The 46,539-nt window shown below is 66.9% G+C and carries 39 protein-coding genes; 20 read left to right on the top strand and 19 right to left on the bottom strand.

Annotation, left to right across the window (positions count from 1 at the left end; translation table 11 throughout):
• Positions 1-126 precede the first annotated feature (126 nt).
• Entirely contained in the window at positions 127-630 is a 504-nt protein-coding gene (locus tag IPU70_RS31135) for a GAF domain-containing protein (protein WP_242702777.1), read from the top strand.
• A gap of 66 nt (positions 631-696) precedes the next feature.
• Entirely contained in the window at positions 697-1,944 is a 1,248-nt protein-coding gene (locus IPU70_RS31130; RefSeq protein ID WP_207473340.1) for an amidohydrolase family protein, read from the top strand.
• Positions 1,945-1,970: 26 nt separating this feature from the next.
• On the opposite strand, the gene IPU70_RS31125 is transcribed toward IPU70_RS31130, so the two are convergent.
• A complete protein-coding gene (locus IPU70_RS31125) occupies positions 1,971-2,417 on the bottom strand; it encodes a hypothetical protein (RefSeq protein WP_207473353.1) in 447 nt (148 codons plus the stop codon).
• Positions 2,418-2,837: 420 nt separating this feature from the next.
• Here IPU70_RS31125 and IPU70_RS31120 point away from each other — a divergent pair, with 420 nt between their 5' ends.
• Positions 2,838-3,041 carry a cold-shock protein gene (locus IPU70_RS31120; protein ID WP_006217928.1) on the top strand — a complete coding sequence of 68 codons (204 nt, stop codon included), beginning with the start codon at positions 2,838-2,840 and terminating at the stop codon, positions 3,039-3,041.
• A 40-nt stretch (positions 3,042-3,081) separates the two neighbouring features.
• Entirely contained in the window at positions 3,082-3,339 is a 258-nt protein-coding gene (locus tag IPU70_RS31115; protein ID WP_013392096.1) for a hypothetical protein, read from the top strand.
• Positions 3,340-3,354: 15 nt separating this feature from the next.
• On the opposite strand, the gene norR is transcribed toward IPU70_RS31115, so the two are convergent.
• Positions 3,355-4,878, bottom strand: coding sequence for a nitric oxide reductase transcriptional regulator NorR (gene norR / locus IPU70_RS31110; protein WP_207473338.1), 1,524 nt, complete (start codon positions 4,876-4,878; stop codon positions 3,355-3,357).
• 152 nt (positions 4,879-5,030) lie between these two features.
• Between norR and ytfE the strand changes: the two genes are divergently transcribed.
• Positions 5,031-5,711, top strand: coding sequence for an iron-sulfur cluster repair protein YtfE (gene ytfE, locus IPU70_RS31105; RefSeq protein WP_207473336.1), 681 nt, complete (start codon positions 5,031-5,033; stop codon positions 5,709-5,711).
• 76 nt (positions 5,712-5,787) lie between these two features.
• Positions 5,788-6,198 (top strand): hemerythrin domain-containing protein, encoded by a 411-nt coding sequence (locus tag IPU70_RS31100; protein ID WP_207473334.1) that lies wholly within the window; start codon positions 5,788-5,790, stop codon positions 6,196-6,198.
• 3 nt (positions 6,199-6,201) lie between these two features.
• On the opposite strand, the gene IPU70_RS31095 is transcribed toward IPU70_RS31100, so the two are convergent.
• On the bottom strand, positions 6,202-6,510 hold the full coding sequence (locus tag IPU70_RS31095; RefSeq protein ID WP_207473331.1) for a DUF1272 domain-containing protein: 309 nt from the start codon (positions 6,508-6,510) through the stop codon (positions 6,202-6,204).
• A gap of 171 nt (positions 6,511-6,681) precedes the next feature.
• On the opposite strand from IPU70_RS31095, the gene IPU70_RS31090 reads away from it, so the two are divergent.
• From IPU70_RS31090 to IPU70_RS31060, 7 genes are all read left to right on the top strand, one after another.
• Complete coding sequence (locus IPU70_RS31090; protein WP_207473329.1) at positions 6,682-7,599, top strand: DUF808 domain-containing protein; 918 nt, start codon at positions 6,682-6,684, stop codon at positions 7,597-7,599.
• Positions 7,600-7,821: 222 nt separating this feature from the next.
• A complete protein-coding gene (locus IPU70_RS31085; RefSeq protein ID WP_013392102.1) occupies positions 7,822-8,691 on the top strand; it encodes a hydrolase in 870 nt (289 codons plus the stop codon).
• A 61-nt stretch (positions 8,692-8,752) separates the two neighbouring features.
• Positions 8,753-9,697, top strand: coding sequence for an ABC transporter permease (locus IPU70_RS31080; RefSeq protein WP_207473327.1), 945 nt, complete (start codon positions 8,753-8,755; stop codon positions 9,695-9,697).
• Positions 9,694-10,515 carry an ABC transporter permease gene (locus tag IPU70_RS31075; protein ID WP_207473325.1) on the top strand — a complete coding sequence of 274 codons (822 nt, stop codon included), beginning with the start codon at positions 9,694-9,696 and terminating at the stop codon, positions 10,513-10,515. Before IPU70_RS31080 ends, IPU70_RS31075 begins: the two co-directional genes overlap by 4 nt.
• Complete coding sequence (locus IPU70_RS31070; RefSeq protein WP_207473316.1) at positions 10,512-12,167, top strand: ABC transporter ATP-binding protein; 1,656 nt, start codon at positions 10,512-10,514, stop codon at positions 12,165-12,167. Before IPU70_RS31075 ends, IPU70_RS31070 begins: the two co-directional genes overlap by 4 nt.
• 90 nt (positions 12,168-12,257) lie before the next feature.
• Positions 12,258-12,878 (top strand): GntR family transcriptional regulator, encoded by a 621-nt coding sequence (locus IPU70_RS31065; RefSeq protein WP_088138933.1) that lies wholly within the window; start codon positions 12,258-12,260, stop codon positions 12,876-12,878.
• Between the two features lie 187 nt (positions 12,879-13,065).
• Positions 13,066-14,625, top strand: coding sequence for an ABC transporter substrate-binding protein (locus IPU70_RS31060; protein WP_207473315.1), 1,560 nt, complete (start codon positions 13,066-13,068; stop codon positions 14,623-14,625).
• A 102-nt stretch (positions 14,626-14,727) separates the two neighbouring features.
• Here the strand turns inward: IPU70_RS31060 and IPU70_RS31055 are convergent, their stop codons facing one another.
• From IPU70_RS31055 to IPU70_RS31015, 9 genes are all read right to left on the bottom strand, one after another.
• Positions 14,728-15,723, bottom strand: a complete 996-nt coding sequence (locus IPU70_RS31055) for a tripartite tricarboxylate transporter substrate binding protein (RefSeq protein ID WP_207473313.1) — start codon at positions 15,721-15,723, stop codon at positions 14,728-14,730.
• 43 nt (positions 15,724-15,766) lie between these two features.
• A complete protein-coding gene (locus tag IPU70_RS31050; RefSeq protein WP_207473311.1) occupies positions 15,767-16,693 on the bottom strand; it encodes an allantoinase PuuE in 927 nt (308 codons plus the stop codon).
• Between the two features lie 25 nt (positions 16,694-16,718).
• A complete protein-coding gene (locus IPU70_RS31045) occupies positions 16,719-17,216 on the bottom strand; it encodes an ureidoglycolate lyase (RefSeq protein ID WP_242702776.1) in 498 nt (165 codons plus the stop codon).
• 1 nt (position 17,217) lies between these two features.
• Complete coding sequence (locus tag IPU70_RS31040) at positions 17,218-17,856, bottom strand: GntR family transcriptional regulator (protein WP_207473309.1); 639 nt, start codon at positions 17,854-17,856, stop codon at positions 17,218-17,220.
• A 684-nt stretch (positions 17,857-18,540) separates the two neighbouring features.
• Positions 18,541-20,103, bottom strand: a complete 1,563-nt coding sequence (locus IPU70_RS31035; protein WP_207473307.1) for an ABC transporter substrate-binding protein — start codon at positions 20,101-20,103, stop codon at positions 18,541-18,543.
• Positions 20,104-20,139: 36 nt separating this feature from the next.
• A complete protein-coding gene (locus IPU70_RS31030) occupies positions 20,140-21,276 on the bottom strand; it encodes a C45 family peptidase (RefSeq protein WP_041655186.1) in 1,137 nt (378 codons plus the stop codon).
• A 126-nt stretch (positions 21,277-21,402) separates the two neighbouring features.
• Positions 21,403-22,170: a polysaccharide deacetylase family protein gene (locus tag IPU70_RS31025; protein WP_207473305.1), complete on the bottom strand. Its 768-nt coding sequence runs from the start codon at positions 22,168-22,170 to the stop codon at positions 21,403-21,405.
• The gene (locus IPU70_RS31020; protein WP_207473296.1) at positions 22,167-23,051 is read right to left on the bottom strand and encodes a polysaccharide deacetylase family protein; all 885 of its coding nucleotides are present in this window, start codon (positions 23,049-23,051) and stop codon (positions 22,167-22,169) included. The genes IPU70_RS31025 and IPU70_RS31020 overlap by 4 nt, the downstream gene beginning before the upstream one ends.
• Positions 23,051-24,064: a tripartite tricarboxylate transporter substrate binding protein gene (locus IPU70_RS31015; RefSeq protein ID WP_207473288.1), complete on the bottom strand. Its 1,014-nt coding sequence runs from the start codon at positions 24,062-24,064 to the stop codon at positions 23,051-23,053. Before IPU70_RS31015 ends, IPU70_RS31020 begins: the two co-directional genes overlap by 1 nt.
• 257 nt (positions 24,065-24,321) lie before the next feature.
• Here IPU70_RS31015 and IPU70_RS31010 point away from each other — a divergent pair, with 257 nt between their 5' ends.
• On the top strand, positions 24,322-25,092 hold the full coding sequence (locus IPU70_RS31010) for an IclR family transcriptional regulator (protein ID WP_207473286.1): 771 nt from the start codon (positions 24,322-24,324) through the stop codon (positions 25,090-25,092).
• 57 nt (positions 25,093-25,149) lie between these two features.
• Here IPU70_RS31010 and IPU70_RS31005 read toward each other — a convergent pair whose 3' ends face one another.
• Genes IPU70_RS31005 through IPU70_RS30995 form a run of 3 tightly spaced genes read right to left on the bottom strand, consistent with a single transcriptional unit; the run spans position 25,150 to position 30,955 of the window.
• Positions 25,150-26,595, bottom strand: coding sequence for an efflux transporter outer membrane subunit (locus IPU70_RS31005; protein ID WP_207473342.1), 1,446 nt, complete (start codon positions 26,593-26,595; stop codon positions 25,150-25,152).
• A gap of 2 nt (positions 26,596-26,597) precedes the next feature.
• Entirely contained in the window at positions 26,598-29,771 is a 3,174-nt protein-coding gene (locus IPU70_RS31000; protein ID WP_207473278.1) for an efflux RND transporter permease subunit, read from the bottom strand.
• Positions 29,768-30,955, bottom strand: coding sequence for an efflux RND transporter periplasmic adaptor subunit (locus IPU70_RS30995; RefSeq protein ID WP_207473276.1), 1,188 nt, complete (start codon positions 30,953-30,955; stop codon positions 29,768-29,770). Before IPU70_RS30995 ends, IPU70_RS31000 begins: the two co-directional genes overlap by 4 nt.
• 130 nt (positions 30,956-31,085) lie before the next feature.
• On the opposite strand from IPU70_RS30995, the gene IPU70_RS30990 reads away from it, so the two are divergent.
• Positions 31,086-31,709 carry a TetR/AcrR family transcriptional regulator gene (locus tag IPU70_RS30990; RefSeq protein WP_013392121.1) on the top strand — a complete coding sequence of 208 codons (624 nt, stop codon included), beginning with the start codon at positions 31,086-31,088 and terminating at the stop codon, positions 31,707-31,709.
• An 18-nt stretch (positions 31,710-31,727) separates the two neighbouring features.
• Here the strand turns inward: IPU70_RS30990 and IPU70_RS30985 are convergent, their stop codons facing one another.
• A complete protein-coding gene (locus IPU70_RS30985; protein ID WP_013392122.1) occupies positions 31,728-32,108 on the bottom strand; it encodes a VOC family protein in 381 nt (126 codons plus the stop codon).
• A gap of 143 nt (positions 32,109-32,251) precedes the next feature.
• Between IPU70_RS30985 and IPU70_RS30980 the strand changes: the two genes are divergently transcribed.
• The 5 genes from IPU70_RS30980 to IPU70_RS30960 all read left to right on the top strand — a co-directional run bounded on the left by IPU70_RS30980 (position 32,252) and on the right by IPU70_RS30960 (position 40,826).
• Positions 32,252-34,222, top strand: a complete 1,971-nt coding sequence (locus IPU70_RS30980) for a choline BCCT transporter BetT (RefSeq protein ID WP_207473274.1) — start codon at positions 32,252-32,254, stop codon at positions 34,220-34,222.
• Between the two features lie 181 nt (positions 34,223-34,403).
• Positions 34,404-35,534 (top strand): efflux RND transporter periplasmic adaptor subunit, encoded by a 1,131-nt coding sequence (locus IPU70_RS30975; protein WP_207473272.1) that lies wholly within the window; start codon positions 34,404-34,406, stop codon positions 35,532-35,534.
• 16 nt (positions 35,535-35,550) lie between these two features.
• Positions 35,551-38,655 carry a MexW/MexI family multidrug efflux RND transporter permease subunit gene (locus IPU70_RS30970; RefSeq protein WP_207473269.1) on the top strand — a complete coding sequence of 1,035 codons (3,105 nt, stop codon included), beginning with the start codon at positions 35,551-35,553 and terminating at the stop codon, positions 38,653-38,655.
• A 15-nt stretch (positions 38,656-38,670) separates the two neighbouring features.
• Positions 38,671-40,116: an efflux transporter outer membrane subunit gene (locus IPU70_RS30965; RefSeq protein WP_207473267.1), complete on the top strand. Its 1,446-nt coding sequence runs from the start codon at positions 38,671-38,673 to the stop codon at positions 40,114-40,116.
• A gap of 53 nt (positions 40,117-40,169) precedes the next feature.
• Positions 40,170-40,826, top strand: a complete 657-nt coding sequence (locus IPU70_RS30960; RefSeq protein WP_207473264.1) for a metalloregulator ArsR/SmtB family transcription factor — start codon at positions 40,170-40,172, stop codon at positions 40,824-40,826.
• A gap of 4 nt (positions 40,827-40,830) precedes the next feature.
• Here IPU70_RS30960 and oprZ read toward each other — a convergent pair whose 3' ends face one another.
• The 3 genes from oprZ to IPU70_RS30945 all read right to left on the bottom strand — a co-directional run.
• Complete coding sequence (oprZ, locus tag IPU70_RS30955; RefSeq protein WP_207473262.1) at positions 40,831-42,213, bottom strand: multidrug efflux RND transporter outer membrane subunit OprZ; 1,383 nt, start codon at positions 42,211-42,213, stop codon at positions 40,831-40,833.
• Positions 42,210-45,347 (bottom strand): multidrug efflux RND transporter permease subunit, encoded by a 3,138-nt coding sequence (locus tag IPU70_RS30950; protein ID WP_207473254.1) that lies wholly within the window; start codon positions 45,345-45,347, stop codon positions 42,210-42,212. The genes oprZ and IPU70_RS30950 overlap by 4 nt, the downstream gene beginning before the upstream one ends.
• A gap of 6 nt (positions 45,348-45,353) precedes the next feature.
• The coding region (locus tag IPU70_RS30945) for a MexX/AxyX family multidrug efflux RND transporter periplasmic adaptor subunit (protein ID WP_207473252.1) at positions 45,354-46,539 on the bottom strand (1,186 nt) is incomplete at its 5' end.

Genomic DNA, 46,539 nt, shown 5'->3' with positions numbered 1-46,539 from the left:
TTTCGGCTTTCTGGGCGTATTCGGCACCACCACGGTGACTCTGCTGCTCGGCGCGCTGGTGGTGGTGCTGATGGGCGTGCCCACGCGCGGCCGCTCGCTGGAGGAAATCGCCGCCGGAGGCGTGAAATGAGCGGTACTCGCGCGACTCACGCAGCCGTCATGCCAGCGCTGGACGTGCTGGCCCGCGCGCACGCCGAAGAGGCCCAGCCGCAGGCCGTTTTCGTGGCGGCGGACCGGGCGCTGGCCGCCACCATCGGCCATCGTCTGTTCACCATCCTGTCCTACGACCCGCGCACCGCCTTGGCCACGCGGCTCTACTCGAACCTGCCGGACGCCTATCCTGCCGGCGGCAGCAAGGCGCTGGACCCAGGACCTTGGACCGCGGCAGTGTTGGATCGGGGCGAGCCGTACATCGGCCGTACGTCCGCCGACCTGCAGGCGGTTTTCTCCGACCACGCGCTGATCGCATCGCTGGATTGCCAGAGCGTGCTCAACATGCCGATACGCTGGCGCGGCCGGACCGTGGGTTCGCTCAATCTGCTGCACGCGGCCCACTGGTACGGGCCGGACCAAGCGGCCGCGTGCAGGCCATACGCGCAACTGGTGCTGCCTGCGCTGTGCTGCGCCTGACGCTGCCGTGCGAACACATACTCAATCATCTTTTCCAAGCAATCATCATCCGAACCAGGGAACATCATGGAAAGCACTTTGTTCAAGAATGCCGCGCTGCTGGACCCGGCGCAGCCCGATCTATTGGGCGAGCACGATGTGCTGGTAGAAGACGGCCTGATCAAGGAAGTCTCGGACCGGCCCTTGTCGGCGGCAAAGGCGCGGGTCATCGACCTGAAGGGCAAGACCCTGATGCCAGGCCTGATCGATCTGCACGTGCATGTGATCGCAGTCCAGCTTAATCTGCCGCAGCAGATGGCCATGCCGAATGTGCTCGTGACATTCCGTTCCGCGCCCATCTTGCGCGACATGCTGCGGCGCGGCTTCACCACCGTGCGCGACGCGGGCGGCGCGGGTCATGCCTTCAAGCAGGCGGTGGAACAGGGCCTGGTGCAGGGGCCGCGCCTGTTCGTTTCCGGCCGGGCCTTGAGTCAGACGGGAGGCCACGGCGACGGGCGCGCGCGTAGCGATTTCATGCCTGGAGATTCGCCATGTCCGTGCTGCGTGCGGGTCGGGGCGCTGGCGCGCGTGGCGGACGGGGTGGACGAGGTGCGCCGCGCCGTGCGCCAGGAGCTGCAGATGGGCGCGGACCAGATCAAGATCATGGCATCGGGCGGGGTGGCTTCGCCGACCGACCCGGTGGGCGCCTGGGGCTATTCGGAAGACGAGATCCGGGCCATCGTGGCCGAGGCTCGAGCTCGCCAGACCTATGTGCTGGCCCACGCCTATACCGCGGACGCGATCGCGCGGGCCGTGGGCTGCGGCGTGCGCACCATTGAGCACGGCAATCTGGTCGATGCCGAGGCCGCGCGGCTGATGGCGGACCACGGCGCCTATGTGGTGCCAACGCTGGTGACCTACGAGGCGCTGGCCTCGGAAGGCGCCGATCTCGGCCTGCCGGCGGACAGCGTGGCCAAGATCGCGCAAGTGCGCAATGCCGGCTTGCGGTCGCTGGAAATCTATCGCGATGCGGGTGTCGCCATGGGTTTCGGCACGGATCTGCTAGGGCCGTCGCACCGCCTGCAGAGCGAGGAGTTCCGGCTGCGCGCGGAAGTACTGGGGCCGCAGGCGGTGATCGCCAGCGCCACGCTGGTGGGCGCGGAGGTGCTGGGAATGCAGGGCAAGCTGGGCTGCATCGCACCGGGTGCGATGGCCGACCTGCTGGTGGTGGACGGCAATCCGCTGCGCGATGTGTCCTGCCTGCTGGGTCAGGGCGAGAGCATTCCGCTGGTGATGCAGGGCGGCAAGGTGCAGTTCGACGAAATGGCTGCCTGAGGCGTTGCGTGCGCCGGTCTTCCGGCCTAGCGCGCAAACTTCAGCGACACGTCGACATGCGTGCCGCGATCCAGATCGGCTCCAGGGGGGAAAGTGGATTCCGGCAGGCCCAGCAATTCCTGTCCGGTGTCCCCGGCTTCTATTCGCCGTGCGATGTCGTCCAGCAGAAGCGTGCGCGTGGCAAAGCCGTGGCCTCGCAGGTTCCTCGCGTACAGCCGGTAAGTCAGGTTGGGCTCGGACCCTTTCATCACGCCCAGGTCGAGCACCGCGCCCTGTTCGTCACGCAGCAGCAAGCGTCCCGGCCGGGCGTAAATGCGGTAAATGCGCCAAGGCGATGAGATGGCTGCGCGCGAGGGTTGGAAATCCGTGTGCGCATTGTTTTTGCGTCCCCCGCTAGCCGGTGCCGAACTGTGGGGAAGAAACTTGACGCATGCATGGGCCAGGCGTGCGAAGGTTTTTTTTACTGCGCTCACGCGCTGCATGCCGGTTGAACTTTCATAGCCGTACTCCATTATGGCGATACGGCGAGGCGACGCGCGTTCAAAGCACCATTCGCGCAGCATACGCGTTGAATCCTTGACGGCGTGGGAAAAAGGCAAAGGCGTTACGTAATTGGGATGCTCGTTACGTATCAGCGGAAAATAGGCGGAAAGCCGGAAGTTAATGCTGCCGAAAATACCCGGAGTATCGGCCTATGTGTTAGCGGGGTGGTAATTGGAAACGCGCATTGACTTTCGCCGACCCTGCACCCATAGTGGGTTTGAAGCTTTTCGAGCATCGAGATTTTCGTCCGGTCTTGCTCCCTTTCCGGGGCGCTTCATTGTTCGCGGTCCTTTCCTTGACTGGCTCATCCACCGTCGCGGGCGCAGCCCCGCATTTAAAAGGAAGGACTCATGGAAACCGGCATAGTCAAATGGTTCAACGACGCCAAGGGCTTCGGCTTCATCATGCCCGAAAACGGCGGCAAGGATCTGTTCGCGCATTTCTCCGAAATCGTCAGCGACGGCCACAAGGTGCTGGTCGAGAATCAGCGCGTCAGTTATGTGACCGCGCAGGGCGCCAAAGGGCCTCACGCCACGCAGATCCGCGCTTTATGAGTAAAGGGCCGCAAGGCCCTTTTATCAAGTAGGGGGTTTCATGTTTCACAACAATATGGTCTACAAGGGCTATCGGCTGACAGCCAGCGTGTCGCGGATTTCAGTCGGAGGCTCTGGACGGCCTGCGTTTACCGCCACGGTGGCCGTGGAACTCGCGGGCAACCAGGACAAAACGGGCGTATCCCACGCCGTGCCTTTGTTTGCGTCGGGCGGCTTCGTTTCCAGTCCAGGCATGGCGGTGGACGCCGCGATCCATCATGGCCGTGTCGTCGTTGACGCGCACGCCCGGCCTGCGTGAGCCGCCAGCCGCGCCTCAGCCCTTCAGCCCGATGCGCCGCGCCAGCTTGTGCAGATTGCTGGCATCCACGCCCAGCGCGCGCGCGGCGTGGGCCCAGTTACCTTGATGCGCCTCCAGCGCGCGGCGGATGGCCTGCCGTTGGCAGGCATCGACCGCTTCCCGTAGCGTCTGGTCCGGCCCGACGGATGCGTCGGCATCGTCCTGCGGCGCCGCCACGGGCATGTCGCCATCGGACAAGTCCAGCAGCTTGGCGCCCAGCGTCACGATCTCGTTGCGTGTGGCGCCATGGCTGACGGCCTTGATGGCGGCGCGGCTGATGACGTGTTCCAGTTCGCGCACATTGCCGGGCCAGCGGTAGCGGCGCAGCATGTCCTCGGCTTCGGGCGATAACCTCAGGCTGCGCAGGCCCAGGCGCGCGCGGTTCAATTCCAGGTAGCGGCCAGCCAGCAGCAGCACGTCATTGCCGCGGTCGCGCAGCGGCGGAATGGGGATGGGATAGACGGACAGCCGGTGATACAGGTCGGCGCGGAAATCGCCCGCGCGCACCAGGTCGCGCAAGCTGCGGTTGGTGGCGGCCAGGATGCGCACGTCGACGCGGCGCGGGCGGTCGTCGCCCAGGCGCTGGATTTCGCCGTTCTGCAGCGTGCGCAGCAGCTTGGCCTGCACCAGCAGCGGCAGTTCGCCCACTTCGTCCAGGAACAGCGTGCCGCCGTTGGCGGCCTCGAAGCGGCCCGGCCGGTCCGCAACCGCGCCCGAGAAGGCGCCCTTGGCGTGGCCGAACAATTCGCTTTCGGCCAGCGATTCGGGCAGGGCGGCGCAGTTCACATGCACCAGCGGCTTGTCGCGGCGGCGTGACAGGCGGTGCACGCGATGCGCGAACAGTTCCTTGCCCACGCCGGTTTCCCCCAGCAGCAGGATAGGTAGTTCCGAGTCCGCCACCACCTGGATTTCATGCAGCAGGCGGCTGATGGCTTCGCTTTGCCCCAGGATCTCGTTGTTGTCGGCGACGGCGCTGTCGGCCGGTTCGGTGCCGCGCGCCACGCGCAGCGCCCGGATTTCCGCTTCCAGGCGAGTGGTGCGCAAGGCGGCTTCCAGCAGCACGATGTAATCGCGCAGATCGGACTGGGCCTCGGCGTCGAAGGTGCCCACTTCCAGCGCGTCCAGCGTCAGCACGCCCCAGGGCCGGCCCTCGATGTGCAGGCTGGTGCCCATGCAATCGTGCACCGGCAGCGGTTCGCCGGCCATGCCGTTGATCAGGCCATCATAGGGATCGGGCAGGGTGCTGTCGTGGTGAAAACAGGTGACGCCGCGCCGCGCCAGGATGGCCGCCAGCCGTGGATGCTGCTGTACGGCGAAACGGCGGCCCAGGGCGTCCTGCGTCAGGCCGTCCACCGCGATGGGGCGCAAGTGGTCTTCTTCCAGTTGCAGCAGGGCCACGGCGCCGCAGCGGAAGTGGGTGCGCAGGCTGGACACCAGCCGCTGCAGGCGGACTGCGGGAGGGAGATCGGCGACCAGATCGGCAAGCAGCAGGTTTTGCATGGGTGAATTTTACCGTCCTGGGGTGGTTTGAACCGTGGTTTTCCAGGGTCATATTCACCCTTTAATTTGCAATTCATTGATAAATAGCAAGTTTTTCCTGGCACGGTTTTCGCTCTATCTCCAGTACCCGTCACGAACTATGGAGAGACGCGATGAGCATGGTTGAGCAATCCCTGGGGCAATTGGCCCGCAGCATCCCTGGCGCCACGCAGGTGTTTCATGAATACCAGCTGGATTTCTGCTGTGGCGGCAAGAAGAGCCTGGCCGAGGCGGCGGCCCAGCGTTCGCTGGACGCGGCGCAGATCGAGGCGCGCCTGATGGAACTGGCGCGCACCCCGTCGCAGGAAACGGATTGGGTCCTGGCTACGCCGGCCGAACTGGTGGACCACATCCTGGCGCGCTACCACGAGGTGCATCGCCAGCAACTGCCCGAATTGATCCGGCTGGCGCTGAAGGTGGAGCAGGTGCACGCCGACAGCCCCGACTGCCCGACCGGCCTGGCCGACCACCTGCGCGTGATGCAGCAGGAGCTGGAAAGCCATATGCAGAAGGAGGAGCAGGTGCTCTTTCCGATGCTGGCCCGCGGCCATGGCGCCATGGCGACCATGCCCATCATGGTCATGCGCACGGAACATGACGACCATGGCGTGGCGCTGGAACGGCTGCTGGCGCTGACCAACGACATCACGCTGCCGCGCGCCGCCTGCAATACCTGGCGGGCGCTGTACCTGGGCCTGCGCACCTTCAAGGAAGACTTGATGGCGCACATCCACCTGGAAAACAACATCCTGTTCGAGAACGCGGCCAATCCCGCGGCGCACGCGCGCAATTGAACGGGGCTGCGGACCGGTTCCGCAGCAAACCGCGGGCGGGGCGCCGGCCCCGCCGCTTCCGTACGGAAATCCGGGCATGAACATCGATAAATTCAAGCAGCAACACGTGGACATCCTGCAGGGCATTGCGTCCCTGCGCCGGTTGGCGCATGCGGGCGTGGCCCGCAACGCGGCCGAAATCGCGCGCGGCATTGTGTCCATGAGTGCCACGATCAAGCTGCACCTGGCGGTCGAGGACCGGGCGCTGTATCCGGCGCTGGCGCGCAGCGACGATACTGATCTGGCACAGGCGGGCCGCGCATTCCAGGAGGAAATGGACGCGATCGCACGCAGCTACGAGGCATTCGCGCGCCGTTGGAACAATGCCGGCAGCCTGGAGCTGGACGAGGCCGGCTTCCGGGCTGACGCCAATACGGTGCTGCGCCGCGTCCATGAACGCATGCAGCGCGAGAATCGCGATCTCTATCCGCGCATCGAGGCGCTGTAGCGGCTAGCGGCGTTCCGGCGGAATACCGTCCAGGCTGCGCCGCAGCGCTTCGTGCGCAGCCAGGTCGACCGGGCGGTGCTTGCGCTCCGCGCTGGCCGGGTACTTGCCCAGGAAGTTCCCGCCCTTGCGGTCGCTGGCGGGACGGACCGGGCGGGGCGTGAAGCCGCCGCCGCAATTGGGGCAGACGTTGCCCAGCAGCCCCTCGGCGCAAGCGGCGCAGAAGGTGCATTCAAAGCTGCATATCCGGGCGGCGCCGGAGTCTGGCGGCAGCGCCGTATCGCAGTGTTCGCAACTGGGTCGCAAGGCAAGCATATGGGCTCCTGGGGCAAGAGACGGGTCCAGGCGCCAGGGTAGGCCGGGACGTCCGGCGGCGCCATCGGGGTTACGGACAGAAAAGAAGTGAAAACGGCCAGGCGCACAGCGTTTGGCGGACGGTGGCCGCCTGTACACTCGAAAATCCTTTTGAGGCACAGGGGATACTTGATGGCCGGAAGCAGCTTCTTCGCACTGTTCGACGATATCGCGACCATATTGGACGACGTGTCCGTGATGACCAAGGTGGCGGCCAAGAAGACGGCCGGGGTGCTGGGCGACGATCTGGCGCTCAACGCCCAGCAGGTCAGCGGCGTGCCGGTCAACCGGGAACTGCCCGTCGTCTGGGCGGTGGCCAAGGGCTCCTTCATCAACAAGCTGATCCTGGTGCCGGCGGCGCTGCTGATCAGCGTGTTCGCGCCCTGGGCGGTGACCCCCTTGCTGATGCTGGGGGGCGCATTCCTTTGCTATGAGGGCGTCGAGAAGCTGGCGCATAAGTTCCTGCCGCACGGCGATTCGGACGAGGGCAATCACGCGGCGCGCGCCGAAGCCCTGCAGGACGCGTCGGTGGACATGGTGGCCTTCGAGCGCGACAAAATCAAAGGCGCGATACGCACGGACTTCATCCTGTCGGCGGAAATCATCGTCATCAGCATGGAAGCGGTAGCTGACGCGGATTTCACCCGCCAGGTGCTGGTGCTGTCGATCATCGCCATCGCGATGACGGTCGGGGTCTACGGCTTGGTGGCCGGCATCGTCAAGCTGGACGACCTGGGCCTCTACCTCAGCCAGAAGTCTTCCCAGGCCACGGCCTGGCTGGGCCGGCGCATCGTGGGCGCGGCGCCCTATCTGATGAAGACGCTTTCGGTGGTGGGCACCGCCGCCATGTTCATGGTGGGCGGCGCCATCCTGACCCACGGCATCCCGCCCGTGCAGGCCGCCGTCGACCAGGCCGCCGCCGCGGTGGGCGGGGGCGGGGTGGTGCAGGCGCTGACGGCCACGCTGCTCAACGCCTTGTTCGGCATCGCGGCCGGAGCCGTGGTGCTGGGAGTGGTCAGCCTGGCCAAGCGGCTGTTCAAGAAGGGCTGAAGCGAGGAAAGGTTGAAACGCGCAGGCGCCGTCCCGCAGAGCGGGCCGTGACTGCGCCATCCAGGGAGCGCCGAGGCGCTCTTTTTTACGCCCCTAGGGAATCCCCTGCCTTGTTGCGCCGGAATACGTGCGCCTAAAATTGGCGCCAATTTATGTGATCATTATTTCGACCACCGGCATAAACCATGCGTCCGCCCGCGCGGCCATGGAAACGAGGAAACCATGCAGTCCAACGCAGCACTCGCCATCCAGCCCGACGCCGCCCGCGCGCGGGCCATGTACGACCTGGGCCACAGCACCGTCTTTGCCGCCCGCTCCGACCCGCGCTTTTCCTATTGCACCTATGTGCCGCCGCACATCGACAGTGCCAGGCATCCGATGCAGCTGGTGGTGATCATGCACGGCACCGGCCGCGCCTTCGTGGAATACCGCGACGCGTTCGCGGAGTTCGCCCGCTGGAACGACTGCATCGTGCTGTGCCCGCTGTTCCCCGTGAGCCCGCTGGGCGACGGCAACCGCGACGGCTTCAAGCAATTGCGCGAAGGCGACATCCGCTATGACGAGATCCTGCTCGACATGGTGGCGGAAGTGGGCGAGAAGTTCGGCTGCGATTTCTCGCGCTTCGGCTTGTTCGGCTACTCGGGCGGCGGCCAGTTCGTGAACCGTTACGCCTACCTGCACCCGGAAAGCCTGTGGGCGGTGTCGATCGGCGCGCCGGGCTCGGTCACGCTGCTGGATCCCAGCCAGGATTGGTGGGTGGGCGTGCGCGACGCGGAGGCCCGTTTCGGCAAACGCATCGACATCGAAGCGCTCAAGCAGGTGGCGGTGCACATGATCGTGGGCAAGGCCGACCTGGAAACCTGGGAAATCACCCATCGCGAAGGCGGGAAGTTCTTCATGCCCGGCGCCAATTCCGCAGGCAACACGCGCCCTGAGCGTCTTGAGTCGCTGCGCCGCTCGTTCGAAGCCCAGGGCGTGAACGCGGTGCTGGACGTGGTGGAAAACGTGCCGCACGACGGCCTGAAATGCGTGGGTCAGGTGCAGGACTTCCTGGCCGCCGCCTTGCGCAAGCTGCGACATGAAGGCAACTGAGACCGGCGGACGCGGCGCTTGCGGGCATCCGCGGGTCCGCGCCGGGGAATAGGAGAGGGGCATGCTGCGTTTCGCGCTATCCCGTATCGTCATGGCCATACCGACACTGCTGATCGTGGCGGTGGCGGTGTTCGTGATGATCCGGCTCATCCCGGGCGATCCCGCCCAACTGCTGCTGGGCGACCTGGCGACGCCGGCGGCGCTGGCCGACCTGCGGGCGCGGCTGGGGCTGGACCAGACCTGGCTGACCCAGTTCGGCATCTGGTTCGGCAATATGCTGCACGGCGACCTGGGTTCGTCCATCAATACCGGCCAGCCGGTGTTGCCGCTGGTGTGGGACCGTTTCCTGATCAGCGGCCGCGTGGTGCTGGTGGCGGTGTTGTTCGCCGCGCTGGTGGCGGTGCCGGCCGGCATGATCGCCGCCTGGAAACAGAACAAGGCGCCCGACCTGTTCCTGGTGGGCGCGGCCACGCTGCTGGTGTCCATTCCGACCTTCTGGCTGGGCCTGCTGCTGCTGATCTTCTTCGGCCTCAAGCTGCAATGGCTGCCGGTGGTGGGCTATGTCTCCATCGGCGAGGACTGGAAGGCCGGCCTGCTGTACCTGGCCATGCCCATCCTGACCCTGTTCCTGCATGAGATCGGCGTGCTGATGCGCATGGCGCGGGCCAGCACGCTGGAAGTGCTGCGGCTGGACTACATCACCCATGCGCGCGCCAAGGGCCTGTCGGAATCCGCGGTGCTGATGCGCCATGCGTTCCGCAATGCTTTCGGTCCGACCTGGACGCTGATCGGCCTGGTGCTGGGCAATCTGCTGGGCGGCATTGCGGTGGTGGAGACCGTGTTCACCATTCCCGGGCTGGGACGCGTGCTGGTGGACTCTATCTTCGCCCGCGATTACCCCGTGATCCAGGGCTGTCTGTTGTTCGTGGGCGTGGTCTACGTGATCGTGAACCTGTTCATCGACCTTTGCTATCCCCTCTTTGACCCGAGAGTGACCGCCGAATGAAAAAGCGAATTGCAGCCAACGCGCTACTGGGCGGCGTTATCGTGGCGTTGATGATAGTGGCGGCCGTCATGGGCGCCTTCTGGACGCCGCATGACCCGCTCAAGATCAACTTCGTGGCGCGGCTCAAGCCGCCGGGCGGCGAGTTCCTGCTGGGCACGGACGAGTTCGGGCGCGACGAGCTGTCGCGCCTGCTGGCCGGCGCGTCCAGCAGCGTCTGGATCAGCCTGCTGACGGTGACCTTCGCCATCGTCGCGGGCACTATTATCGGCACGCTCACGGGCTTTGTGCGGGGCTGGACCGACCGCATCATCATGGCCTTCAACAATGCGCTGCTGGCATTCCCGGGGCTGCTGCTGGCCTTGGGCCTGCTGGCGGTGGTGGGCGCCAACAAGTACGGCATCATCCTGGCGCTGGGTCTGGCTTACACGCCTTCGGTGACGCGTATCGTGCGCGGCACGGTGCTGTCGCTGCGCGAGAAGGAGTTCATCGAATCCTCGCGTGTGCTGGGCAATTCCGAGCTCTACACCATGTTCCGCCACGTGCTGCCGAATTGCGTGGCGCCGCTGACGGTGCTGGCGACCTCCATGTTCGGCTGGGTCATCCTGGCGGAAAGCGCGCTGTCCTTCCTGGGCCTGGGCGTGCCGCCTCCCGCGCCCACCTGGGGCAATATGCTGGCCGCCGCCCGGCCGTTCATGGCGCAGGCTTCCTATCTTTCCATTCTTCCCGGCCTGGCCATCGCGCTCGCGCTGCTGGGGATCAATCTGCTGGGCGACGCGGTGCGAGACCGTTTCGATCCCCGCATGAGGGGCGTGCAATGAGCGCATTGGTATCGGTATCGAATCTGTCGCTGACCGTCGGCCACGGCGGCCGCGAGATCGTCAGCGGGGTGTCCTTCGAGGTGGCTCCTGGCGAGATGGTCGGCATCGTCGGCGAATCCGGTAGCGGCAAGACGCAGGCCGCCCGCGCCATCATGGGCCTGACGCCATCGCCGCTGGTGGTGGCGGGCGGCTCCATCAAGTTCGAAGGCGTCGAAGTGACTCAGGCCTCGCCGGCTGAGCTGCGCAAGCTGCGCGGCGCGCGCATCGGCATGGTGTTCCAGGAGCCGATGACGTCGCTGAATCCGTCCATGCCCATCGGCCGGCAACTGGACGAGGGCTTGAAGCTGCACCGCAAGGACCTGTCCACGGCGGCGCGCCGCGAACGCATCCTTGAAATGCTGCGCCGGGTTGGCATCCGCGACCCCAAGGGTGCGATGGAAGCTTGGCCGCACGAGTTCTCCGGCGGCATGCGCCAGCGCATGATGCTGGCCTCCGTGATGTTGCTGGAGCCGGCGCTGCTGATCGCCGACGAGCCCACCACGGCGCTGGACGCGGTGGTGCAGCGCGACGTGCTGGAACTGATGGTGGACCTGACGCGCGAACACCATACCGCGGTGCTGATGATCAGCCACGACCTGCCGATGGTGGCGCGCTATACCGAACGCATGGTGGTGATGCAGCACGGCAAGGTGCTGGAAACCGGCGCCACGGCCGCCATCCTGGAACGGCCGCAGCATCCCTACACGCGCAAGCTGCTGGACGCCATGCCGCGCCGGCTGCCGGCGCGGCAGCTGGGCAAGGAGGCGCCGATCGTCGAAGTCAAGAACCTGGTGGTGGACTACGCCGGGCATCAGCGGCTGTTTTCGCGCACGGGCGCCAAGCGCGCGCTCAATGGCATCGACCTGCACGTCAAGCCGCGCGAGGTGGTGGCGGTGGTGGGCGGTTCGGGCTCGGGCAAGACCACGCTGGGCCGGGCCATTGCTGGATTGCTGGCGCCCACCTCGGGCCAGATCCTGTTCCGCGGCCAGCCCGTGAACCGCCGCTCGGCCTCCTGGCGCGACTACCGGCTGAATTGCCAGATGGTGTTCCAGGATCCGTATTCCTCGCTGGACCCGCGCATGACCATCGGCCAGCTGGTGGGCGAGGGCCTGCGCATGCTGGATGACATGCCCGCGCCAGACAAGCGCCGCCGGGTGGACGAGGTGCTGGCCGAAGTGGGCCTGGGCTCCGAATACGCCAAGCGCTATCCCCACGAAATGTCGGGCGGGCAGCGCCAGCGCGTGGCGATCGCCCGCGCCATCGTGCGCCGTCCGGCCTTCGTCATTGCCGACGAACCGGTATCCGCGCTGGACGTGACCGTGCGCGCGCAGGTGCTGGACCTGTTCGCCGACCTGCAGGAGCGCCACGGCTTTTCCTGCCTGTTCATCAGCCATGACCTGGGCGTGGTGGAGCAGGTGGCCGACCGCGTGGTGGTGATGCGCGACGGCGGCATCGTCGAGCAGGGCTCGCGCGACGCCGTGTTCGACCAGCCGCAGGAGGAATACACCCGCAGCCTGCTGTCGGCGATTCCGGCGCTGGAATCCACCGAAACCGGCGGCGTGCGGCTGCGTTGGCGGCTGGACCAGCAGCAGCCGTTGCGGGCCAGCGCCTGAGGGGTGGGTTTCCCAGGGGGCGCTGGCGCCGTCCCCCGGGATACTTACGCATAAAATACGCGCTTCGGATTTGATAGACGGGAGTGGTCCATGCCGAAAGCGGCAACGGCGCAGCCCGGCCTGGTTGATCGCATCGCCCACGATATTCAGGCGGGTGTGTACGGTCCCGGCGCCTGGCTGAAACAGATCGACCTGCAGGAACGCTACGACGCCAAGCGTCTGGACGTCCGGCGGGCGCTAGACCAATTGGCCGCCAAGCGGCTGATCGCGCACATCCCGAACCGGGGCTATCACGTCTATGCGATGGACCCGGACCAGCACCTGCAGATCCGCGACATCCGCATCCTGCTGGAAACGGGCGCGGCGGCGGACCTGATGCCCAACGTCACGGCGGCCAAGGTGCGGGCCTTGCGCACCCTGGCCGAACGCTTCGCCAAGCTGCTGCAGGATGGCACGCTGCTGGAGCAGTACGAGGTCAACCTGGCTTTTCATGCGGGCATGTATGACATGTGCCGCAACCGGGAATTGACCGCGCTGATCCAGGAAACCCGGGCCCGCGGCCCCGCGGCGCCGGCCAAGGAATGGGTGACGCGCTCGCGCATCGAGATTTCCGCGCGCGAGCACTTCGACATGGTCGACGCGCTGGAAGCGCGCGACGTCAAGCGCTTGCAGAAAATCATTGCCCAGCACGTGGGGCAGGACATCTCCTGAGACGTTTTCCGCGACTCGCGCTACGCACATGCGGCGGCCTCTTGAAACAGGGCCGCCGCTTTTTCATTCTGGCGGCGCTTTCAGGGATACCCCCGATAGCGGCGTGGCGCATTCCGCCCATAATGAGCAGCTAATTTTGGCGCCAATATATGCGTGAATTTTGCGCCGCACGCCGGGGAGTCTTTGCATGCACCACGTTTTCGTACCCAGAGCGCTCGCGCTCAGCCTGGCGCTGGCCGCCGCCGGTTCGGCCCAGGCCGCGCTGCTCACCATTGCCCAGCCGGCCGACATCCGCTCGACCAACCCCGGCGTCAACCGCGACAACACCACCGACGGCGTGGTGCTGAACATCGTGGAAGGTCTGGTCGGCTACCGCGAAAACGGCACCGTGGGTCCCTTGCTGGCCAAATCCGTGGATCTGTCGGAAGACGGCCTGACTTATACCTTCAAGCTGCGCGACGGCGTCAAGTTCCACAACGGCGCTACGCTGACCTCGGCCGACGTGATCTGGAACTGGCAGCGCTACATGGATCCCAAGACGGATTGGCGCTGCCGCAGCGACTTCGACGGGCGCAACGGCCTGAAGGTGACGGACGTCTCCGCGCCCGACGCGCAGACCGTGGTGATGAAGGTGGACCGCAAGTCGGCCGTGTTCCTGGATTCGCTGGCCCGCACCGATTGCGGCATGACGGCCATCATTTCCAAGGATTCGGTGGCGGCCGACGGTTCCTGGGTCAAGCCGGTGGGTACCGGCCCCTACATGTTCAAGGACTGGAAGCGCGGCGAATACACCTTGCTGTCCGCCTTCAAGGATTACACCTCGCCTGGGGGCGACAAGCCGGACGGCTACGTCGGCTCCAAGCGCCCGCTGGTGGAGGAAGTGAAGTTCCTGGTGGTTCCCGATCCTTCGACCTCGAAGGCCGGCCTGCTGTCGGGCGCCATCGACGCCGCGCAGATCACCAACACCGACGTGGGCGAACTGAAAAGCGCGAAGAACCTGGCGGTGTTCAGCCCGCATGACGCCGTCAAGCATGTGCTGCTGTTCCAGACCGAGGATCCGGTGCTGAAGAACGTCAAGATCCGCCAGGCCATCGCGGCGTCGCTGGACATACCGCAGGTCGTGGCCGCAGCCTCGGAGGGCCTGGGGCAGCTGAACAACTCCGCCGTCTACGCGGGTTCGGCCTATTACAAGGATGCGGAAAAACGCGGCTACAAATACGATCCGGCGCGGGCGCAGCAATTGCTGAAGGAAGCCGGCTACAAGGGCGAGCCCGTGGTCATCTACGCCAACAAGCGCGCCCACGTGCCCAGCTACCAGGTGGCGGTGATCGCGCAGGCCATGATGCAGTCCGTGGGCATCAACGCCAAGATCGAGGTGCTGGAATGGGCCACGCAGCTGGACCGCTACAACACCGGCAAGTACCAGATCAGTTCGTTCTCGTTCTCGTCGCGCCTGGATCCCTCGCTGAGCTTCGAGCAGTTCTCGGGCGACAAGGCCAAGCAGCCGCGCAAGGTCTGGGACGATCCCGCGGCGCAGAAGCTGATCGATGAGAGCTTCCTGGAATCCGATCCGGCCAAGCGCCAGGCGTTGTTCGACCAACTGCATGCCCTGATGCTGGAACAGACGCCGATGCTCATGCTGTACAACGGCGCCGACGCCTGGGCTTCCAGCAAACGCGTGGAGGGATTCTCGGTCTGGGAAGGCAAGCCGCGGGCCTGGGAGACCAAGGTCCGGGACGGCAAGTAAGGCTATTGCCCGCAAGGGGGAGCGATTTCGGCCCTGAGCGTGAACTCAGGGCCGATGTCATGCGGACGGCCCGCGCGGATTTGGATTCAGCGGGGACTGCCCTCAGTCGAGCTTGACGCCCGCCTGCTTGATTACGGCGGCCCAATCCCGGACTTCGGCGCCCAGGAATGCGCTCAGTTCGGCCTGCGTGGACGGGGCCAGGATCAGGCCCTCGTCGGCGAAGCGCTTGCGCAGCTCGGCGTTGGTAAGCACTTTCTCCAACGCGGGTTGCAGGCGCTGCACCACTTCCGCGGGCACGCCCGCAGGCGCCATCAGGCTGTACCAGGTGGTGGCTTCCAGCCCCTTCACCCCCTGCGAGGTCGCAGTCGTGACTTCAGGCAGGGCAGGCGACTTTTCCTTGCCCGTCACCGCGGCGGCGCCGACCCGGCCGCCCTTGTATTGCGGCAGCATTTCCACTACCTGCGTCACGCCCATGCTCAATTCGCCCGAGGCCACTGCCAGCAGCACCGGAGCGCTGCCCTTGTAGGGTACGTGCACCAGCTTGCCGCCCGTGGCCAGGTTCAAGACTTCGCCCGTCAGGTGGGTGATGCTGCCCGCGCCGGACGAGCCGAAGGTCAGCTTGCCCGGATCCTTGTTCGCCAGGGCGATCAGTTCAGGCAGGTTCTTCGCCTGTAGGCCGGGATTGACCGCGAACACCAGCGGGCTCTTGCCCACCAGCGTGATGGGCGTGAAATCCTTTACCGGGTCGTAGTTCAGGTTCGGATACAGGCTGGGCGCGATCGCCAGCGTCGACACATTGCCCAGCAGCAGCGTGTAGCCGTCCGGCTCCGCGCGCGCCACCGCATTGGTGCCGATGGTGCCGCCCGCGCCGGCGCGGTTTTCCACGATGACCTGCTTGCCCAGCGTGTCGTTCAGCTGCTGCGACAGCGCGCGCGCCAGGGTGTCGGCCGCGCCGCCGGGCGGGAAGGGTACGACGATGCGGATGGGCTTGCTGGGATAGGCCTCGGCCTGCGCGGCCGGGCTCAGGCCCAGCGCAAGCAACCCGGCCAGGGCCGTGGCCAGCAGGCCGCGGCGATTGATTTTCTGGTACTTCGACATGCTGCTCTCCTGATGAGAAAACGGGGGCGATGCAGAAAACGAATCAGCGCGCGGTGCCTTGGGCGGCCGGATGGTGTGCATGCCAGTGGCGCGCGATGTCGGCGCGGCGGCAGACCCAGACGTCGCCATGCGCCGCCACGTGGTCCAGGAAGCGCGCCAGGCCTGCCGCGCGTCCGGGCTGGCCGACCAGCCGCAGATGCAGTCCCACGGACATCATCTTGGGAGCCGTGGCGCCTTCCTCGTACAGCATGTCGAAAGCGTCGCGCAGGTACTCGAACAGGTCCTGCCCCGTGGCCATGCCGCCGCGGATGAACTTGGCGTCGTTGTTGGCCAGGCCGTAAGGCACCAGCAGGTGGGGCTTGCCGCCGACCTGGGTCCAGTAGGGCAGCTCGTCGTTGTAGGTATCGGAGTCGTAGAGGAAGCCGCCTTCCTCGGCCAGCAGGGCGCGGGTGTTCAGGCTGGGGCCGTAGCGGCAATACCAGCCCAGCGGCCGCGAGCCCACCGTGCGGGTAATCGATTCCACCGTGCGGCGGATGCGCTCGCGTTCTTGTTCCAGCGTCAGGTTCTGGTGCCGTTCCCAGCGCCAGCCGTGCGCGCACACGTCATAGCCCGCCGCCTTGATGGCCTCGCAGACTTCAGGATTGCGCTCCAGCGCCAGGCCGCAGCCCAATATCGTGGCCGCCATGCCGCGCTCCTGCAGCAGGCGGTGCACGCGCCAGAAGCCGATCCGGCTGCCGTATTCGAACATCGACTCGGCCGCCAGGTCGCGCCCCGCGAAGCCACCCGCGCCGCCCTCGGTCAGCCCGGTTTCGGATTCAGCGTCGCCGTCCGGCACCGAAGGTTCGCCGCCTTCCTCGTAGTTGATGCAGAGGTTCAGCGCCAGGCGCGCGCCGCCCGGCCATTTGGGATCGGGCGGATTGGCGCCGTAGCCGACAAAGTTGCGGCGCAAGTGCGGATGATCGGTAGTCATAGCGGGGCTAGCCATCGGTGAGGAATCAATCGGAAAGCGAAACCAGGGCGTGCGGAGCCGGCGCCTGCCAGAACTCGTCGTCATCGCCGCGGCCGGTCTGGCCCATCAGGACCAGGAACTCCGCCGGCCCCTGCAACACGGTCAGGCCGTGATGCCAGGCGCCCACGCGGTAGCACACACCCTGGCTGCCGGTCGCGAGAAACGCTTCCAGCCGCGCCATGTCGGGCAGATCGTCGGCCCCGGCAGGCGCCACTACCACCAGATAGGGCGAATCCGTCAACGGCACGAAACTCTGCGCCGCGTAGCGATGGCGTTCCATCAACCGGATCTCGATCGGTCCCGCCGGCGCTGCCTGCACCCGGCTGACCCAGCTTGCGTGCCGCACGACCTCGGGTCCATGCCGCATCGGCTCGGTCAGGTAGTGGCGCCGCTCCGCGCCCTGGTGCGCAATCACCTCGCCATACGGCGCGAACGCCTCGGGCGTGAGCGGCCGCGGGCGGATCATGCGCTGCGAACCACTCATGTCACGCGCCATGGCTCAGATACCCCAGCGAATTCACATAGCTGCGCCGCACGTTCTCCAGATGCGCCGCCATCGCCTGCCGCGCTTGGGCCGACTCGCCCGACAACAGCGCCTGCACGATCGCCAGATGCTCTTCGCGCGCCTGCACCTGCCGCTGCGGCAGACGCTCCACATCGCACATCCGCACCTGCCGCCGCGCCGCCGTGATCATGGTCGCCAGATTCCGGTTGCCGCAATACGCCGCCACCAGATCGTGCAGGGCGTTATCGACCTCCCAATCCGACTTCTCATCCGCCGTCTTCGCATCCAGCAAGGCCTGCAGCCGCGTCCGCAGCCCCTCCAGCGGCTCAGCCGGAATCCGCCCGACCGCCATCGCCGCCGCCTCGCTCTCCAGCAGGCTGCGGATCTGCAGCAGTTCCAGCAAATCCGTCACGCCAAACGAGCGCACCACGATGGACCCGTTGGACAGCCGCTCCAGCATCCCTTCGCCCAGCAGCCGGTTCATGGCCGCGCGCAAGGGCGTGCGCGACACCTCCAGCTCATCCGCCAGCCGCCTTTCCTCCAACACTTCCCCCGCCGGAATCCGGCGCGAAACGATCTGGTCCAGCAAGGTTTGATAGGTGCGTTGTGTAGCGTTCATGTGTGTTGCAGCGTAAGAAAAAGGCGCGGACGACAGAGACTCCCAATTGCCGTCCCGCGCAATGGATGAGAAGGTACCCCACTGGTATCCCAAAGAGATACCAGTAGTATCCCTAATGGTTATTGCCAGTTGGCCGGCGCTAGCCCAGGGGGGCGACGGAGTCGAAAAGCGGGGTATGTGAAGAAGAGGCGCCCAAGGTAGCGAGCGGCCGCGCGTGAATGCGCGAGGGGAAACGCAAAAGGAAATCCGAGGGAAGTACTAGGACCAGACAGGGAAACGACGAACGCGGAACGACGAAGAACGGGAGAAAGACAGAATCAACCCCCGCGCGCAAGCGCAGATCATCACGACGCCCCACCACCACGTAAGCTGCTTGCGGCCGCCTGCGCGGCCGCAAGCAGCGGGCCCCGCAAACCTCTCCACTACCCACGGGTCTGACGGCGCGACAAGCCAAGATGAAGGCAGCCCGGCGGCGTGGGCCCTGAGGCTACGAGCAACCTCGATGCGCCCGAGGGAATCGGAAGGAGCCGCCGCAGGCGGTGACGACGATGACGACGGGGCAGTCCGGAGCGAAGGCTCCGGACCGCAATCGTGGGCGCGAGCAGCCTCAGGGCCCGCGCCGCCGGGCGACCTACGAAGACAACACCGGCACCGCCAAAACCAACAAAGCCAACAAAGACAACCTCAAGGCGCGACCCGCTCCACCTCCCATGCCCGCGGCTTCTTAACCGCCCAAGGCTGATACCCCCTGATATCCGCCCGATAAGCCCCAATATCCAACCCGTTATACAAAGGAATACTAGGCACATCCGCCAGGAACAGCTTATGCAGCTGATCAAACGAAGCCTGCCGCTTCGCATGATCCGTGTCCGCCGACGCCGCCTCGATCAGCTTCAGCGCCTCCGGGTTGTCCCAGACCTTGCGCGGCTGCTTCGCCTTATCCCCCGTCACCATCTCGTAATTCAGCGCCGCATCCAGCCGCGCTGAATACGGGAACGTCATCATCTGGTAAGTGCCCGCGTTATAGCGGTCCAGCTGCGTCGCCCATTCCACCACCGACAACTGCGCATTGATGCCAACCGCTTGCAGCATCGCCTGGATGATGACCGCGGAGTTATACGACTGCGGATAGCGCTTGGTCGTCAGGATCGCAAGTTCCTGCCCCTTGTATCCAGCTTCCTTCAGCAGCTTCTGCGAATGGGCCGGATCGTAATTCCAGCCCTGCTTCTGCGCCGCGTCATGGTATGGCGACACCAGCGGCACGATCGAATTGTTCGGCTGAGCCAAACCTTCCGTCACCGCCGCCGCCAACTGCTGGTAATCGATCGCGTGCGCCAAAGCCTGACGCATCTTGGGATTGGCCAGCACCGGATCCTTGGTCTGCATCAGCAGCGCCGTCATGCTCATCACCGGCGCGTGCGCCACCTTGACGTTGGGCGTGCCTTGCAGCACCGGCACGTCGCTATTGGACACGTCTTCAATGATGTCGATGTTGCCCCGCTGCAAGGCCGCCTTGGCGGTGGAATCGTCCGGCACGATCAGGAAACGCACCTCGTCCACCAGCGGCCGCTTCGACCCCGTGTAGCCGTCGCGCTTGCCATCCAGGTTCGAATAGCCCGCGAACTTGGTCAGGCGTACGTACTCGCCGCGCTTCCATTCCGCCAGCTCGAACGGACCGGTGCCGATGGGCTTGTCCCAAGTGCCGTCCGCGCGCACCGAATCCTTGGACAGGATGCCGGTGCCGCCGCAGTCGGCGCGCGCCAGTGTCGCCAGGAACAGGCTGCTGGGCTTTTCGATGTGGTAGACCACCGTCTGCGCGTCTGGCGCTTCCACGCCCGTGACCTTGACCGTGCCGCGTCCGTCGAATTCGCTGGCGCAGCGCCAGCCCGAATTGGCCGCGGTGTAGTGCTGCCAGCTCCACAGCACGTCGGCCGAGGTCATGGGCTTGCCGTTATGGAACTTGATGCCTTCGCGCAGCTTGAAGGTATAGGTCTTGCCGTCCGGGCTGATGTCCACCGACTTGGCCAGCAGCGGGCGGACCTCGGCGTCCTCGCCATAGGCCACCAGCCCCTCGACGATGTGCAGCACCACCGCGTCGCTATTGCTGTCTCGGTTCACGCCGGGTTCGGTGGAGCGGATGTCGGCCGTGAGCGAGATGCGCAGCGGCGGGGCGGATTGCGCCCAGGCCACGCCGGCCACGGCGCCCAGCGCCAGCGCAACCGCGGCGCTCAATAGATTTTTATTCATCGATACGTCTTCCTGGGGTTGCGCGGGCGCGCCGCGTCAGGCGGCAGCCAGCAGTTCGGGTTCGGCGCTCAGGCTGTAGCGGGTGAAGCTGCGGTTCAGCGCCGGCAGCGGCGCGACTTCCATCAGGCCGGCCTCGGGCTCCATGATCACCATCGCCACCGTGGCCGACAGGTTGTCGTGGCTGCCGGGGCGCGGCGGACGGCAGACGGAATAGGGCGCGCCGAAGTCGTCGAACAGCGCGCGCTTGAGGTCTTCGCGCGTCAGCTTGGACTGCTCGTTCAGCAGCCGGCGCACGCGCCAATCGCGATAGGCGCTTTCCGGCGTGCTGGCGCGGCCGGTGTCGCGCAGCTTGGTCAGGGCCACGTCGCTGACCCAGTGGTTGGCGTGGACGATCAGGTCGTCGCTGCCCGGGTAGATGGGGAAGGCTTCGTCGGTGGTGCACTCGTAGTCCACCCCGAAGCCCGCGGCCATGCCGATCATGATGTTGTTGGAGCAGGACTTGGGCGTGGTCGCCACGGCCTTGATCGCCAGCGCGAAGTGTTCCTGTTCCAGCACCTTGCGGCGGATCAGCGACAGCGGCACGCCCAGCTGGCGGAAGTCGCGGTCGGATTCCAGGTAGTTGGCGGTGATCGAAACGCCGGCGCTGTTCAGGCCGCTGCGCGCCAGGCCGCCGGCCTCTACGAAGGTCAGGATGTCGGGGCCGTTGTCGTTGCGCACGCGCAGCACGATGGCGGTCTCGGCGCATTCCGCGCGCCAGTCCCAGTTCTGCCCATGGATCAGACGGCCATTGGCCGAACGCGTCGGCAGGATCAGCGCGCCGGTGCAGCCGTCGCCCGGCTCCAGTTCGGCGGCCTTCTTCTTTTCGGCGCGGGCCTTGGCGATGACTTCGGTGCGCGCGTTCACCATCACGATATCTTCGAAAGGTACGTCGGCGCCTGCCGCAATGCCGCGCATTTCTTCCAGGTAATGCGGCGCGAAGTTCTCGATCTCGCGGGCGAAGCCGTTGATCAGCTGGGTGCGCGCCATGGCGTCATAGCCCAGGTCGACCAGGGTCTGGCCGTACATCTTGGCGCTCTTGCGCACGCGATCAGCGGCTTGCTGGCCGTAGGAGCGGCCACGGGCTTCGGGCGCGCCCGAAACCGATACGAAGGGAAATTGGGTGATCTGGGTCATGGACATAGGGCGGCGCGCCGCGCCGCAATCTGGGGTGGGAATTGGATGGCGAAAAAATGTTAGCTTATTTTGGCGCCAATATTGCTCAGGGTTTACCAGTGCAAGGACGCCATGGGCGTCCTGCGTTCAGCGCGTATGGGGGGAGGCGGCGGCCAGGTCGGCGCAGGTCTTGAAGCTTGCGCCCGCGGCGCGGAAGCGCTCCAGCAGTTGCTCGACTTTCAGCAGCCTTGCCGCGCGGCCGACGCCGTTGTCGGCGCGCGGGTGCAGGGTCAGGCAGGCATAGCCTTCGGCCGCAAGCAGCGCGTCGCCCTGTTCCACCCAGTGCGCATAGGCCCGGTCCTGCGTCACGCGGCGGCTGAAATGGGTGGCGTCGCACAGGCCTTCGCTCCAGGGCAGCTCCACCATGCCAGGCCCGCCGTCCGCGTCCAGCATGTAGGGGGCGTCGTCGTCGATCGCGCTGCTGTCGTAGCGGTAGCCGAGCTGGTGCAAGAGCGGCACGGTGTTGGCGGTGAACCCGCTGGCGTAGCGGAAGCCTTGCGGCACCGAGCCGGTCAGTGCGGCCAGCCGGTCTCGGGCCCGTTCCAGCACTTCGCCTTCGCGCTCGCCCAGCGCCGGCAGGTCTTCGTAGGCATTGCCCTGCGAGGCCGCTTCGTGGCCGTCGCGCAGGCTTTGCTCCAGCAGGCCGCGGCAGCGTTCGGCTTCGAACACTGGCCAGAACAGCGTGGCGTGGATGCCCTGGCGGCGCAACATGTCCAGCACGCGCGCCAGGCCGCCGCCATAGGTGTAGCGGCCATGCGCATCGCGGCCGTGCAGCGAGGCTTCGGGCTGGGTCGCGGCTTCGGGGCCGATGCCCTGCACGTTGATGGTGACCAGCAAGGTTTTGACGGCGCTCATGCGCTTCTCCAGACGTCGGGGCGGGCAAGGCAGTGGCGCGCCAACGCTGCCAGCGTCATCACGTGCACATCGGGCTGGGCGGCCAGATAGGCCAGGAACCGGTCCAGCGCCGCGGCGCGGGCCGGCGTGCCCGAACCGCCGGCGGCCTTGGGATGCACGGTCAGGTGCACATAGCCTTCGGCCTGGCGCAGCGCCTCGAACTCCTGCACCCAGTTGTCGTAGGCTTCCGCCGCGAGGCTGTGGCCCGAGAAATAAAAGGGGTAGTCGTCCAGCGACACCGTGTTGTTGGGCAGCATGATGAAGTCCGCCGCGTCCGCCGGCAGGTAGGGGCGGTCCTGGTCCTTCTCGCTGGCGTCGTAGCAATAGCCCAGCCGCCGCAGCGCGGGCAGGGTGCGGTGGCTTTTGCGGCCCGAGGGCGAGCACCAACCCACCGGCGTCACGCCCAGCTCGCGCTGGATGATGCGGTGGGTCTGCTCCAGCAGCGCGGGCTCGTCCTCGCCCAGGTCCCAGGCTTCATGCAGATAGCCATGCGCGGCGATCTCGTGGCCTGCTTGCAGGATGTCGTGGAAGGTGGCCGGGTAGCGCTCGACGTCGTAGCCGCAGGCGAAGAAGGTGGCGGGCATGCCATGGCGCGCCAGGATCTCCAGGTGCCGCGGCACGCCGCGGCGGATGGCATAGCGGCCCGCGGTATGGGGACCGGCCGGGAACTGCTTGCGGCCGACCTCGACGGCGGGGCCGTCCACGTGGACGGTGACGCACACCACCGCGCGCACCGGTACTGCGCCCGCGGCGCGCAGGCCCTGCGCGCGCAGCTCGCGGTCCAGCGGCAGCCAGGGATTGGAGCGGGCGTCCAGCGGGACGCCATAAGGTATCCGTTGCATCAGGTGGCCTTGATGTTGGCGGTCTTGATCAGCGTGCGCCATTTCTCGCTTTCGGTGGCGACGAAGCGGCTCAACTCCTGCGGCGTGCTGCCGTGCAGTTCCAGCCCGTTCTGCGTCAGTTGCTCCATGGCCGGCTGCTTGAGCGCGGTTTGCACGGCGCCGTTCAGTGTCTGGATGATGGCGGCGGACGTGCCCGCGGGCGCGAACACGCCGTTCCAGCCTATGGCCTGATAGCCCGGAAAGCCCGACTCCGCCACGGTGGGCACGTCGGGCAGGGCCTGCGCGCGCTGCGCCGAGGTCACCGCCAGTGGGCGCGATTTGCCGCCCCGGATGAATTGCTGCTGGTTGATCACCACGTCCATCAGGATGGGGAACTGCCCACCCAGGAAGTCGTTGACGGCTGCCGCGGCGCCCTTGTACGGCACGCCGGGCAGGTCCAGTCCGGCGGTGGCCTTGAGCAACTCCATGGCCAGATGCGCGGAGCTGCCGTTCTGCGTGATGCCATAGAAATACTTGCCCGGATTGGCTTTGATCAGGGCGACCAGCTCTTGCAGCGTGCGCGCAGGAAACGACGGGTGCACCACCAGCACGTTGTTGTAGTAGCAGACCATGGACACCGGTTCGAAGTCCTTGACCGGGTCGTAGCCGATGTTCTCGTACAGACTCTGGTTCACCGTGTGGGTGCCGGTGGACCCCAGGGCGATGGTGTAGCCGTCGGGCGCGGAGCGCGCGGCCTGCTGGGTGCCGATGTTGCCGGCGGCGCCGCCCTTGTTGATGACGACCACGCTTTGCTTGAGCGCCACGCCTATGCCCTGGGCCAGCGGGCGGGCCACCAGGTCGGTGCCGCCGCCGGCCGGGAAGGGCACGATGAACTGGAGGGCGCGTTCGGCCGGATAGCCGGCCGCCCAGGCGCGGCCGGGCCGGGCCAATGCCGCGCCGGCCAAGGTGGCGGCCGAAGCCCCCAGGAAATGCCGGCGGCTGATTCCGCCCTTGGTGCCGCAAGACTGCTTCATGGATATTCCCCTTGTGTTTTCCGCTGGCGCAGAAGCGTGTTGGTGCCGTCCTGCGCCTTGCTTGAATATCATTATTCGATAAAAAATAATTCAATCCAATTAGTTTTTATCTATAAATGATAAAAAATAGAAAAACGATAGGTTGAATCTTGGCTCGTGGCAGATGCCGATAGGCATCGCCAATGACGCAGCCGCGGGCCGCGCACCCCTGTGATACGCTGCGCCCGATCCCGCGTTGTTCCCAGCCCACGACCGCCATGTCCACCCTGAAGCGAGCCCTAGCGATACTTGACCTCTTCAGCCTCGAAACCCCGGTGCTGTCGGCGGAAGAGATCATTTCGCGCCTGTCGTATTCGGCGCCCACGGGCTACCGCTACATCCGCGACCTGACGGACCTGGGCTATCTGCTGCGTGTGACCGGCGAGGGCTACAAGCTGGGGCCGCGCATCATCGAACTGGATCACCTCATCATCGACGGCGATCCGGTGCTGGGCGTGGCGCGCCCGATCATGCGCGAGGTGGTGGACCAGGTGGGCGGCGATGTGCTGCTCAGCGTGATCCACGGCCTGCGCATCCTCAACATCCATCACGAGCGCGGACCCGACGAACTGGGCATTCCGCACGGCCGCGGCCGCGCCCATCCGCTGTTTCGCGGTGCCACGGCCAAGACCATCGTGGCGTACCTGCCGCGCAAGGACCAGCGCCGCCTGTACGAAGCGCATGCCGACGAGATCCGCCAGCTGGGCCTGGGGGAGACGCAGGCCGAGTTCAGCGGCAAGCTGGACCAGATCCGGGTGCAGGGCTTTTATCTGGGAGTCGGCGAGATCTCGCCGGAGCGGGCGGGCATCGCGGTGCCGGTGTTCCAGGAAGACCGGCGCGTGTTCGGCGCGCTGACCGTCACCTTCCTGGCGGCCCGGCTCAACACCATTGCGCAGGACAAGACCACGGCCTTGCTGCAGTCGGCGGCCCGCCGCATCGAATCGCTGGCGCTGGCCACGCGCATGAAGGAACAAGCCCCCGCGCCATGAGCGCGAGGGCTTGCGTGTCAATCCGCCGCGGTCGTGGCGGCATGCGGCGGGATCAGCCTACTGCTGCGCGGCGCGCGTCGGCGATCCCACAGCCTGGAACAGCGCCGCCGTTTCGGTCAGGCGTGCATTGGCGTACTCGATCTCGCGCAGGCGGGCCGCCACGTAATGCTGCTCGGCGGCATACTCGGTGTAAGGCGCCAACGCGCCCAGCCGCACGCGGCTGGCGGTGTTGCGGTAGGACTGCTCCGCAGCGCGGCGCGAAGCCTCGGCCGAGGCCAGCGCCTGCCCGTCGGCGTCCAGTCGCGATAGCGTGTCGGCCACGTCGCGGAAAGCCGTCAGCACGGTCTGCTTGTATTGCAACAGTGCGGCCTCGTAGCGTTCCTTGGCCGCGCTGCGCTCGGCCAGCAGCGCGCCGCCATGGAAGATGGGCTGTGTGAGCGACGCGCCGATCGCCCAGATGGCGCCCGCGCCCGACATTGCCGCCGGCCAGTTGAAGCCGCTTTTGCCCATGGACGCGGACAGGGACAAACTGGGGAACAACTGCGCGGTGGCCACGCCCACGTCGGCCGCGGCCGCCTGCACCACCGCATCGGCGAACAGGATGTCCGGGCGCGCCGCCAGCAGTTCGGACGGCACCACCACCGGCACCTGTTGCGGCACGGCCAGCATGCCGAAAGCCAGGTCGGGCGGAGCCTGATCGGGGTTGCGGCCCAGCAGCACCGCCAACGCATGGCGCGTGGCATGCCAGCTTGCGCGCAGGCCGGGCAGGGACGCTTCCAGCGTGGCGGCGTCCTGGTCCGCGTCCAGCGCATCGTTCTGCGAGGCCGAACCCAGTTCATAGCGCCGCTGCGTATCGCGCGCCACCTGTCGCGCCAGCACCACCTGCTTTTCGGTCAGCGCCACGCGTTCCGCCAGCGCCGCCGCGGAGATGGCGCCGGTGACGATATTGCTGGCGAGCGAACGGCGGGCCGACTCCAGCTGGAAAGCCTGCTGTTCGACCTGGGCCGCCAGCGAAGCGTTGGCGAAGCGCGCCGCGCCGAACAGGTCCAGGTCGTACTTGGCGTGGACCTGGCCGGTGAAGACGTTGTATTGCGCGGTCGGTTCGGGCAGGTTCGGCATGGTCAGCGCGCGCCGGCGGGAGACGTCGGCGCCCGCGTCGACCGAGGGCAGCAGGGACGAATTCACCTGGCCGCGCAATTGCTCGCGCGCGCCGGCCAGGTTGCGTTCGGCGGCGGCTAAGTCCGGGCTGTTGGCCAAACCTTCGGCCACCAGCGCATTCAGCGCCTCGGAGCCGTAGCGCTTCCACCATTCCGGCACGGGCCGCGCGCCTTGTTCGAAGCGCTGCGCCACGCCCTGGGCGGTGGCGCTCGCGGCGGGCGTGGCTTCGACGCCGTACTGCGCCGGTTGCGCAACGGCGGGCGGCTTGCTGCTGGGAGCAAAGGCGCAGGCGCCCAGCGCCAGCGTCAAGGGCAAGGCGGCCAGGCGTAAAGACAGTCTGTTCATCGTCATGCTCCCCGTTCCACCGTGTCGCCGGCGTGGGCGCCGGGCGGCACGCCCTCGGGCTCGTCGCGTTCGTCGTGGCGCACGCGGAACCACGCCGCATACAAGGCCGGCAGGAAGAACAGCGTCAGCACGGTGGCGATGGTGATGCCGCCCATCAGGGCCGTGGCCATCGGGCCGAAGAAGTTGCTGCGCAACAGCGGAATCAGGGCCAGCACGGCGGCTGCGGCCGTCAGGGTGATCGGCCGGAAACGCCTCACGGTGGCGCCGACGATGGCATCCACGCGCTTGTGGCCGGCGCCGATGTCCTGCTCGATCTGGTCCACCAGGATGACCGAGTTGCGCATGATGATGCCGAACATCGCAATCACGCCCAGCATGGCCACGAAGCCGAACGGTTTGCCGAACAGCAGCAGCGCCGCGACCACGCCTATCAGTCCCAGCGGCGCGGTCAGCACCACCATCAGCACGCGGGCGAAGCTCTGCAGCTGCAGCATCAGCAGGGTCAGCACGGCCACCGCCATCAGCGGCATCTGCGCGTTGATGGAAGACTGGCCCTTGGCGCTTTCCTCTACCGGGCCGCCTACCTCGATGCGGTAGCCGACGGGCAATTCGGCGCGCAGGGTCTTGAGCTTGGCGTCGATGGCGTGGGTGACGTCTATGCCTTGCGCGCCTGCGTTGACGTCCGCCTGCACCGTGATGGTGGGCTGGCGGTCGCGTTCCCAGATGACCCCATACTCCAGGTCGTAGCGCACGTGTCCCAGGCTGCCCAGCGGCACCGCGCCGTTGGGCGTGGGCATGGCCAGGGTGGCCAGGCGCGCGGGATCGATCCGTTCTTCCTGCGGCGCGCGCAGGCTGACGGTGATAAGTTTGTCGCGTTCGCGGTACTGCGTGACCGCGTAGCCCGACAGCGTCATGGCCAGGAAGTCCGAGATGTCGCTGGAACTGACGCCCAGTTCGCGCGCCTTCTGCTGATCGATCTCGAAGCGCACCGAACGTTCGGACGGTTCGTCCCAGTCGAACTGCACATTGGTCGAGCGTGGATCGGCGCGGACCTCGGCGGCCACTTTCTCGGCCACCGCGCGCACCTCGGCGATCTTGTCGCCGCTGACGCGGAACTGCACCTGGAAGCCCACTGGCGGGCCGTTTTCCAGGCGCGACAATCGGCTGCGGATGGCCGGGAACTGCTCGCGCAGCACGGGCTGCAGCCACTGGGCCAGCTTTTCGCGGTCCTCGACGGAATGCGTGGTGATGACCAGCTGGGCGAAGTTCGGGGTGGCGAGCTGCTGGTCCAGCGGCAGGTAGAAGCGCGGTGCGCCGGTGCCGACGAAGCTGACCGAGTGGTCGATTTCGGGACGGCCTTCCAGCGCCTTCTCCAACCGTTCGACCTGGCGCAGCGTGGATGCGAATGACGCGCCTTCCTGCAGGCGCACGTCCACCAGCAGTTCGCTGCGGTCTGAGCTGGGGAAGAATTGCTGCGGCACGAAGCGGAAGCAGGCCATGGCCACCACGAACACCAGCACCGTGCCGCCCAACACCAGGTAGCGGCGGTCCACGCACCAGCCCACCCAGCCGCGCAGGCGCTGGTAGAAGCGGGTGTCGTAGATGTCGTGCTCGTGGTCGTCGGGCAGATGGGCTTCGCGCTTGCGTTCCGGCAGCATGCGGTAGCCCAGCAGCGGAATCAGCACCACGGCGGCGAACCAGGAGGTGATCAGCGCGATGGCGGACACCTGGAAGATGGAACGCGTGTATTCGCCCGTGCTGGACTTGGCCAGCGCGATCGGCAGAAAGCCCGCCACCGTGACCAGCGTGCCGGTCAGCATGGGAAAGGCGGTACTGGTATAGGCAAACGCCGCCGCGCGCGCCCGGCTCCAGCCCTGTTCGAGCTTCACGGCCATCATTTCGACCGCGATGATGGCGTCGTCCACCAGCAGGCCCAGCGCCAGCACCAGCGTACCCAGCGAGACCTTGTGCAGGCCGATGCCGAACATGTCCATGAACAGCGCCGTGACCGCCAGCACCACCGGGATCGAGATGACCACCACCATGCCGGTGCGGAAACCGAGAGACACCAGGCTGACGGCCAGCACGATGGCGACGGCCTCGGCCACCGAGCGCAGGAAGTCGTCGACCGAGCGCGACACCGCCTGCGGCATGCTGGAGACCTCCTTCAGCGTCAGGCCGGCCGGCAGCTGGGCCTTGAGCTCATCGAACTTGGCGCCCAAGGCGCGGCCCAGATGCACCACGTCGCGCCCCGGTTGCATGGTGATGCCTATGCCCAGCACCGGGCTGCCGCCCAGCCGCATCTGTTCGATCACCGGATCTTCGTAGCCGCGGCGGATGGTGGCGATGTCACCCAGCCGGATCGATTTGCCGTTGATCCGGATCAGCGTGTCGGCCAGGGCCCGGCTGTTGGCGTACTGGCCGCTGGGCCGCACGAAGATGCGGTCGTCGGCGGTGGTCAGCGTGCCGGCGCCGGCGACGGCGTTCTGGCTGTTGATGGCCTGGGCGATCTGCTGCGGCGATACGCCCAGCCGCGTCAGTTGGGTGTTGGAGATTTCTACATAGATGTGCTCGGGCTGGTCGCCGAAGTAGTCCACCTTGGCCACGCCTGGCACGCGCAGCAGCACGGTGCGCAGCCTGTCGGCGTAGTCGTGCAGCTGGGCCGGCGAAAAGCCGTCGCCCTGCAGCGTGTAGATGTTGGTGTAGACGTCGCCGAACTCGTCGTTGAAGAAGGGACCCTGTACGCCGGGGGGCAGCGTGGCCGAGATGTCGCCGACCTTCTTGCGCACCTGGTACCACTGTTCGGCCACGGTGCTGGCGGGCGCGGAATCCTTCATGGTGTAGAAGATCAGCGATTCGCCGGGCCGCGAATAGCTGCGCATGAAGTCGGTGTTGGGGGCTTCCTGCAGCTTCTTGGCGATGCGGTCGGTGACCTGTTCCTGCACCTGCTGCGCGGTGGCGCCGGGCCAGAGGGTCTTGATGACCATGACGCGGAAGGTGAAGGGCGGATCTTCCGATTGCGCCAGCTTCGAGTACGACAGCACGCCGAACAGCGTGATCAGCGTGATGATGAAGATGACCAGGGGCTGGTGCCGCAACGCCCAGGCGGACAGGTTGAAGCGGCCTTCTTCGTGGCGCTGCGCCGGGGTCGGAGCGTCGTGTTGCGGGCCGCTCATGAGGCGAAATCCTCGGGATGCAGTGGCGGCACGGCGCGGACTTTTTCGCCGGCGGCCACGGTGTGCACGCCTTGCCACACCACGCGTTCGCCCGCCTGCAAGCCCTTGGACAGGGTGACGGTGCGGGCGTCGTAGCGCAGCACTTCGACGGGGCGCAGTTCCAGGGTGTCCGCGTCCGGCTTGACGATCCATACCGCGGGCGCGGGGCCGTCATGGAACAGCGCGGTGGCCGGCACGGTGTAGGTCGTCAGGCTTTCGGCGGCGCGGTTGTCGAAGCTGATGTTGGCCGTCATGCCCAGGCGCACATCAGCGCCCGGCGCCTCCAGCGTGAGCTTGGCGCGGTACGTGCGGCTTTGCGGATCCGCGGCCGGCGCGATCTCGCGCAGCACGGCGGTAAACGTCTGGCCGGGCAGGGGGCCGAGCGTGACGTTGGCGCGCTGGCCGATGGCCAGGCCCGCCAGCACGCTTTCCGGCACGTCGCAGATGGCGTCGATATCGCCCGACCAGGCCAGGTTGTAGACCGGATCGCCCGCGGCCACGTTCTGCCCGGTGTCCGCCTGCTCCGCGGTGATGACGCCGGCATGGTCGGCCTGCAGCGTGGTGTATTTCAACTGATCGGTCGCCAGCGCCGCCTGCTGTTGCGCCTGGTCGCGTTGCGCCAGCGCGGCGGCGTAGGCGTTGCGGGTCTGCTCCAGCTGGGTTGCGGCGATCAGGTTTTCGCGCGCCTGGGCGCGGTCGCGGTCCAGCTGCTGGCGGGCGTAGTCCAGCTGGTGCTGGGCCGCCGTCAACTGCGCGCGGGCGCTGGCCGCGTTCTTGGCGGCGTCGGCCGGATCCAGTTTGGCGACGATCTGTCCGGGGGTGACGGTATCGCCCAGCCGGACCTGGCGCTCGATGATCTTGCCGCCCACGCGGAACGACAGCGGCGTGCTGTAGCGCGCCTGCACTTCGCCCGGCAGGGTCCAGGCCGGCAGGCGCTCATCCGCCTGGGCGGGCATGGCGACCACGGGACGCGGCGCGGCCGGCGGCGCTTCGTTGCGGCCGCAGGCGGCGAGCAGCAAGGCAATGGCCGCGGCGGCCGGCAGCGACAGCAGGCGCGGCCATTGGCGGGAGCGGGAGGGAGGCGGCGCCGCGTCGGCGGCAAGGTTGTGCGCGGCAGGGCGCGCGCAAGGGCCAGGGCAATTCACGTAACACCTCGCGGCGCTGAAAGTGGCGGAAACGGGCCGGATCCGGCCCCGTACGGCCTGGATTCTAATACAGGTATGAATTCGGATTCAATGTTGAATCTGAAATGCTGGCCAGTGCTAAACTCGCGCCATGTCAAAAGTCCGCCTTACGCGAGAGCAAAGCCGTGATCAGACGCGTCAGCGTCTGCTCGACGCTGCGCAATCGATCTTTGTAGCGAAAGGGTTTGTGGCGACCAGCGTGGAGGACATCGCCGAGCAGGCGGGCTACACGCGCGGGGCCTTCTATTCCAACTTCAGCAGCAAGTCCGAACTGTTCCTGCAGTTGCTCAGACGCGACCACGAAACCGTGATGAACGACATGCGCGCCATCTTCGAGGAAGGGGCCTCGCGCCCGCAAATGGAAGCGCGCGTGCTGGAGCACTATTCCACGCACTTCCATCAGAACGACTGTTTCCTGCTGTGGATGGAAGGCAAGCTGCAAGCGGTGCGCGATCCCGATTTCCGTGTGGGCTTCCTGGCGTGCATGCGGGAATTGCGCGCCGCCGTCACGGACTACGTGCGGCAGTTCTCGGCCCGGGTCGGCACGCCGCTGCGCATGCCGGCCGAACAGATGGCGCTGGGCCTGCTGGCCTTGTCGGACGGCATGCAGTTCAACTATGCCTTCGATCCGCAGGCCGTCACGCCGGAAATGACCGAGGCGGTGCTGGCCGGTTTCTTCCGCAGCGTGGTCTTCGGCGAACCCAAGCCCGAATAACGCGGCCCGCGCCTGGCCTCAGGCCAGCAGTTCCGAGATTTCGATGAGATTCAGATCCGGGTCGCGCAGGTAGACCGAGCGGATCTTGCCGGTGGCGCCGGTGCGCGGCACTGGCCCTTCGATGATGCGGGCGCCTGCGCGGTTCAGCTGGGCGATCACTTCCTCCAGGGGACGGTCGGCGATGAAGCACAGGTCCAGCGCGCCCGGCACGGGCAGGTGGGCCTTGGGTTCGAATTCGCGCCCGCGCACGTGCAGATTGATCTTCTGGTTGCCGAAGCGCAGCGCCTGGCGGCCCTCGCCAAAGGTCTCCAGGCGCATGCCCAGGATCCGGGTGTAGAAGTCCACCGTGGCGTCGGGGTCGGTGCAGGTCAGGACCAGATGGTCCAGGTGATCGATCATGGGATATCTCTCCTGAGGCCGGCCCGGCTTGAGGTTTCAGATTGTCAGACGGCCCGTGGCCGTGATAGTAATACTTGCGGCGCGGCCGGACTGAGGGGGGCCGCCGCCGGAATTTCCAACCCTTGGGCGAAAGGAGAGGCAGCATGACTTCAGAAACCCGACCATCCACCATCAATCGCCCAGTGTTTTTCCCAGCGGCCGTGTTCACGCTGCTGCTGGTCGGATTCGCGATCCTGGCGCCCAAGGCGGCGCAAAGCCTGTTCGAGTCCGTGCAGGGCTGGATACTGGGCAATGCCAGCTGGTTCTACATCCTGGTCGTGGCCATCATCCTGCTTGCAGTGGTGTTCCTGGCGGTCAGCCGCTACGGCGACATCAAGCTGGGGCCCGACCACAGCGAGCCCGACTACCGCAATTTCACCTGGTTCGCGATGCTGTTCTCCGCGGGCATGGGGATCGGCCTGATGTTCTTCGGCGTGGCCGAGCCCGTGATGCACTTCATGGCGCCGCCGGTGGGCGAGGGCGGCAGCGTTGCCGCGGCCCGCGAAGCCATGAAGATCACATTCTTCCACTGGGGCCTGCATGCCTGGGCCATCTATGCGGTAGTGGCGCTCATACTGGCTTTTTTCAGCTACCGCCACGGCCTGCCGCTGACCCTGCGTTCGGCGCTTTATCCCCTGATCGGCAATCGCATCCATGGCCCCATCGGGCATGCCGTGGACATCTTCGCCATCATTGGCACGGTGCTGGGCGTGGCCACATCGCTGGGCTTGGGCGTGGCGCAAATCAACAGCGGGCTCAACCACCTGTTCGGCGTTCCGGTGGGCGTGACGGCGCAGATCATCCTGATCGTGGTGACCTGCGGCCTGGCGACCCTGTCGGTGGCCAGCGGCCTGGACAAGGGCATCCGCATCCTGTCCGAGACCAACCTGGTGCTGGCGGCGGTGCTGCTGCTGTTTGTGCTGGTGGTCGGTCCCACGGTGTTCCTGTTCCAGACCTTTGTGCAGAACACCGGCGCCTATCTGTCGGACATCGTCAACAAGACCTTCAATCTCTACGCCTACGAACCCACCGACTGGATCGGCGGCTGGACGCTGTTCTACTGGGGCTGGTGGATCGCCTGGTCGCCCTTCGTGGGCCTGTTCATCGCACGCATCTCGCGCGGCCGCACCATCCGCGAATTCGTCACTGGCGTGCTGCTGGTGCCGGCCGGCTTCACCCTGTTCTGGATGACGGTGTTCGGCGATACCGCCATCCACATGATCCTGGTCGATAAGGTGCAGGGTCTGGCGGAAGTGGTGCAGGCCGATTCTTCCCTGGCGCTGTTCGCTTTTCTCGAGCAACTGCCGTGGAGCGGGGTGCTGTCCGTCATCGCGATCGCCATGGTGGCCGTGTTCTTCGTCACTTCGGCCGACTCGGGCGCGCTGGTGGTGGACTTGCTGGCGTCCGGCGGCTCGGACCGCACGCCTGTGTGGCAACGCATCTTCTGGTCGCTGCTGATGGGAGCGGTGGCGATCGCGCTGCTGCTGGCCGATGGGCTGACCGCGCTGCAGACCGCCACCATCGCCAGCGCCTTGCCGTTTTCGGTGATCCTGCTGCTATCCCTGTGGGGCTTGTTCAAGGCGCTGAAGCTGGACGCCACCAAGCGCGGCATCCGCTACCAGTCGTTGACGCTGTCGCGCCCCACGCGCGGCGGGCAGTCATGGGAGCGGCGCTTGCGCAACATGGTCATGATGCCGCGCCGCGCCCATGTGCAGCGCTTCATCGGCGACGTGGTGCGGCCCGCGCTGGAAGACGTGGCGGACGAGCTGCGCAAGCAGGGCTATGAAGTGGCAGTGCGCGAACACGGCAATGACGAGGGCGTGATCATGGAAGTCTCGCATGGCGAGCACCTGGACTTTTCCTATGCGGTACAGCCTGAAGCCTTCGTGCGTCCCAGCCTGACGCCGGAAGAGGCCGCCGACGAGGAGGAGCGCAAGTACTTCCGCGCCGAGGTCCATCTGCGCGAAGGCGGGCAGGATTACGACATCATGGGCTGGAGCCGCGACGCCGTCATCGGCGACATCCTGGACCAGTACGAACGCCACCGCCACTACCTGCACATGGTGCGGACCTAGCGTCCTGCCCCGCACTCCCCGAAACCGCCAGCTTGCTGGCGGTTTTTTTATGCCCACACGCCGCGCAGGGGCTTGCACGCCATAGTCCGGCGCTATGCCAGTAATTGGATTAACCCTTTTGACGAAATGCCCGATATCGTAGATTATCCAAGAATATTCTTTGATAAATAGCGAGTCGATCATGAAGGCGAATTCAGGAGCGTGGGCCGTTGGGGCCGTGGCGCTGGCAGTGGCGCTGGCGGGCGGCGGGCTGTACTGGAAGTACGGCGGCGCGCAGCAACAGGGCGGCTGGGCCATGGCGCCGGCCAAAGTTGCGGTGGCCACCGCCCGGCAGGCGGATTTCCCCGTGACCCTGAGCGGCATCGGTTCGCTGGAGGCGTCGCGCCAGGTGCAGGTGGCGGCTGAAGTGGACGGCCGGGTCGATCGGATCCTGTTCGCGTCGGGCGCGCAGGTCCAGGCCGGCCAGTTGCTGGTGCAATTGAACGATGCTCCCGAGCAGGGCGAGCTGGCCAGGCTGCAGGCCCAGGCGCGCAACGCGCGCGCCTTGCTGGAGCGCACCCGCCGCCTGCTGCCGCAGCAAGCCGCCACGCGTGAACAGCTGGACCAGGCACAGGCCGACTACGACCAGGCCGCGGGCGATATCAAGCGGGTACAGGCGTTGATTGAACAGAAGCGCGTCAAGGCGCCGTTTGACGGCGTGCTGGGCGTGCGCCGGGTGAATCTGGGGCAGTTCGCCCGCGCCGGCGATGCGCTGGTGTCGTTGACCGACGCCTCCGCCATGTACGCCAACATCACCCTGCCCGAGCAGGCCATGGGCGCGCTGCGCGCGGGCCAGCCGGTGACCGTAACGGTGGATGCCCATGCCGGACGCGTCTTCGAAGGCAAGATCACCACGGTGGAGCCCCAGGTCGACGCGGGTTCGCGTACCGTGCGCGTACAGGCGACCCTGCCCAATGCCGACGGCGCCCTGGTGGCCGGCATGTACGCCCAGGGCCAGATCGGCCTGCCCGCGCGTCCCGGCGTGATCACCGTGCCGGAAACCGCGGTCAGCTACAGCGCCTACGGCGATTCGGTCTATGTGGTGACGCCGCCCAAGGAGGGCGGACAAGCCGGCACGACGGTGCGCCAAGCCTATGTGAAGACGGCGGAACGCGTGCGCGGCCGCGTCGTCGTGACCGAAGGACTGCAGGCGGGCGAGCAGGTCGTGACTTCGGGCCAGCTGCGCCTGCATAACGGCGCGGCGGTCGAGGTCGGCGCCGAGGACACCGTGGCGCTGGACGCCGCGCAGCAGACCCTGGCGCAGGTCCGGTGAGAGCGCGGAGCAGAACATGAAATTCACCGATCTCTTCGTGCGCCGGCCCGTGCTGGCGCTGGTGGTCAGCACCCTGATCCTGCTGCTGGGCATCAAGTCCCTGAGCGGCCTGCCGGTGCGGCAGTATCCGCTGACCGAAAGCACCACCATCACCATCACCACCCAGTATCCGGGCGCTTCGCCCGACCTGATGCAGGGTTTCGTCACCCAGCCCATCGCGCAATCCGTGGCCACGGTGGAAGGCATCGACTACCTGTCCTCCTCCTCGACCCAGGGCCGCAGCGTGATCACGGTGCGGATGAAGCTGAACGCCGATTCCAACAAGGCCATGACCGAGGTGATGGCCAAGGTCAACGAGGTCAAGTACCGCTTGCCGCAGGACGTCTACGACCCGGTGCTGGTCAAGTCCGCCGGCGAGGCGACCGCCGTGGCTTATGTGGGCTTCTCCAGCAGCACCTTGTCCCTGGCCGCCTTGACCGACTATCTGTCGCGGGTGGTGCAGCCGCAGCTGTCGTCCATCGACGGCGTGGCCAGCGTGGAACTCTACGGCGGGCAGAAGCTCGCCATGCGGGTATGGCTGGACCCCAACCGGATGGCGGCGCGCGGCATTTCCGCGGGCGAGCTGGCCGACGCGCTGCGCGACAACAACGTGCAGGCGGCGCCGGGACAGGCCAAGGGCCTGTATGTGGTGTCCAACATCCAGGTCAACACGGACTTGGTCAACGTCGCGGAATTCCGCGACATGGTGGTCAAGCGCGAGGGCGACGCGATCGTGCGCCTGGGCGACGTGGCCACGGTGGAACTGGGCGCCGCGTCCACCGATTCCAGCGGCCTGATGGATGGCGAGCCGGCGGTGTACTTCGGGCTGAACGCCACGCCGGTGGGCAATCCCCTGGTGATCGTCAAGCGCCTGAACGAGCTGCTTCCCAACATCAAGCAGAACCTGCCGCCGGGCACCAGCGTGCAGGTGCCGTTCGAACTGGCCCGCTTCATCAGCGCGTCCATCGACGGCGTGGTGCAGACGCTGATCGAGGCCATCGCCATCGTGGTGGTGGTGATCTTCCTGTGCCTGGGCTCCCTGCGCGCCGTGCTGATCCCGGTGCTGACCATTCCCCTGTCCATGCTGGGAGGGGCGGCCATCATGGCGCTGTTCGGCTTCAGCGTGAACCTGCTGACCTTGCTGGCCATGGTGCTGGCCATCGGCCTGGTGGTGGACGATGCCATCGTCGTGGTCGAAAACGTGCACCGCCACATCGAAGAGGGCAAGTCGCCGGTGCGCGCCGCCCTCATCGGCGCGCGCGAAGTGGCGGGTCCGGTGATCGCGATGACCATCACGCTGGCGGCGGTCTACGCGCCCATCGGCCTGATGGGCGGGCTTACCGGCTCGCTCTTCAAGGAATTCGCCTTCACCCTGGCGGGCTCCGTGGTGGTGTCGGGCGTCATCGCGCTGACCTTGTCGCCCGTGATGAGCTCGTTCCTGCTGAACAGCCGCGTGTCCGAGGGCTGGATGGCGCGCCGCGCCGAACATTTCTTTGAAGGCCTGGGGAACGCCTATGGCCGCGTGCTCGACGTATCGCTGCATCATCGCTGGGTGACCGGCCTGATCGCCGTGGCGGTGCTGGCCAGCCTGCCGTTCCTGTACAACGCCGCGCAAAGCGAGCTGGCGCCGGTCGAGGACCAATCCACCGTGCTGACCGCGATCAAGTCGCCGCAGCACGCCAACATCGACTATGTGGAGAAGTTTGGCCGCAAATGGGACGACGTGATGAAGACCCTGCCTGAACAGCAGGGGCGCTGGCTGATCAACGGTTCCGACGGCGTGTCCAACAGCATTGGCGGCGTGGACTTCGTGTCCTGGGAAAAGCGCCACCGTTCGGCCGACCAGATCCAGGCCGACATGCAGGCCATGGCGAACCAGGTCGAAGGCAGCAACATCTTCGCCTTCCAGCTGCCGTCCCTGCCCGGTTCCACCGGCGGGCTGCCGGTGCAGATGACTCTCATGAGCGCCTCGGACTATCCGGTGGTCTACGAGGCCATGGAAGGCCTGAAGAAGGCGGCGCGCGAAAGCGGCTTGTTCATGGTGGTCGACAGCGACCTGGACTACAACAATCCGGTGGTGCAGCTGAAGGTGGATCGCGCCAAGGCCAACAGCCTGGGCGTCACCATGAAGGCCATTGGCGATACGCTGGCCGTGCTGGTGGGCGAGAACTACGTGAACCGCTTCGGCATGGACGGTCGCTCCTATGACGTGATTCCGCAGAGCCTGCGTGAACAGCGCATCTCGCCCGAATCGCTGGCGCGCTACTACGTCAAGAGCGCCAGCGGCGCGCAGGTGCCGCTGTCCAACCTCGTGACCGTGTCCATGGGCGTGGAGCCCAACAAGCTGACCCAGTTCAACCAGCTCAATGCCGCCACCTTCCAGGCCATACCGATGCCGGGCGTCACCATGGGCGACGCGGTGCAGTTCCTGACCGGGCAGGCCAAGTTCCTGCCCGCCGGCTTCAGCTACGACTGGCAGTCGGATGCGCGCCAGTACAGCCAGGAAGGTTCGGCGCTGATGATCACCTTCATCTTCGCCATCATCGTGATCTACCTGGTGCTGGCGGCGCAATACGAGAGCCTGCGCGATCCCTTCATCATCCTGGTGAGCGTGCCCATGTCGATCTGCGGCGCGCTGATCCCGCTGGCGCTGGGCATGGCCACGGTCAACATCTATACCCAGATCGGGCTGGTGACGCTGATCGGCCTGATCAGCAAGCACGGCATCCTGATGGTGGAGTTCGCCAACGAAATGCAGCTCAGCCACGGGCTGGACCGGCGCGCCGCCATGGAGCAGGCCGCCCGCATCCGGTTGCGCCCCATCCTGATGACGACCGCCGCCATGGTCATGGGCCTGATTCCGCTGCTGTTCGCCACCGGCGCGGGCGCGCACAGCCGCTACAGCCTGGGTCTGGTCATCGTGGTGGGCCTGCTGGTCGGCACGCTGTTCACGCTGTTCGTGCTGCCCACCGTCTACACCGTGTTCGCCCGCGACCACCGCGCGGCGCACGACACGCCGCGCGCTCGCGAACTGGCGCTGGCCCAGGCCGAGGACGCCGCAGCGCCCGGTGTCTCGGCCTAGCCCAAGGAAACCATCATGAAGCATCCACAACTTTCCCTACGCTTGCGCCGCGGCGCGACCGTACTGCTGGCCGCGTTGGCCACCGCCGGCTGCGCCGTCGGTCCCGATTACCAGAAACCCCAGGTCGCGCCAGTGACGCTGGCCAGCCCCGAACAGGCCCTGTTCTCCACCGACCAGCTGCAGCGCGACTGGTGGAAGCAATTGCAGGATCCCCAGCTGGACCGGCTGATCGATCTGGCGCTGTCCCGCAACCTGGACATCCGCATTGCGCAGTCGCGCCTGGCCGAATCGCGCGCGGTGCTGGACGAGAAGGAACTGGACCAGCTGCCGGCCGTCACCCTGGGCGGCGGCTATGAGCGCAGCCTGTCGCAGGCCAATGCCGGCGCCAGCGGCCAGCGCAACCTGGCGCAGAGCTACCGGGCGGGCTTCGACGCCACCTGGGAGCTGGACCTGTTCGGGCGTCTGCGCCGGGCGGCCGAGGGCGCGGCCGCCCGCAGCGAGGCGCAGGCCGCGGACCTGGCCCAGACCCGCATCGTGGTGGCGGCCGAAGTGGCGCGCAATTACTTCGAACTGCGCGGCGCCGAACAGCGCCTGGCCGTGGCGCGCGCCAACCTGGAGAGCCAGCGCGACAGCCTGCGCGTGATCCAGGCCATGGTGTCGGCGGGCCGCGGCGACGAAGGCGACCTGGCCAGCGCGCGCGCCGAATTGGAGACCGTGCAGGCCAGCGTGCCGGTGCAGATCGCCGCGCGGCGGCTGGCGCAGTACCGGATCGCGGTGCTGGCGGGCCTGCGTCCGGTGGAGCTGGGCGAACTGGACGCGGGCAAGGCGCTGGCCCCCCTCGATACCCGCCTGCCGATCGGCGATGTGAGCGCCTTGCTGTCGCGCCGCCCTGACGTGCTGGCGGCTGAGCGCGGCATGGCCGCCGCCAACGCCGACGTGGGCGTGGCGACCGCGGAACTGTATCCGCGCATCGACCTGGGCGGATTCCTGGGCTTTGTCGCCTTGCGCGGCGCGGATTTCGGCTCATCGGCCAGCCGCGCGTTCAGCGTGGCGGCCAATGCCAACTGGCCTGCCTTCCACCTGCCCACGGCGCTGGCGCGCAAGCGCGGCGCGGTGGCGCGCGCGGACGGCGCGGTCGCGAGCTATGAGCTGACCGTGCTGCGGGCGGTCGAGGAACTGGAATCGGCGCTGACGGAATACGGCCAGACGCAGCAGCGCCTGGGCAGCCTGGCGCAGGCGGCCGTGCACAGCGGCAGGGCGGCGGAACTGGCGCAGTTACGCTATCGGGAAGGCAGCGCCCCGTATTTGACGGTGCTGGACGCCCAGCGTACGCTTTTGCGCGCCCAGGACGCCGTGGCCGTGGCCGAAACCGAGTCCTACACCCGTCTGATCGCGCTGTACAAGGCGCTGGGAGGCGGATGGGAAGCGCCAGCGGCGGACTCGCAGGCGGCTTCCGGCTGACCGGCAGGCGCGGTTCGTGGCACCATAGGCATACATCCGGAGAATCCACATTCATGTCTGACAGTCCGTCCCATCCCGTCGCCTGGGAACATCAGCCCGCGGATCGCGTGCTCATGGCCTTGAAGACGCGCGGCCCGCAGTCCGTCGCCGTCATTGCCAAGGCGATGGACGTGACCGCCGAGGCCGTGCGTCAGCAGATGACCCGCTTGCATGCGGAAGGACTGGTGGATTCCGAAAGCCATAGCGCGGGCCGGGGCCGGCCCACGCAGATCTGGTTCCTGACCGCCGCCGGACATGGCCGATTTCCCGATACGCACGCCGAAATGACGGTGCAGATGATAGGCGCCATCCGCCAGGCGTTTGGCGAAGATGGCGTCGAAAAGCTGATCGAGGTGCGCGAGGCCGCCATGCTCAACGGCTATCGCCAGGCCATGCAGGGCGCCCGCAGCCTGAAGGAACGGCTGGAGCGGCTGGTGGAAGTCCGCTCCGCCGAAGGCTACATGGCCGAGTTGCGCAAGGATGGCCCGGACTACCTCTTCATCGAGAACCATTGCCCGATCTGTTCCGCGGCAAAGGCCTGTATGGGCTTTTGCCGCAGCGAACTGGAACTCTTCAACAAGGTGCTGGGAGCGGAGGTCCGGGTGCGGCGCGAAGAGCACATCCTCACGGGCGCGCGCCGCTGCGCCTACCGCATCGACAAGGCCGGCTGACCGGTCATGAGCCGGGCTGCTCCCAACCGCCCAGCGCCTTGTACAACTCCACCGCGTTGACCAGCCGGCGCTGCTGCAGCCGGATGAACTCCTGTTCGGACTCGAACAGGCTGCGCTGCGCCTCCAGCATCTCCAGGTAGCTGGCCACGCCGCGTTCGTAGCGCCTTTCGGTCAGGCGCTGGCGGTCGCGGTCGGCGTCGCGCACCTTGCGCTGGGCGTCGATCTGGGCGCGCAGCGTGTCGCGTGCCGACAGCGCGTCGGCCACTTCACGGAAGGCCTGCTGGATGCTGCCTTCGTATTGGGCTACCGCGATGTCCTTGCGCGCCTCCGCCAGCGACAGGTTGGCGCTGTTGCGCCCCGCGTTGAAGATGGGCAGCGTCAGCCTGGGCGCAAAGGTCCAGGTGCCCGTGCCCGAGCCGAACAGATCCGAAAAGCTGCCCGCGGTGCTGCCGATGTCGGTCGTCAGCTGCACCGACGGGAAGAACGCCGCGCGCGCCGCGCCGATGTCGGCATTGGCGGCCCGCAGCGTGTCTTCGGCCTGCCGCAGGTCCGGACGACGGATCAGCAGGGTCGAAGGCAGGCCCGCGGCCAGCGGCGTCAGGCTCTGGTTTTCCAGCGTGACGGCATCGGTGTCGGGCGGTAGCGAAAAGTCGCCCGCCAGCAAGCCCAGCGTGTGGACGGACTGGCGGTATTCCCGGCTCAGTTCGGCATGCGTGGCGCGCGAGGATTCCACCAGCATCTGCGCCGTGCGCAGTCCCACGGCCGTTTCCAGCCCCGCGTCGTGGCGGCGCTGGGTGAGCTTGAGCGAGGCCTCGCGCAGCGCCAGCGTGCTGTCGGTCAGACGTAGCTGCTCGGCCAGCGAACGCTGGTTGAAGTAGGCCGCGGCGGTCTCCGACACCAGCGACAGCGTGGCGGCGCGGTGCGCTTCCTCGCTGGCCAGGTAGCGCGACAGCGCGGCGTCGCTGAGGCTTTTCACGCGGCCGAAGAAATCCAGTTCGAACGCGGCGATGCCGACGGCCGCGCGATAGCGGTCCGCGACCGGCATGCGCGGTTGGCCGGGCTCGGCGCCGCGTCCGCGGCTGAATTCGCCCGTGCCGTCGATGGACGGCAGGCGGTCGGCCTGCTGCACGCCGTACAGCGCCCGGGCTTCCTGGATGCGCAGCGCCGCCACCCGCAGGTTGCGGTTGTTTTCGAGCGCGGCGGCGATCCAGGCCTGCAGCGCCGGGTCGTTGAAGTAGTCGCGCCAATCCTGCGGCACGGCGGCCTGTCCGTCGGCGGCCGGCGTGTCGTAGGCGTGCGGCACGGGCGCGGCCGGGCGTTCATAGGTAGGGGCCAGCGAGCAGCCGGCCAGGGCCAGCGCAAGCAGGGTCATGGCCATAGCCTTCATGGAGTGGTCTCCAGCGTTTCGCGGCCTTGCGGACGCGAGGGGCGCACGCGCATGCCCAGCACGCGGCCCACGATAAGAAAGAAAAGCGGCACCAGGAAGATGGCCAGCACCGTCGCGGTGATGATGCCGCCCAGCACGCCCGTGCCGATTGCGGCTTGGGCGCCCGAGGCCGCGCCAGTGGCCAGAGCCAGGGGCAGCACCCCCACGCCGAAGGCCAGCGAGGTCATCACGATGGGCCGCAGCCGCAGCCTGGCGGCCTCCAGCGTGGCGGACACGATGCCCTGGCCGTCGCGCACCAGGTCCTTGGCCACTTCCACGATCAGGATCGCGTTCTTGGCTGAAAGCCCGATGGTGGCGATGAGGCCCACCTTGAAGTAGATGTCGTTGGGCATGCCGCGCAGCGTCACGCCCAGCACCGCGCCGATCACGCCCAGCGGCACCACCAGGATCACCGCCAGCGGGATGGACCAGCTTTCGTACAGCGCGGCCAAGGCCAGGAACACGACCAGCACCGACAGCGCGAACAGCACGGGCGCCTGGTTGCCGGACAGCCGTTCCTCGTAGGACTGTCCCGACCAGTCGAAGCCGATGCCGCGCGGCAGCTCCGCCGCCAGCGCCTCGATGGCGCGCATGGCTTCGCCGCTGCTGTGTCCGGGGGCCGCCGCGCCGTTGATGGTGAACGAGGGGAAGCCGTTGTAGCGGTTGAGCTGCGGCGGACCCATCGACCAATTCAGGGTGGTGAAGGCCGACAACGGCACCATCTGGCCCTGCAGGTTGCGCACGTGCAGGCGCGACACGTCTGCCATGTCGACGCGGCTCTTGCCGTCGGCCTGCACGGTCACGCGCCGCACCTGGCCATTGAGCATGAAATCGCCGATGTAGTCCGAGCCGTACATCACCGCCAGCGCGGTGTTGATCTCGTCCATCGACACGCCCATGGCCTGGGCCTTGTCGCGGTCGACGCGCAGCTCCAGCTGCGGAGCTTCTTCCTGGCCCGCGAACACCACTTCCGCAAGCGCGGGGTGGCTGGCCGCCGCCGCCAGCAGTTGCTGGCGCGCCTGGGCCAGGGCTTCGTAGCCCAGTCCGCCGCGGTCCTGCAGGCGGAAGTCGAAGCCCGAGGTCGAACCCAGGTCCGGCAGCGGCGGGGAATTCAGCGCGTGCACCATCACGTTCTTGCGGTCGGCGAAGGCGGCGTTGATGCGTTCCACCACGGCGTTCACGTGCAGGTCGGCGGCGCCGCGCTGCTTCCAGTCCTTCAGCGTGACGAAGAACATGGCCGAGTTCGGCCCGCTGCCATAGTTGCTGAAGCCGTTGACCGAATACACGTATTCGACGGGCTCATGCTCCATCATGTAGCGTTCGACGTCCTTCACCATCTCCATGGTCTCGGCTTGCGGCGAGCCCTGGGGCAGGATGACCATGGCCATGAAGCTGCCCTGGTCTTCGTCCGGCAGGAAGGAAGAGGGCAGCCGCGCGAACAGCAATGCCACTGCGGCGATCACGGCCAGATAGGCCAGGCCGAAGCGCACCGGACGGGCCAGCACGCCGGACACCCGCGTCGTGTAGCGCGCGGTCAGGCGCGTGAAGGCCCGGTTGAACCAGCCGAAGAAGCCGCGCTTCTCATGGTGGCCCGCGGCGATGGGCTTGAGCAGGCTGGCGCACAAAGCGGGCGTCAGCGATAGCGCCAGGAAGGCCGAGAAGGCGATCGACACGGCCAGCGTCACGGCGAACTGGCGGTAGATGTTGCCCACCGCGCCGTCGAAGAACGCCATGGGAACGAACACCGACACCAGCACCACCGTGATGCCGACGATGGCGCCGCTGATCTGGCCCATGGCCTTGACCGTGGCTTCGCGCGGCGGCAGGCCTTCCTCGGCCATGATGCGCTCGACGTTCTCCACCACCACGATGGCGTCGTCCACCAGGATGCCGATGGCCAGCACCATGCCGAACATCGTCAGCACGTTGATCGAGTAGCCCAGCCACAGCATCACGCCCAGCGTGCCCAGCAGCGCCACCGGCACCACCAGCGTGGGGATCAGCGTGGCGCGGAAGTTCTGCATGAACAGGTACATCACGCAGAACACCAGGGCCACGGCTTCCAGCAGGGTCATCAGCACCTTCTTGATCGAGATTTCGACGAAGGTGGAGGTCTCGTACGGAATGTCCCAGGTCACGCCCGGCGGGAAATACTGGGCCAGCTCCTGCATGGTGGCGCGGATGCGTTTGGTGGTCTCGACTGCATTTGATCCCGGCGCCAGCTTGATGCCCAGGCCCGTGCCGGTCATGCCGTTCACGCGCGACAGGTACATGTAGTCGGTGCCGCCCAGTTCGACCCGGGCCACGTCCCTCAGGCGCAGGGTGGCGCCATCCGGCTGCGCGCGCAGCGGAATGTTGCCGAACTGCTCGGGCGTGTGCAGGGATTCGCCGGCGACGATGCTGGCGTTCAGCGGGGCGTCCTTGGGCACGGCCTGGTTACCCAGTTCGCCGATGGTGACCCGCGCGTTATGGCTGCGCAGGGCCGAGACGATGTCGCCCGGGGTCAGGGCCATGGCCGTCAGCTTGGCCGGATCCGGCCAGATGCGCATGGCGGCTTCGGCGCCGAAGGATTGCACCTTGCCCACGCCTTCCACGCGGCGCAGGGCCTGCAGCACGTTGGAGGCGGCCAGTTCGCCCAGCTGCATGTCGTCCAGGCCGCCGTCCGACTTCAGCGACACCACCAGCTGGATGTTGTCGGCCGCCTTTTCGACGCGCACGCCGTCGCGGCGCACCGATTCGGGCAGGCGCGGCTCCACCGCCTTCAGGCGGTTCTGCACTTCCACGGCCGCCAGGTCGGGATTGGTGCCCTGCTTGAAGGTCAGGTTGATGCTGGCCCAGCCCGTCGAGTCGCTGCTGGACGAGGTGTACATCAGCCCGGGGGCGCCGTTCATCTCACGTTCGATGATGGCGGTGACGGCCTCTTCGACCACCTTGGCCGAGGCTCCCGGATAGCTGGCGCCGACGTTGACCACCGGCGGGGCGATGTCGGGATACTGCGCCACCGGCAGCGCGCGGATCGACAGCATGCCGACCAGCACGATCAGCAGCGAGATCACCCAGGCGAAGACCGGGCGATCGATAAAAAAACGCGCCATTGCGGTTTATCCTTTTTGGCCCGCGGCGGGCGTCCTTGCCTGGACGCCGGCCTCCGGGTTGCCGGCGGTGGGGGCCTGCGCGCTCGGCGCGGCCCGCTCCACCGGTTTGATTTTCTGGCCCGCCGCCAATTGGGCGGCGTTCTCGATGACGATGCGCTCGCCGCCCGCAAGTCCCTGCGTGACGATCCAGTACGGGCCTTGCAGCCGCTGCGCGGTGACGGCGATCTTCTTCAGCTCTCCGTCCGGGCCGGCGGCCAGCACGTGCGCGCCTTCGGCGTTGCGCAGCAGGGCGTTGCGCGGCACCAGGTAGGTGTCGCGGTTGATCGCCTGCTCCAGCCGCACGCGCACATACATGCCCGGCAGCAGGTCGCGGCCCGGATTCTCGAACAGCGCCCGCATGGTGACGTTGTCCGTGCCCGGATCCACCGCCAGGTCGGCGAACGACAGCGTGCCGCCGCGCCCGTACTCGGAACCGTCGGGCAGCAGCAGCCGCACCCGCACCTGGTCCGGCGCCACGCCTTCCAGGGCTCCGGCGCGGATCTGCTTCTGCAACTGCATCACCTCGGCGGCGGGCTGGGCGAAGTTCACATAGATCGGGTCGATCTGCTGGACCACGGTCAACGGCGTGGCCTGGCCTTCGCCCACCAGCGCGCCTTCGGTGACCAGGGCGCGCCGCGCGCGGCCGTCGATGGGAGAGGTGACCCGCGCGTAATCCAGCTTCAGCTTGGCGCTTTGCAGGTTGGCGCGGGCCAGGGCGACCTCGGCCCGGGCCTGGCGTTCCTGCGCCACGCTTTCGGCGTGGTCGCGTTCGCTGATGGCGCGGTCCGACACCAGGTCGGCGTAGCGGCGCAGCTTGTCGGCGGCGGCGGACAGGTTCGCTTGCGCGCGCGCCAGGTTCGCGGCTTCGGAATCGTAGGCGGCCTGCAAGGGCGCGGGGTCGATCTGGAACAGGGCGGCACCGCGCGCCACGTCCTGGCCTTCCTCATACAGGCGCGCGGTGACGATGCCGGCCACGCGCGCGCGCACCTCGGCCTCGCGGTAGGGCTCCAGCCGGCCCGGCAATTCGGTGGCGACGCTGGTGGGCGTGGCCGCCGCGACGATGACGCCGACTTCGGCGGGCGCCTCGGCGGCTGTTTGGGCTTCCGGCTTCGAGCAACCGGTAATAAGAATTACTACGGAAAAAAGGGCGAGC

The organism is Achromobacter sp. SD115 (assembly GCF_017355315.1).
GTDB lineage: Bacteria > Pseudomonadota > Gammaproteobacteria > Burkholderiales > Burkholderiaceae_B > Achromobacter > Achromobacter xylosoxidans_B.
Note: the sequence above shows the minus strand (reverse complement) of the source record. Positions and strands in the feature narration are given on the sequence as shown.

Excerpts from the sequence above, each read along its gene's own strand:
- IPU70_RS31085 (WP_013392102.1), top strand. The coding sequence starts at position 7,822 with ATGCAGTCCAACGCAGCACTCGCCATCCAGCCCGACGCCGCCCGCGCG.
- IPU70_RS30970 (WP_207473269.1), top strand. The coding sequence starts at position 35,551 with ATGAAATTCACCGATCTCTTCGTGCGCCGGCCCGTGCTGGCGCTGGTG.
- IPU70_RS31045 (WP_242702776.1), bottom strand. The coding sequence starts at position 17,216 with ATGAGTGGTTCGCAGCGCATGATCCGCCCGCGGCCGCTCACGCCCGAG.
- IPU70_RS30960 (WP_207473264.1), top strand. The coding sequence starts at position 40,170 with ATGTCTGACAGTCCGTCCCATCCCGTCGCCTGGGAACATCAGCCCGCG.
- IPU70_RS31070 (WP_207473316.1), top strand. The coding sequence starts at position 10,512 with ATGAGCGCATTGGTATCGGTATCGAATCTGTCGCTGACCGTCGGCCAC.
- oprZ (WP_207473262.1), bottom strand. The coding sequence starts at position 42,213 with ATGAAGGCTATGGCCATGACCCTGCTTGCGCTGGCCCTGGCCGGCTGC.
- IPU70_RS31035 (WP_207473307.1), bottom strand. The coding sequence starts at position 20,103 with ATGAATAAAAATCTATTGAGCGCCGCGGTTGCGCTGGCGCTGGGCGCC.
- IPU70_RS31080 (WP_207473327.1), top strand. The coding sequence starts at position 8,753 with ATGCTGCGTTTCGCGCTATCCCGTATCGTCATGGCCATACCGACACTG.
- IPU70_RS31015 (WP_207473288.1), bottom strand. The coding sequence starts at position 24,064 with ATGAAGCAGTCTTGCGGCACCAAGGGCGGAATCAGCCGCCGGCATTTC.
- IPU70_RS30980 (WP_207473274.1), top strand. The coding sequence starts at position 32,252 with ATGACTTCAGAAACCCGACCATCCACCATCAATCGCCCAGTGTTTTTC.
- IPU70_RS31010 (WP_207473286.1), top strand. The coding sequence starts at position 24,322 with ATGTCCACCCTGAAGCGAGCCCTAGCGATACTTGACCTCTTCAGCCTC.
- IPU70_RS31005 (WP_207473342.1), bottom strand. The coding sequence starts at position 26,595 with ATGAACAGACTGTCTTTACGCCTGGCCGCCTTGCCCTTGACGCTGGCG.
- IPU70_RS30950 (WP_207473254.1), bottom strand. The coding sequence starts at position 45,347 with ATGGCGCGTTTTTTTATCGATCGCCCGGTCTTCGCCTGGGTGATCTCG.
- IPU70_RS31135 (WP_242702777.1), top strand. The coding sequence starts at position 127 with ATGAGCGGTACTCGCGCGACTCACGCAGCCGTCATGCCAGCGCTGGAC.
- IPU70_RS31100 (WP_207473334.1), top strand. The coding sequence starts at position 5,788 with ATGAACATCGATAAATTCAAGCAGCAACACGTGGACATCCTGCAGGGC.
- norR (WP_207473338.1), bottom strand. The coding sequence starts at position 4,878 with ATGCAAAACCTGCTGCTTGCCGATCTGGTCGCCGATCTCCCTCCCGCA.
- IPU70_RS31030 (WP_041655186.1), bottom strand. The coding sequence starts at position 21,276 with ATGACCCAGATCACCCAATTTCCCTTCGTATCGGTTTCGGGCGCGCCC.
- ytfE (WP_207473336.1), top strand. The coding sequence starts at position 5,031 with ATGAGCATGGTTGAGCAATCCCTGGGGCAATTGGCCCGCAGCATCCCT.
- IPU70_RS31000 (WP_207473278.1), bottom strand. The coding sequence starts at position 29,771 with ATGAGCGGCCCGCAACACGACGCTCCGACCCCGGCGCAGCGCCACGAA.
- IPU70_RS31065 (WP_088138933.1), top strand. The coding sequence starts at position 12,258 with ATGCCGAAAGCGGCAACGGCGCAGCCCGGCCTGGTTGATCGCATCGCC.
- IPU70_RS31090 (WP_207473329.1), top strand. The coding sequence starts at position 6,682 with ATGGCCGGAAGCAGCTTCTTCGCACTGTTCGACGATATCGCGACCATA.
- IPU70_RS31050 (WP_207473311.1), bottom strand. The coding sequence starts at position 16,693 with ATGACTACCGATCATCCGCACTTGCGCCGCAACTTTGTCGGCTACGGC.
- IPU70_RS30975 (WP_207473272.1), top strand. The coding sequence starts at position 34,404 with ATGAAGGCGAATTCAGGAGCGTGGGCCGTTGGGGCCGTGGCGCTGGCA.
- IPU70_RS31025 (WP_207473305.1), bottom strand. The coding sequence starts at position 22,170 with ATGAGCGCCGTCAAAACCTTGCTGGTCACCATCAACGTGCAGGGCATC.
- IPU70_RS31130 (WP_207473340.1), top strand. The coding sequence starts at position 697 with ATGGAAAGCACTTTGTTCAAGAATGCCGCGCTGCTGGACCCGGCGCAG.
- IPU70_RS31020 (WP_207473296.1), bottom strand. The coding sequence starts at position 23,051 with ATGCAACGGATACCTTATGGCGTCCCGCTGGACGCCCGCTCCAATCCC.
- IPU70_RS31115 (WP_013392096.1), top strand. The coding sequence starts at position 3,082 with ATGTTTCACAACAATATGGTCTACAAGGGCTATCGGCTGACAGCCAGC.
- IPU70_RS31120 (WP_006217928.1), top strand. The coding sequence starts at position 2,838 with ATGGAAACCGGCATAGTCAAATGGTTCAACGACGCCAAGGGCTTCGGC.
- IPU70_RS30985 (WP_013392122.1), bottom strand. The coding sequence starts at position 32,108 with ATGATCGATCACCTGGACCATCTGGTCCTGACCTGCACCGACCCCGAC.
- IPU70_RS31075 (WP_207473325.1), top strand. The coding sequence starts at position 9,694 with ATGAAAAAGCGAATTGCAGCCAACGCGCTACTGGGCGGCGTTATCGTG.
- IPU70_RS31040 (WP_207473309.1), bottom strand. The coding sequence starts at position 17,856 with ATGAACGCTACACAACGCACCTATCAAACCTTGCTGGACCAGATCGTT.
- IPU70_RS30965 (WP_207473267.1), top strand. The coding sequence starts at position 38,671 with ATGAAGCATCCACAACTTTCCCTACGCTTGCGCCGCGGCGCGACCGTA.
- IPU70_RS31060 (WP_207473315.1), top strand. The coding sequence starts at position 13,066 with ATGCACCACGTTTTCGTACCCAGAGCGCTCGCGCTCAGCCTGGCGCTG.
- IPU70_RS31055 (WP_207473313.1), bottom strand. The coding sequence starts at position 15,723 with ATGTCGAAGTACCAGAAAATCAATCGCCGCGGCCTGCTGGCCACGGCC.
- IPU70_RS30990 (WP_013392121.1), top strand. The coding sequence starts at position 31,086 with ATGTCAAAAGTCCGCCTTACGCGAGAGCAAAGCCGTGATCAGACGCGT.
- IPU70_RS31095 (WP_207473331.1), bottom strand. The coding sequence starts at position 6,510 with ATGCTTGCCTTGCGACCCAGTTGCGAACACTGCGATACGGCGCTGCCG.